46 protein-coding genes and 1 tRNA gene are annotated in these 52,668 nt (G+C 64.3%); 29 read left to right on the forward strand and 18 right to left on the reverse strand.

Going from position 1 to position 52,668, the window contains the following annotated elements; genetic code table 11:
• Positions 1 to 550: 550 nt before the first annotated feature.
• On the reverse strand, positions 551 to 1,033 hold the full coding sequence (locus tag CV770_RS25610; RefSeq protein WP_104464359.1) for a response regulator: 483 nt from the start codon (positions 1,031 to 1,033) through the stop codon (positions 551 to 553).
• Positions 1,034 to 1,464: 431 nt separating this feature from the next.
• Here CV770_RS25610 and CV770_RS25615 point away from each other — a divergent pair, with 431 nt between their 5' ends.
• The 4 genes from CV770_RS25615 (at position 1,465) to CV770_RS25630 (ending at position 3,943) form a co-directional block, all read left to right on the forward strand.
• Positions 1,465 to 2,175, forward strand: a complete 711-nt coding sequence (locus CV770_RS25615; protein ID WP_104464331.1) for a Crp/Fnr family transcriptional regulator — start codon at positions 1,465 to 1,467, stop codon at positions 2,173 to 2,175.
• Between the two features lie 188 nt (positions 2,176 to 2,363).
• Positions 2,364 to 3,062: a Crp/Fnr family transcriptional regulator gene (locus CV770_RS25620; RefSeq protein WP_201760042.1), complete on the forward strand. Its 699-nt coding sequence runs from the start codon at positions 2,364 to 2,366 to the stop codon at positions 3,060 to 3,062.
• A gap of 156 nt (positions 3,063 to 3,218) precedes the next feature.
• Positions 3,219 to 3,596 carry an Hpt domain-containing protein gene (locus CV770_RS25625; protein ID WP_201760036.1) on the forward strand — a complete coding sequence of 126 codons (378 nt, stop codon included), beginning with the start codon at positions 3,219 to 3,221 and terminating at the stop codon, positions 3,594 to 3,596.
• Between the two features lie 98 nt (positions 3,597 to 3,694).
• Positions 3,695 to 3,943, forward strand: a complete 249-nt coding sequence (locus CV770_RS25630) for a hypothetical protein (protein WP_038949373.1) — start codon at positions 3,695 to 3,697, stop codon at positions 3,941 to 3,943.
• Positions 3,944 to 4,025: 82 nt separating this feature from the next.
• Here the strand turns inward: CV770_RS25630 and CV770_RS25635 are convergent, their stop codons facing one another.
• The gene (locus CV770_RS25635; protein ID WP_091964890.1) at positions 4,026 to 4,649 is read right to left on the reverse strand and encodes a helix-turn-helix domain-containing protein; all 624 of its coding nucleotides are present in this window, start codon (positions 4,647 to 4,649) and stop codon (positions 4,026 to 4,028) included.
• Between the two features lie 340 nt (positions 4,650 to 4,989).
• Here CV770_RS25635 and CV770_RS25640 point away from each other — a divergent pair, with 340 nt between their 5' ends.
• Positions 4,990 to 6,153, forward strand: a complete 1,164-nt coding sequence (locus CV770_RS25640) for a hypothetical protein (RefSeq protein ID WP_104464334.1) — start codon at positions 4,990 to 4,992, stop codon at positions 6,151 to 6,153.
• A 742-nt stretch (positions 6,154 to 6,895) separates the two neighbouring features.
• Positions 6,896 to 8,110, forward strand: coding sequence for an EAL domain-containing response regulator (locus CV770_RS25645; RefSeq protein WP_104464335.1), 1,215 nt, complete (start codon positions 6,896 to 6,898; stop codon positions 8,108 to 8,110).
• A 10-nt stretch (positions 8,111 to 8,120) separates the two neighbouring features.
• Here CV770_RS25645 and CV770_RS25650 read toward each other — a convergent pair whose 3' ends face one another.
• Entirely contained in the window at positions 8,121 to 8,981 is an 861-nt protein-coding gene (locus CV770_RS25650) for a DMT family transporter (RefSeq protein WP_104464336.1), read from the reverse strand.
• Between the two features lie 162 nt (positions 8,982 to 9,143).
• Between CV770_RS25650 and CV770_RS25655 the strand changes: the two genes are divergently transcribed.
• The gene (locus CV770_RS25655) at positions 9,144 to 10,514 is read left to right on the forward strand and encodes an aminotransferase-like domain-containing protein (RefSeq protein ID WP_502693613.1); all 1,371 of its coding nucleotides are present in this window, start codon (positions 9,144 to 9,146) and stop codon (positions 10,512 to 10,514) included.
• On the opposite strand, the gene CV770_RS25660 is transcribed toward CV770_RS25655, so the two are convergent.
• The 4 genes from CV770_RS25660 to CV770_RS25675 all read right to left on the reverse strand — a co-directional run bounded on the left by CV770_RS25660 (position 10,511) and on the right by CV770_RS25675 (position 15,239).
• Positions 10,511 to 11,116 carry a GDYXXLXY domain-containing protein gene (locus CV770_RS25660; RefSeq protein ID WP_104464338.1) on the reverse strand — a complete coding sequence of 202 codons (606 nt, stop codon included), beginning with the start codon at positions 11,114 to 11,116 and terminating at the stop codon, positions 10,511 to 10,513. The two genes, CV770_RS25655 and CV770_RS25660, sit on opposite strands and share 4 nt — an antisense overlap.
• Positions 11,113 to 12,384, reverse strand: coding sequence for a DUF2157 domain-containing protein (locus CV770_RS25665; protein ID WP_104464339.1), 1,272 nt, complete (start codon positions 12,382 to 12,384; stop codon positions 11,113 to 11,115). The genes CV770_RS25660 and CV770_RS25665 overlap by 4 nt, the downstream gene beginning before the upstream one ends.
• A gap of 155 nt (positions 12,385 to 12,539) precedes the next feature.
• Positions 12,540 to 13,520 carry a Bug family tripartite tricarboxylate transporter substrate binding protein gene (locus CV770_RS25670; protein ID WP_201760037.1) on the reverse strand — a complete coding sequence of 327 codons (981 nt, stop codon included), beginning with the start codon at positions 13,518 to 13,520 and terminating at the stop codon, positions 12,540 to 12,542.
• A 69-nt stretch (positions 13,521 to 13,589) separates the two neighbouring features.
• On the reverse strand, positions 13,590 to 15,239 hold the full coding sequence (locus CV770_RS25675; protein ID WP_201760038.1) for an FAD-dependent oxidoreductase: 1,650 nt from the start codon (positions 15,237 to 15,239) through the stop codon (positions 13,590 to 13,592).
• A 102-nt stretch (positions 15,240 to 15,341) separates the two neighbouring features.
• On the opposite strand from CV770_RS25675, the gene CV770_RS25680 reads away from it, so the two are divergent.
• Positions 15,342 to 16,262, forward strand: a complete 921-nt coding sequence (locus CV770_RS25680; protein WP_104464342.1) for a LysR family transcriptional regulator — start codon at positions 15,342 to 15,344, stop codon at positions 16,260 to 16,262.
• A 29-nt stretch (positions 16,263 to 16,291) separates the two neighbouring features.
• Here the strand turns inward: CV770_RS25680 and CV770_RS25685 are convergent.
• Both CV770_RS25685 and CV770_RS25690 read right to left on the reverse strand, forming a co-directional pair.
• Positions 16,292 to 16,381, reverse strand: a tRNA-Ser gene (locus CV770_RS25685).
• 529 nt (positions 16,382 to 16,910) lie between these two features.
• Positions 16,911 to 18,041, reverse strand: coding sequence for an ROK family protein (locus CV770_RS25690; protein WP_104464343.1), 1,131 nt, complete (start codon positions 18,039 to 18,041; stop codon positions 16,911 to 16,913).
• Positions 18,042 to 18,372: 331 nt separating this feature from the next.
• On the opposite strand from CV770_RS25690, the gene rplU reads away from it, so the two are divergent.
• The 3 genes from rplU (at position 18,373) to CV770_RS25705 (ending at position 19,879) form a co-directional block, all read left to right on the forward strand.
• Positions 18,373 to 18,759 carry a 50S ribosomal protein L21 gene (gene rplU, locus CV770_RS25695; protein ID WP_104464344.1) on the forward strand — a complete coding sequence of 129 codons (387 nt, stop codon included), beginning with the start codon at positions 18,373 to 18,375 and terminating at the stop codon, positions 18,757 to 18,759.
• Between the two features lie 103 nt (positions 18,760 to 18,862).
• Positions 18,863 to 19,132: a 50S ribosomal protein L27 gene (rpmA, locus tag CV770_RS25700; RefSeq protein ID WP_008137923.1), complete on the forward strand. Its 270-nt coding sequence runs from the start codon at positions 18,863 to 18,865 to the stop codon at positions 19,130 to 19,132.
• 153 nt (positions 19,133 to 19,285) lie between these two features.
• Positions 19,286 to 19,879: a GNAT family N-acetyltransferase gene (locus tag CV770_RS25705; RefSeq protein ID WP_165637686.1), complete on the forward strand. Its 594-nt coding sequence runs from the start codon at positions 19,286 to 19,288 to the stop codon at positions 19,877 to 19,879.
• A gap of 207 nt (positions 19,880 to 20,086) precedes the next feature.
• Here CV770_RS25705 and CV770_RS25710 read toward each other — a convergent pair whose 3' ends face one another.
• The gene (locus CV770_RS25710) at positions 20,087 to 21,001 is read right to left on the reverse strand and encodes a DMT family transporter (protein ID WP_104464345.1); all 915 of its coding nucleotides are present in this window, start codon (positions 20,999 to 21,001) and stop codon (positions 20,087 to 20,089) included.
• Between the two features lie 209 nt (positions 21,002 to 21,210).
• Here CV770_RS25710 and CV770_RS25715 point away from each other — a divergent pair, with 209 nt between their 5' ends.
• From CV770_RS25715 to CV770_RS25725, 3 genes are all read left to right on the forward strand, one after another.
• Positions 21,211 to 21,693 carry a MaoC family dehydratase gene (locus tag CV770_RS25715; RefSeq protein WP_104464346.1) on the forward strand — a complete coding sequence of 161 codons (483 nt, stop codon included), beginning with the start codon at positions 21,211 to 21,213 and terminating at the stop codon, positions 21,691 to 21,693.
• Between the two features lie 85 nt (positions 21,694 to 21,778).
• Positions 21,779 to 22,819, forward strand: a complete 1,041-nt coding sequence (obgE, locus tag CV770_RS25720) for a GTPase ObgE (RefSeq protein WP_104464347.1) — start codon at positions 21,779 to 21,781, stop codon at positions 22,817 to 22,819.
• Positions 22,820 to 23,069: 250 nt separating this feature from the next.
• Positions 23,070 to 24,704 carry an alkaline phosphatase family protein gene (locus CV770_RS25725; protein WP_104464348.1) on the forward strand — a complete coding sequence of 545 codons (1,635 nt, stop codon included), beginning with the start codon at positions 23,070 to 23,072 and terminating at the stop codon, positions 24,702 to 24,704.
• A 137-nt stretch (positions 24,705 to 24,841) separates the two neighbouring features.
• Here the strand turns inward: CV770_RS25725 and CV770_RS25730 are convergent, their stop codons facing one another.
• Positions 24,842 to 25,807, reverse strand: coding sequence for a Bug family tripartite tricarboxylate transporter substrate binding protein (locus CV770_RS25730; protein ID WP_201760039.1), 966 nt, complete (start codon positions 25,805 to 25,807; stop codon positions 24,842 to 24,844).
• A gap of 197 nt (positions 25,808 to 26,004) precedes the next feature.
• Between CV770_RS25730 and proB the strand changes: the two genes are divergently transcribed.
• From proB to CV770_RS25795, 12 genes are all read left to right on the forward strand, one after another.
• Positions 26,005 to 27,126: a glutamate 5-kinase gene (gene proB, locus CV770_RS25735; RefSeq protein WP_028139195.1), complete on the forward strand. Its 1,122-nt coding sequence runs from the start codon at positions 26,005 to 26,007 to the stop codon at positions 27,124 to 27,126.
• Positions 27,127 to 27,343: 217 nt separating this feature from the next.
• Positions 27,344 to 28,639, forward strand: a complete 1,296-nt coding sequence (locus CV770_RS25740) for a glutamate-5-semialdehyde dehydrogenase (RefSeq protein ID WP_104464350.1) — start codon at positions 27,344 to 27,346, stop codon at positions 28,637 to 28,639.
• A gap of 20 nt (positions 28,640 to 28,659) precedes the next feature.
• A complete protein-coding gene (locus CV770_RS25745) occupies positions 28,660 to 29,304 on the forward strand; it encodes a nicotinate-nucleotide adenylyltransferase (RefSeq protein WP_201760040.1) in 645 nt (214 codons plus the stop codon).
• A gap of 223 nt (positions 29,305 to 29,527) precedes the next feature.
• On the forward strand, positions 29,528 to 29,884 hold the full coding sequence (rsfS, locus tag CV770_RS25750) for a ribosome silencing factor (RefSeq protein WP_018318847.1): 357 nt from the start codon (positions 29,528 to 29,530) through the stop codon (positions 29,882 to 29,884).
• Between the two features lie 112 nt (positions 29,885 to 29,996).
• Positions 29,997 to 30,479 carry a 23S rRNA (pseudouridine(1915)-N(3))-methyltransferase RlmH gene (gene rlmH / locus CV770_RS25755; RefSeq protein ID WP_094972764.1) on the forward strand — a complete coding sequence of 161 codons (483 nt, stop codon included), beginning with the start codon at positions 29,997 to 29,999 and terminating at the stop codon, positions 30,477 to 30,479.
• A 32-nt stretch (positions 30,480 to 30,511) separates the two neighbouring features.
• A complete protein-coding gene (locus CV770_RS25760; RefSeq protein ID WP_104464361.1) occupies positions 30,512 to 31,846 on the forward strand; it encodes a murein hydrolase activator EnvC family protein in 1,335 nt (444 codons plus the stop codon).
• Positions 31,843 to 33,201, forward strand: a complete 1,359-nt coding sequence (locus CV770_RS25765; protein ID WP_018318850.1) for a S41 family peptidase — start codon at positions 31,843 to 31,845, stop codon at positions 33,199 to 33,201. Before CV770_RS25760 ends, CV770_RS25765 begins: the two co-directional genes overlap by 4 nt.
• 163 nt (positions 33,202 to 33,364) lie before the next feature.
• Positions 33,365 to 34,603, forward strand: a complete 1,239-nt coding sequence (locus CV770_RS25770; protein WP_104464351.1) for a divergent polysaccharide deacetylase family protein — start codon at positions 33,365 to 33,367, stop codon at positions 34,601 to 34,603.
• 74 nt (positions 34,604 to 34,677) lie between these two features.
• Positions 34,678 to 35,184: an RNA pyrophosphohydrolase gene (locus tag CV770_RS25775; RefSeq protein WP_091964923.1), complete on the forward strand. Its 507-nt coding sequence runs from the start codon at positions 34,678 to 34,680 to the stop codon at positions 35,182 to 35,184.
• Between the two features lie 124 nt (positions 35,185 to 35,308).
• A complete protein-coding gene (locus tag CV770_RS25780; RefSeq protein WP_104464352.1) occupies positions 35,309 to 35,809 on the forward strand; it encodes an RNA pyrophosphohydrolase in 501 nt (166 codons plus the stop codon).
• 511 nt (positions 35,810 to 36,320) lie between these two features.
• A complete protein-coding gene (locus CV770_RS25790) occupies positions 36,321 to 39,611 on the forward strand; it encodes a sacsin N-terminal ATP-binding-like domain-containing protein (protein WP_104464353.1) in 3,291 nt (1,096 codons plus the stop codon).
• Positions 39,608 to 40,126, forward strand: coding sequence for a hypothetical protein (locus CV770_RS25795; RefSeq protein ID WP_104464354.1), 519 nt, complete (start codon positions 39,608 to 39,610; stop codon positions 40,124 to 40,126). Before CV770_RS25790 ends, CV770_RS25795 begins: the two co-directional genes overlap by 4 nt.
• On the opposite strand, the gene CV770_RS25800 is transcribed toward CV770_RS25795, so the two are convergent.
• From CV770_RS25800 to CV770_RS25825, 6 genes are all read right to left on the reverse strand, one after another.
• The gene (locus CV770_RS25800) at positions 40,123 to 41,769 is read right to left on the reverse strand and encodes an adenylate/guanylate cyclase domain-containing protein (protein WP_104464355.1); all 1,647 of its coding nucleotides are present in this window, start codon (positions 41,767 to 41,769) and stop codon (positions 40,123 to 40,125) included. The genes CV770_RS25795 and CV770_RS25800 overlap by 4 nt on opposite strands.
• Positions 41,770 to 41,930: 161 nt before the next feature.
• Positions 41,931 to 42,338: a F0F1 ATP synthase subunit epsilon gene (locus tag CV770_RS25805; protein WP_091964925.1), complete on the reverse strand. Its 408-nt coding sequence runs from the start codon at positions 42,336 to 42,338 to the stop codon at positions 41,931 to 41,933.
• 87 nt (positions 42,339 to 42,425) lie between these two features.
• Complete coding sequence (gene atpD, locus CV770_RS25810) at positions 42,426 to 43,868, reverse strand: F0F1 ATP synthase subunit beta (protein ID WP_028139206.1); 1,443 nt, start codon at positions 43,866 to 43,868, stop codon at positions 42,426 to 42,428.
• A 52-nt stretch (positions 43,869 to 43,920) separates the two neighbouring features.
• A complete protein-coding gene (locus tag CV770_RS25815; protein ID WP_091964927.1) occupies positions 43,921 to 44,796 on the reverse strand; it encodes a F0F1 ATP synthase subunit gamma in 876 nt (291 codons plus the stop codon).
• 146 nt (positions 44,797 to 44,942) lie between these two features.
• Positions 44,943 to 46,472, reverse strand: coding sequence for a F0F1 ATP synthase subunit alpha (atpA, locus tag CV770_RS25820; protein ID WP_028139207.1), 1,530 nt, complete (start codon positions 46,470 to 46,472; stop codon positions 44,943 to 44,945).
• The gene (locus tag CV770_RS25825) at positions 46,472 to 47,032 is read right to left on the reverse strand and encodes a F0F1 ATP synthase subunit delta (RefSeq protein WP_018318859.1); all 561 of its coding nucleotides are present in this window, start codon (positions 47,030 to 47,032) and stop codon (positions 46,472 to 46,474) included. Before CV770_RS25825 ends, atpA begins: the two co-directional genes overlap by 1 nt.
• Positions 47,033 to 47,706: 674 nt before the next feature.
• Here CV770_RS25825 and CV770_RS25830 point away from each other — a divergent pair.
• On the forward strand, positions 47,707 to 48,210 hold the full coding sequence (locus tag CV770_RS25830) for a septal ring lytic transglycosylase RlpA family protein (RefSeq protein ID WP_104464356.1): 504 nt from the start codon (positions 47,707 to 47,709) through the stop codon (positions 48,208 to 48,210).
• Between the two features lie 266 nt (positions 48,211 to 48,476).
• Here the strand turns inward: CV770_RS25830 and CV770_RS25835 are convergent, their stop codons facing one another.
• Complete coding sequence (locus CV770_RS25835) at positions 48,477 to 50,687, reverse strand: primosomal protein N' (RefSeq protein WP_104464357.1); 2,211 nt, start codon at positions 50,685 to 50,687, stop codon at positions 48,477 to 48,479.
• A 111-nt stretch (positions 50,688 to 50,798) separates the two neighbouring features.
• Here CV770_RS25835 and CV770_RS25840 point away from each other — a divergent pair, with 111 nt between their 5' ends.
• Positions 50,799 to 51,764, forward strand: a complete 966-nt coding sequence (locus CV770_RS25840) for a tyrosine recombinase XerC (RefSeq protein WP_104464358.1) — start codon at positions 50,799 to 50,801, stop codon at positions 51,762 to 51,764.
• A gap of 100 nt (positions 51,765 to 51,864) precedes the next feature.
• The gene (locus tag CV770_RS25845) at positions 51,865 to 52,455 is read left to right on the forward strand and encodes a DUF4337 domain-containing protein (protein ID WP_091964931.1); all 591 of its coding nucleotides are present in this window, start codon (positions 51,865 to 51,867) and stop codon (positions 52,453 to 52,455) included.
• The last annotated feature ends 213 nt before the right edge of the window (positions 52,456 to 52,668 follow it).

Genomic DNA, 52,668 nt, shown 5'->3' on the forward strand with positions numbered 1-52,668 from the left:
AGGCGGAAGATGTTATCCAGGATCTTGGCGTTGTTCGGCTCCTGTTCGAACTTCACCAACTGGTTGTCGACGGTGTCCAGGCTCTCGCTGGTCTCCGTCAAAAACTCCCGCAACAGATCATCCATGAGCTACGCCTTACTGACCTGACCCTGGACTTCGGCGCCTGCGCCACCTTTGGCACGGACGGAAGCCCTATGCTCGATCGTTAGACATCCCTTTTCACAGTCCCGTTAATTTCATCCTCCGTCCTAATACGGATATTGAAGAGAAGTTTGCGGTTCGCCCGCATGCGGCCGCGCTTTTCGGCAAAACCGGCTCCGCGCCGCAACTGCGGGGACGCGTGAGGTAAACGGGCCGATAACAGCGGGCGAAGCGCGCCGGAAAATCCTGCTCTTGAAGGACGATAGCGACGGCCTGCGGGACTCGAACCGCGCCGTCCGCAACCGGAGGCGCAGTCGCGCCCCTCGGTTCGCGTTGGCGGCGCGATCTGCGTGGTCCGCAGATGCGGTAAACGAACGGTTACCCTGTGGCCATGGCGGCCCGCGCCGCGCTAACCCAACCGCGCGGCCGAGGCGATGTCGCCATCGGGACGATGCTCCGCCAGGCAATCGTTGATGGCGGCGAGCAGCGCGTGCGGTGTGAACGGCTTGCGCAGACAGCGTGCTGCACCGAGCTCAAGCGCCATCCGGAGGAAATCGGGTGCAGGCGAATTCAGATTTGCAAAGGCGTAGCCGGACACCGCGATCAGCGGAATGACCGGCGCCCGCTCGTGAAAGAGCCGGATCGATTCGAACCCGCGCATGTGCGGCATGAAGATATCGATGATCATCAGATCGAATTGCTGGTGTTCGAGCGCGCGCAGTCCGGCTTCACCTCCTTCGGCAATCGTTACCCGAAAATTGTTGCGCTGGAGATAGACCTCGATGGCCATGCAGACCATCGGGTCGTCGTCGACAACGAGAATATGGCGCAGACCTTCTGTCCCCATTTGAGTTTCCCGTTTTGGCGATTCAATAATTGAACCGTGGGGCACGCCGTTCTCCTTTGCTTTCAGTCGAAAATGGGCGGTCGCGAATGTCATTGGCGGCGCGGGGAAGATGAACGCGAAATCTGCGGCCACCCGACGCCAGGTTTCAAGGCAATATTGGATGGCTGTAATGCTGGTCCAACGGACGAGACTGCACGGGTCGACCGGCGTCTGATCGCAGCGCGGATGCAATGCTTCCGGCTCATGAAAGCCCCCTTGCAGCTTTTTCCTGCGCAACCCCTGCAGGACCAGCGCACAGGCTCATGAGCGAATCAGCGCGCCATTCTTATTTCCGCCGCAAATGCCGCAGCCTGTCCGCCCTCTAACGGGTATATGGACAGCGCCACAACCTTTACAATATGTTTTTGTCACCGCGCAACTGGATGACGAACGGGCTTTACACCGATCGTACATCGAACACGCCGGATTGACCTTCGATGATTGCGAGCGGCCGCCCGTCCAACCAATTGCTGCAAATGCTCGACGCGGCAGATCTCGATCTGCTGCGCCCGCATCTCGCGACAGTCGAAATGGTCAGGAAATCTGTCTTGTGCGAGGCGGGTGCTGCGCTGAGATATGTCTACTTCCCGCATAGCGGATCCGTTTCGATCACGGTGGGCCTGTCCGAAGGACAGATGATCGAGGTGGCGATGCTGGGCCGCGACAGTGTCGTCGGTGGCGGCGCGGCGCTTGCCGGCGGCATCGCGCCGACGGACGCGGTCGTGCTGTTCCCAGGGACTGCTTCCGTGCTGGAAATCGCAGCTTTCCGTACGGTCGCTGCCGCAAGCGCGCCGTTTCGCCAGCTGATGGTCCGTCATGAGCAAGCCTTGCTCGCGCATGCGCAGCAGTCGCTGCTCTGCAATACGCTGCACCCGGTCGAGGCGCGGCTCGCGCGCTGGCTCCTGCGTGCCCGCGATCTCTCGGACAGTGAAATCCTGCCGCTGACCCAGGAGGCGCTGGCGCAGATGTTGGGCGTACGGCGCAATGCCGTCTCGTTGGTCGCGCATGCGCTGCAGCGGGCCGGCATCATTCACTACAGCCGTGGCCAGATTGAAATCCTCAATCTACGGGCGCTCGAGACGACGTCCTGCGACTGCTATTCGGCCGTGAAAGCCCACCACCTCCGCCTGGTCGGAACCGTGCCGTGACGACAGCTCGGTGCAATCAACTGTATGCCGGCGTGCACGCAGCGTGGCAGGACCGCTGCCGTGGTCGGACAACTTGTCCCAATTGCCAATATATCCCGACGTGAACATGATGGAACTTACGCGTGCTGGGCGTGATTTCGTCTATCGCGATTCGATGGCGCGGGAACGGGAGGCAGCTTTTGGAAACGATGGTGCGCTCAACCAACGGCTTCCTGTCCGCACTGTCGGCAGACGACTATGAATCGATCCGCCCGCACCTGCGAACAGTCGACCTGCCCCATGAGGCGGTACTGGTCGAGACCGGCGAGACGCTGACGCGCGCGTATTTTCCCCACCGCGGCGTCATCTCGCTGGTGGTGAAGCTCGCCAAGGGCGAGCATGTGCAAGTCGCCATGATCGGCCGAGACAGCCTGCTCGGGACGCTCTCGACCATGGGCGATGCGTCCGCGCTGAACACCGCCATCGTGCTGGTTCCGGGCGTCGCGTCGGTGATGGATCTCGACCGGCTGCGGATCGCCGCCGACCAGAGCAGCACCCTGCGCACGTTGCTGACGCGCCACGGGCTGGCGGTCTACGCCCAGGTCCAGCAGACGGCAGGCTGCAATGCCGCCCATCCCGTGGAGTCGCGGCTGTCGCGCTGCCTGTTGCACACGCATGACCTCTCGGGCGACTACCGGCTGCTGCTGACCCAGGAGGCCATGGCGCAGATGATCGGGGCACGGCGCAACAGCGTGTCGCTGGTCGCCAACACCCTGCAACAGGCCAATTTCATCCATTACAGCCGCGGGCACATCCAGATCACCAACCTCGACGGCCTGCGCCAGACGGCGTGCGAATGCTACGCCACCGTGAAGGCCCAGTACGACCGGCTGCTCGGCGCGCGCTGACCGCCGCACGCCCATGGTAAACTGCCTGCTAATGCCGGCCTGCAAACACCTAGTGTCCTGCTACCGGAACTGAAATTCGAATGCCGTAGACACGGGGCAGCCCTCGCGCCGGGACGTGCCGCGCGACAAATGACCCGTGATCAAGGCAGCAGGCCCATGTTTGAAGTCACCGTCGCGCCCGCGCAGAAGGCGCTCGATGCCGAGCCTGCGCGCGAGCCGCGCGCTTACGAAGCACTGGTGTGCGAGATCGGCGAGGACGGTGCCTGTGAAGTGCGCGATGTATTCTGGAGCGAGACCTCCGCGCGCCTGCAATTGTTCCGCACGCTCCCGCTGGCGCAGCACCACGCCAGGATCGCGCGCGAAGCGCATTCGCTGAAGAGCGCGGCCGGGACGTTCGGCTATGTCAGGCTCGCGGCGCTGGCGCTGCGAGTGGAGAAGTCCGCAGAGAGGCTCGGCGATGGCGAATTCCGCGATCTCCTCGACCTGATGGACGCCGCCTATGCCGCCGCGCGCGCACAGGAGCCGCAGGGCTAGTCCAAACCGCGCGAAACCCGCCGTACTTCTACGGCTTGGGATTTTTAGAGATGGCTAATCATAGGTGGCGATAGTCGCCGGAAACCAGGAGGGTTTCCATGTTCACCTACGAGACCGCGGACCAGAAAGAGGTTCGCCGCTTCCGTATTGCACAGTTCAACGGCCGCATGGCGACGGTGAGGGCTGGCGAGTCCACGGTGACCGGCTTCGTGCGTTCGGTGCTGGAGCATGAATCGAGCATGCCGCCCCGCTGGACCATCACGATCATCCCGAACGGGCCGAAGGAAGAGATCAAGCCGCTGCGTCCCGTCTCGCGCGCGCGTCCCTTCGCCGAAGATTATTTCTGAGCGCGATCGGGTTTTTAAGACGTCCCGGGAGATCTCTCGGGGCCTTGTCCGCATCGCCGGCCGGCGATGCAACACACCAGCCTCAGTCGATCGAGTGCAGCAGCGCCGCGCGGACGAGATCCGCGGTGTTGCGCGCACCGAGCTTGCGCATAGCCTCGGCGCGATGGCTCTCGAACGTGCGCGGGCTGATCTGCATTCGAAGCGCACCCTGCTTGTTCGAATAACCTTCGCTGATCAGGCTCAGCACCTCGCGCTCGCGCTTGGTCAGCCGCTTCTGACCCGACAGGCTGAGGAGTTCGGCGCTCGGCACGCGCTGGGCCTGCTGGGCGCGGACGGCCTTCGATTCCGCGTCCTCGGCGCTGGACGGGATCGACAAGCCCCCCTTGTGGGGACCGGCAAGCTGCTTGACCAGGCCGCAAACGCGCTCGGTTTGTGCCAGCGCGTTCTCGACCACCCGCTGCAAATAGGCGCGGTCGCCGGTCACAGGCGCGAGTTGGTCGCTGTGATGCTTGATCTCGCCCATGTAGAGCAGCAGCGCAGTCAGGGGGCCGTTGAGTTCGCGGGCGATGGCAGCGGCCATTTCGTCGGCGGCCTTGGCCCGGGCGGCGCTCAAGCGGACGAAATCGAGCTCTTCAGTTGGAGCAGCGCTGCTTTCGTACCATTCCGACGGCCGCGAATCGGTGGCCGTATCATTCTGTGACCCCATGTCACTCGTTTAGCGGAACCGGGAGCGGTCTGTGATTAACTTTCTGCTCCGTAAGACTACGGTGATTTTGTCGGTTTTGCGTTTAAGTGGTGACGTCGGCACAATTTGTGCTTGCGTTTGGCGGCGCCGGCCCACGCCAGGGTTGAGTTTTTCGCCAAAAACTTGGGCAGACAGGCGAAATCGTCCTTAACCGCTGCCTTCGCTCCGACGCCTCCCCCCCCCGGTTTTTACGGATTAATTAACGGCGACTTGCTTCTCTGAGGGGAAGTTGAGAGCGCGCAAATGCCTCCACGCATTGGGCCCGCACGCCCGCGGGAAACGCTGCGAAAGATTGCGTGCCATGAACGAGATCGATCGGCTGTCGGAATTCCTGCAGAGGCTGACGCCGCTGTCGCGCAGCTGTCTGCTCAGCGAACTCGAACGGCTCGAGCTGTGCGGCATCGACATGCCCGGCTCGTCCGACATCCAGTCGCGCTTGCGCGCCGAGTTTCGCAAGGACGGATCGACCCAGGCGCGCGCCACCAGCCCATCGCGCTATTTCTTCGCGCCGCTCGAGCTGCTCCTGATCGACGGCGCGCCCGAGCACGCCAATATGGGGCGGATCTCGCGCAACACCCTCACCCCGATCTGGGAGTGGATCTGCCGCGACCTGCTGCCGACCATGGCACGCGACTACATCAAGGCGATCAACGACCAGGTCGCCGCCAACAACCCGAAGGAAGTCCTGAAGGTCGCCTCGACCTTCCAGACCAAGGTCGTCAAAGTGCTCGAGAGCACCTTCGCATCAGTGGAGAGCACCGAATTCGCGCGCGGCAAGCTCGCGCAATACACCGCCTCACGCACCGCCTTCGACGACGTCAGGAAGATGCAACACGTGCTGCGTGCGGGCGATGCGCTGCCGAAGTTCAACGAAAAGCTGCCTGAGAAGATCGCGAAATTCGACGACGGCCGGGTTGCCCAGATCACCGCGCAGCTCGACGCCTTCAAGAAAGCTCATCCCGACGCGCTGCCCTTCGCGCTGGCGCTGGTGGCGAGGCGCCTGACGATGCCCTGGCAATTGGCGCGTCTCGCCACCAAGGCCGCTGCGAGCAAGAGCGTCACCGATGTCGCCGCGACGCCCTATGCCTGCGTCATTCCCATGGTGCTCGACCGGCTCGACGACAAGCGCCTCGCGCTTCGGATCGCACTCCGGCACAATCGGGTGCTGGTCGCCCGCGACCTGCTCGCCGAGATCTACGACACCGAATATGCACTCAAGGTGCGCATCGACGGCATCGAGGGTTGCGAATGGGGAATTCGGCTCCAGCAATTGATGGATGCGATCGCGGCGCTGGTGTCCGCCGAGGTGAGCCGCTTCCCGTCCAATGTCGGCCACATTCTCGGCTCGCGCCGGCTGCGCAGCCACGACACGCTCGGCGGCAAGCTGACCTACCTGGCCTGGAAGGGCCGCGACGTGGTGCAGGACGGCGCGGCGGCGTTTCGCAAATTGATCGGGCAGACCTGATATCGCGCGAACCGCTGCACGCTTTTCCGGTCATGCTTTATTGCGCACGCGGCAGGCACAGGAAGCGATCGAGAAATCGCCCTGACATCACGACCCTGAACCACCAATACATCATTCGCCGCATCGTCATTGTCGTAATCCTCGACAGCCCACCACCGGCTGTGCCGAGCAATAGCGCAGGTGCAGCAATGCACGTGTGATGTGTTTCACATTTGCAGCCGCGGGCCGGGACGCGGTGTCGCAGAACCGTCACGAGCGAAAGCGAAACTTGCGCGCATCGCGCGAAGGCGAATCCTTCGAACGTCGCCGTCGCTCGCTCCCGATGCACCGCAAAGCCATCGGGGAGAGCTACCACCGCAACGCAGCCCTCCCACCGCGGACGATGCGGTCCTGTTCACCGTCTTCGTCGCGCACGAGCGGGCGCACACCCCGAAGAAACGCCGGAAATTAATCTCCGCTGGTCGCGTCGTTGCTTCGAAAGGACACACATCTTCATCGCTCACCTAGATCCACCGGCGAGCAGGGCGCAGCTTTCATCGCGCGAGAGACATTTCGCGTGCGCTGGCAGTCCTTGCGCGCGTGGTGCTCGGGTATGCGAACTCTTTGCGAAGAGTCTGTCGACAAATTAGCTCGAATTGCAGGGTTTAACGTTACTCAAATAATTCAAGAACGATGTGAAGCTCTCCTTATTTGAACCCACGCTCGGCGTTTAAGAAACCGTCACGGAACGGGAGTGGTGTTGATGAACGATGGGATGGTTGAACTCGTCGGACGAAGGCCTGTGACCTTCGGACGACGAAAGGTAACGCCGCGCGCCTGCGTGGCCGATAGCAAGCGGCATCTGCGCGCCTTCCTCAGCGAGGTGCTGGAGGACCTCGGCTTCGTCACCAGCGAATGCGCCAGTTCGGACGAGCTGCAAACCGTGCTCGCCACCGAATTGCCGGACCTGATCCTGCTCGGCGTCGCCGCCGACGGCATCGAGCCGGGAAGATTCCTCGAAATATTGGTGCGCGAGGCATATGCCGGCAAGGTTCTCGCCGTCGGCGCCCGCGAGTCGATCATCGTCAAGGCCGTGCGGCAGGTCGGCGAGGAATATGGCCTTGCCATGCTGCCGCCGCTGACCACGCCCTTTGCGGCGGAAACGCTGCGCGAGCGCATCGCCATGCTGCTGCCGGAAGAGCCGGCGCCCAGTCCCGCCGTGCATGTCGGCGAGGCCCTGCATGCCGGCTGGCTCGAGCTCTGGTACCAGCCCAAGATCGACGCGCGCACGCTGATCCGCTGCGGTGCCGAGGCGCTGGTGCGGATGCGGCATCCGACCTGGGGCGTGGTGCCGCCGGCTTACTTCATTCCCGAAGAGCGCGATCCGCATCTGCGTGACCTCTCCGAATTCGTGATCGAGCGCGCGATACGGGACTGGCACTATCTGCTGGAGCAGCAAACCCCGGTCGATCTCTCGATCAACCTGCCCGCGTCTTATCTGAAGGAGCCGCAGGCGGTGCGCGATCTCTGCCGTCGCGTGCCGACGCATCCGGCCTTCGGCGGACTGACGGTCGAGATCGACAGCGAGGAGGCGATCCGCGATCTCGATCACCTGACCGAGGTCGCGCGCGAGGTCGGGCTACACAATATCGGCCTGTCGATCGACAATCTCGGCGCCAACTGGCCGGCGCTGATGGAGCGGGACAAAGTTCCCTTCGTGAAGCTGAAGGCCGACCGGCAATTCGTCACCGGCAGCGGCAGTGACCGGTTGAAGCGCACGGTGTGCCGTCACATCGTCGAGCTCGCGCAGGGCTTTGGCGCGCGCAGCGTGGCCCAGGGGGTCGAAAGCCGCGCCGACCTCGTCGCCGCCAACGAGCTCGGCTTCGATCTCGTGCAGGGCTTCCTGTTCGGCAAGCCGATGCCGCTGAAGAAGTTTGCAAAGGGCGCGCTGACGAAGACGGTGATGGGGCAGGCGTGAGGCACAAGCCTCACGCAAACCGGCGCGCGAAGAACACGCAGGCGACCACGAGGACGGTCGCGACGATCATGCTCCAGGCGACGGGCTCGTGCAGCAGCAGGCCGGCGAGCGCGAGACCGAAGAACGGCTGGAGCTGCTGCAACTGGCCGACACGCGCGATGCCGCCGATCGCAAGGCCGCGGTACCAGAAGATGAAGCCGACGAACATGCTGAAAATCGAGACGTAAGCGAGCCCGATCCAGGCGGGCACGCTGACGCCGCTCCAGCTCGCCGGCCAGGTCAGAAACGCGACCGGCACCATCAGCGGCAGCGCGAGCAGGAGCGCCCAGGAGATCACCTGCCAGCCGCCAAGCCGGCGCGACAATGCGGCGCCTTCGGCATAGCCGAGGCCGCACAGCACGATCGCGGCCACCATCAAGAGATCGCCGGTGAGCGAGGCCGAACCGCCGTTCGACAAGGCAAAGCCGGCTACCGTGGCGCTGCCGAGGATCGCGAACAGCCAGAACAAGGATTGCGGCCGCTCGCCGCCACGCAGCACGGCGAAGACCGCGGTCGAGAGCGGCAACAGGCCGATGAAGACGATCGAACGGGCCGAGGTGATGTGCTGGAGCGCGAGCGCCGTCAGCAGCGGGAAGCCGACCACGACGCCGATGGCGACGATGGTGAGAGAGGCGAGATCCGCTCGCTGCGGCCGGGCCTGCCGCAGCACGCCGAGCACGGCCACACCGATCAGCGCCGCGATGACCGCGCGGGCCGATGTCAGGAACAGCGCGGAGAAGCCGCCGACCGCGACGCGCGTCGCCGGCAGCGAGCCGCTGAAGATGATGACGCCGAGCAGGCCGTTGCCCCAGCCGCTCCCCGCAGATTGCATGTCCGTTCCGCCTTTCGAGTATCGCGATACTCGGCCGTCGGCGGTGGCACGGCCAGTCACAATACAGACAATCCGGCAAATCTGTATGGGTATGGAAGGTGATACACCTTGGACATCGGAGCGCCATCGAAGGGACGCGGCGGCACGCGGACGATTGATGTGATGAGCGCGATCCGCGCCAAGATCGCCGGCCGCGCGCTCAGTGCCGGCGACCGCCTGCCATCGGTCCGCAGCCTGGCCGCCACGATGGGTGTGTCGCCGTCGACCGTCGTCGAAGCCTATGATCGCCTGGCGGCCGAAGGCCTGATCCGCGCCCGTCGCGGCTCCGGCTTCTATGTCTCGCCGACGATCATGCCGCCGCTTGCGTTGGCCGAAGCCGGGCCGCGGCGCGACCGGGAGGTCGATCCGTTCTGGGTCTCCAGGCAATCGCTCGATGCCGACGCCGCGGTTCCGAAGCCCGGCTGCGGCTGGCTGCCGGCGGAGTGGATGCCGGAAGCGGCCTTGCGCCGCGCCGTCCGTGCCCTTGCGCGCACCGATGCGGATCTCTTGACGGACTATGGCAGCACGCGCGGCGGCCTTTCGCTGCGCCGGCTGCTGCTCGCGCGCCTTGCCGAGGATTCGATTCCCGCGTCGGTCGATCAGCTCATGCTGACGGGCTCGGGCACACAAGGCGCCGACCTCGTCTCCCGCTTCCTGCTGCGTCCCGGCGACACGGTGCTGGTCGACGATCCCTGCTATTTCAATTTCCGCGCGCTGCTGCGGGCGCATCAGGCCAGGATCATCGGCGTGCCCTATACGCCGTCGGGCCCGGACGTTGCACGCTTCGAACAGATCCTCGGCGCCGAACGTCCCAGGCTCTACATCACCAATTCAGCGCTGCACAATCCGACCGGCGCGACGATGTCGCTTGCGACCGCGCACCGGCTGCTGACAGCGGCCGCGGCGCACGACCTCACCATCATCGAGGACGACATTTTCGGCGATTTCGAGCCGGAGCGCTCGCCCCGCCTTGCCGCGCTCGACGGGCTCACCCGCGTGATCCGCATTGGCAGCTTCTCCAAGACGCTGTCGGCCTCGGTACGCTCAGGCTACATCGCCGCGCGTGCCGACTGGATCGAGCATCTCGTCGACCTCCAGGTCGCAACCAGCTTTGGCGGCCCGAGCCCGGCCGCGACCGAGATCATCACAAAGGTGCTGGCTGGCGGCAGCTATCGCAAGCACATGGACGAGCTCAGGCAAAAGCTCACGCGCACGCGCCGCGACGTCGCGCGAAAACTTCAGGCGTTGGGGCTGGAGCCATGGCTGATGCCGCGCGGCGGATTCTTCCTCTGGTGCCGCCTTACGGGCGGACAGGACGCCGCGCAGGTCGCGCGCGCGGCGCTGGAGCAGGATGTCGTGCTCGCGCCGGGCAACGTGTTCAGCGTGTCGCAAACGTCCCAGCACTTCATGCGCTTCAACGTGGCGCAGATGAACGATCCCCGCGTCTGGGACGTGCTGCGGCGGGCGTTGAAGGCGGCGCCGGCCGCGCTCTAATACAGCGGCTCCTCATAGACCGCCTCGCCGTCGAGCAGCAGCCGCTTGATGGCGGCGCGGCCTGAGGGGAGCACGGCGGCGACGACCCGGATTTTTTGCTGGTTGCGGGCCTGCTCGAGCTTCTTGCCCTCGCCTTCGGGGACGAAGTAGCTCTCCAGGCCGTATTTGATCGGCAAGTTGTCGCAGAAGGTGTGCCGGCCCGAGCCGCAGGCGCCACCGTAATTGGCGACGCGGCCGCGGATCAGTACGTCGGGAGCCGTGACCGGCACAGGCTCGGCGTGCACCGAGACCGCCGCGTAAAGGCCGTTGGCATTGGGCGCGAGCTTGACGAACACGATCGGATGGCGCGCGTCGGCCGGCTTGCCGGCGAGCGCGCCGGCCGGCACTTGCGAGATGTCGTAGCGGAGCACGACATAGTCGCCGCGCAGGAGATCGCGGGGATCGACCGGCTGCGTCTGCAAGGTCACCTCAACGCCTTCGCGCAGGATCTGCATGCGGTCGGCGACCATCAGGACCAGCAGCAAGCATTGCAGCAGCACAGCGACGCTGAACAGCACGGCTTTCGGAATGCGCTGCCAGAGTCCAGTGATGGTACCGATCATCGCTCAGCCCTCGGCAGCATGCGATTGAGCGCGGTGGCAAAGACCACGGCAATGATTCCGGCCCCCGCAAGAAAGGCCGAGCGGCGCAGCAACGAGCCGTGCACCGCCCAGGTGATGCCGGCGATGACGCCGGCAATTCCGAGCCAGCCGGCGGCGATCCGCGGGCGCACGTCATCGAGCACACCGGAGACGACGAGGCACAGCATGGCGCAAAGCAGCGCGGCGTAAGCGAACCAGGGCTCGCCGGCCGTGGAGACCGGCCAAATCGGCGCAGCGAGCAGCACGAGCCCGATCGCGCATGATGCGAGGATTTCGCCTGCGCGCTTCGTGAGCATGGCGGAGACGAGGGCGAGGATCACCCCCGCGGCCCCGCACAGGATCGCCCAAATCGGCTGGGCGGATACCGTGTTGCTCCTGAAGCGAATGATGTCGTCGACGGTCGCCACCTCCAGGACGGCGACGCCGGCCAACGAAAACGCCCCGTAGATCGACAGGACGGTCCCGAGGCGGAGCGCCCTCGGCGAGGGCCAAGCTGCGAGCGCGAGCCCGGCGCCGAACAGCAGGGCGGCGCCGTCGGCGAGCACGAAGGACGGCTGGGCGCCGTCGAACTCGAAGCGGAGCGACGTCGCGATCCACCACGGCAACACCGCGAGCGCGACGAGATGAGCGGCGGCGCGCGAATTCCAGGCGAAGGCGAGAACTGCTGCAATCAGCCAGACCGCCACGAACGGAAGATGCAGGACGTCGGGCGCGTCGTAAGTCCGCATGCAGGTCCATATGCCGGCGGCGACGAGGCCGACCGCGAGAGCACCGCGCGAGCTGGTCAGCAGCGCCGTGGCGAACGCGCCGATCGACCACAGCAGCATGCCGCCGGCAAAGTCGTCGCCGAGATGATACATCTGGCCGACCAGCGCGATGCCCGCACCGAAGATGATCGCACCGACGCTGGCGCAGAGATCGGCGAGAACGTCGCGGCCTCGCGCAGCGAACCAGGCCCCGAGGCCGCCGGTGACGACCATGCCGGCAAGCAGGATCGCGAACCGCAACAGCCGCGCGATCTCGGTCCAGTGCGCCGCCACGAAGGCGAGGAACGCGGCCGCGATCAACAGACCGCCGACGATGCCGACGACCACGGCGATGTTGATGCCCGCAGGCAGCGGCGGCAGCGCATTGCGGATCGAGGCCGCCGCCGCCGGCGCAATCACGCCATCGGCTTCCCATTGCGCAAGATCAGCCTCGAGGCGGTCGCGGTAGGTCTTTTCGAACATCGTATTGGATCACCTCGTGCCCGCCTGATGGCCGGACATTGCTAGGTCGGATCCCGCCGCTCGCAGGTTCAACCTAACATCGCCCGGCTGCGGGAGTAACGAGTTGTCGATTAGCGCGCAACGCCTCTGCTAACAGGACAGTGGTCGCGTGACGGCTAGTTTGCCTTGATCCCGGCCTCGCTGATGAGCCTGCCCCATTTCGCGCTTTCGTTCTGGATGAAGCGAGCGAACTGTTCGGGCGACATCGGCGCAGGCTCCGCGCCAAGCGTCCTGATCTTCTCGACCACCGATGGGTCCTTCAGCGCTTTCGTGAAGGCTTCGTTCAGCCTACCGATGACATCGGCAGGCGTACCTGCGGGGGCAACGAGCCCGAACCAACCGACAGATTCGAAGCCCGCAAGGCCACTCTCCGCGAGCGTCGGCACATCGGGCAAGGACGGAAGACGGCGCGCTGAGGAAACGCCGATCGCGTTGAGCTTGCGCTCCAGGATCAATTGCCGCGATGCCGGAATATCCAGCACCGCGAAGGGCACATGGCCTGCGAGGACGTCGACCGTTGCCGGTGCGGTCCCGCGATAGGGGACCAGCTCCATGGCGATCCCGGTCCTCTGCGTGAACAGCGCGGCTGTCAAATGCATTGCAGTCGAGTTGCCGCCATGTCCGATCGATAGGGCGCCCGGCTTGGCCTTGGCGAGCGCGACCGTCTCGGCCGTATTGTGCGCTTGTACGTCGGCGGAGGCGACCAGCACAAAGGGAATTTCCGCGAGCAGGGTGATGGGCGCGAGATCCTTCAGCTCGAACGGCATCGACGAGCTGAGATGCGGGTTCACGGTCAGCGCACCCGCCGGCGCCACGCCAAGCGTGTAACCGTCCGGCTTCGCCTGCGCGACCGCAGCCATGCCGATATTGCCCCCGGCCCCGGCGCGGTTCTCGATCACCAGGCCCTGCTTGAGCTCGGCGGTGACCAGCGGTTCGAGCGCGCGGATCACGGTGTCGGCGCTGCCGCCGGGCGGAAAGGTCACGACGATCTTGATGAGTTGCTCCGGATAGGCTGCCTCGACAGCCTCGAACGGCAGCACGACGAAGGTTGCAGCCGTCAGCACGGCCAGAATGCGGCGCCTTGCAACGTGAAACACGTTCTCCTCCTCGATGGGTTTTCTACTATGCCGCTTGGCGTCGTCGTCAGGCAGGCAGCTTGATGTTCTTTACGCGACCGCGCCGGTAAGCCGCGCCAACAAGCCCAGCGCATCTTCTGGCGCAGTCTGCCCGCGCCAGGCGATGTGCTGATCGGGCCGCACCAACACCAGCTTTTCGGCATAAGCCCCGTTCGCCTCGTCCGGCGTGACGTCGACCAGCGCCAGCGGCATGCCGCGCGTCTCCGCTGCGGATGTCAGCGGCGCCACGTCGATCGCCGGGTCGAGCCGCAACAAGCTGTATCCGTCCCCGAATGCGTCGTAGAGCGATCGTCCGTCACGCAGGAACAGATGCGGCGCGCGGGCGCCCGGCGCGGTGGAGGGCGTGAAGCTGCCCATCGCGTAGGCCGGAGGCGTCTCGCCGTCATAGGCGATGATCGGCGAGGCATCGTAGTAGTAGCCGAAGTTCAGTCCTGCGCAGCAATATTGCTGCACATTGAGATCGTAGGCCGCCCTCGCCAGTGCTGCGCGCGCGGCGTGTCCTCGTGGTGTGTCGTCCTCGATCTCCACTGAGACGCCGCCGCGTTGCGCCATCATTTTCATCGCGTGATCCATCGCAAAGCGCGACACCTGCTCGGTGATGGGCTGACGCTCCGCTTCATAAGCATCGAGGATCGCAGCCGGCGCCCAGCCGTTCAGATGCGCCGCCAATTGCCAGCAAAGATCGACGGCGTCCGCGATGCCTGCATTCATGCCGTAGCCGGCATAGGGCATCCACAGATGCGCGGCGTCGCCACAGATGAAGACCCTGCGGTCGCGGAAGCGATCGGCCACCAGCCGGCGCCCGACCCAGTCCTCCTTGCTGAGAACCTTGTACTCGAAGTGCTCGTCGACGCCGAGGATGGCGCGGATGGACCAGTCGCGATCGACCGAGTCGAACTCGGGCTCATCGGGCTTGAGGTGATTGTGGATCAGCCAGCGATCGTGACCATCGATTGCAACAGTGGTGCCGGAGCGGCGCGGGTTGAGCGAGAGCACCATCCACGCGGGCTTGTGCGCACCCATTAATTTCTTGAGTTGCGGCGCTTCGATGAAGGTCGATTGCACGCGCTGGATCACCGGTGTCCCTGACAGGCTGGCTCCGATCGACTTGCGAACGAGAGAACGGCTGCCGTCACAGCCGATCACGAAGGAAGCTTCGATGCGCAGCGAGCTTCCGCTGCCGAGATCGCGCGCCAGCGCGACCACATGATCGTCGTTCTGCTCGATGTCGGTGATTTCCGTACGCGCCAGAATCTTGATGCGCGCTTGTGCGACAGCATGGCTGAACAGGATCGGCTCGAGATAGACTTGGTTGATCCGATGCGGCGGCTCGGGCGTCGGCCACCAGGTGTCGGGGCCACCGGTTGCGCTGTAACGGCGCACGCGGGAGGGAATGTCGATACGACACAGCTCGATGCCGGTTGCCGTGGTCCGGTAGGAGCAATCGTTCGGGAAGTCGGCAGGGAGTCCCGCATCGCGCAGCTTGGCGGCGACGCCGAGCCTTCGGAAGATTTCCATCGAGCGCGCCGAGACGTGGTTGCATTTGACGTTGGGCGGATCGCCGGCATGGCGGATCTCTGCGACGACGACGTCGATTCCACGTGAGGCCAGGTCCATGGCGGCGGTCAATCCCACGGGCCCGGCGCCCACAACCAGCACCTGTGTCCTCATCATCTCCATCCCTTGCATCGCCGCGGTTCGTTGTCCGCCCAATATGCATTTTATTGCAGGCCCGTTTATGAGATAAGCCGGAAAGAACTCATCAATTCATGAGCTTTGCCTATGAATGTGACATTGCGGCAGTTGCGGGCCTTCACCGCCGTCCATCGCACGCGCAGCATCACGCGGGCTGCGCGTGAGCTGGGAATCACGCAGTCGGCGGCGAGCCTTCTGATCCAGCAACTCGAGGTTCAGCTCGGCGTAAAGCTGTTCGATCGCTCGACACGGTCGGTGCAGCCGACGCTGGTCGCCGACGAGGCGTTTCACGCTGCGGAACGGATGCTGAGTGATGCGCAGGGCCTGTCACGGCGCATGCGTGACCTCGCACAGGCGCGCGCCGGCCGGGTCGCGTTCGTAGCGTCTGCCGGCGCCGCATCGGCGCTGCTGCCTTTGGTGCTTGCAAAATTCCGCGCGGGCTATCCCGACATCGAGATCGACATGCGCGACGTCGCCGCCGACGATCTCGTTCCGCGCCTGATCGCAAGCGATGCGGAGTTCGCGATCGGCAGCGTGGAAGGTGAATTCGCGGAGATGACGGTCGAGACGCTGACCCGGGGACGCCTGAGCGCAATCGGCCGCCGCACCGCCGACTTCGCCGCGCGGCGCTCCCTGACATGGGAGGAACTGGCGCAACTGCCAACGATCGCGATGCGACGCGAGACGCGAATCCGGATGCAGATCGATCAGGCGCTGAGCGCGCAGGGCAAGCACCTCGTCCCGACCTACGAAGTGACGCTGATCAACACCGCGCTCGCCATGACGGCGCAGGGCCTCGGCCTCGCTATCCTCCCCGCAACGATGCTGCCAGCCGACCAATTTCCGACGCTGATCGCAAGACCGCTGGTACGACCGGCCATCACGCGACCGGTATCGCTGCTCCAGCGCCAGGGCCGGACGCTATCGCCGGCCGCTCGGGCATTTGTGGCGATCGCACGGACGGTGCTTGCAGAGCGAACCGAGCGAGCGTCGGTTGCATCGGGCTGATTTCACGGAGCTTTTTTGGCTATTCTGGATGGCGGAGAGGGAGGGATTCGAACCCCCGATAGGCTTGCACCTATGCCGCATTTCGAGTGCGGTGCATTCAACCACTCTGCCACCTCTCCTGAAGGCGCCATGGTAGGAGCTGGGCCCCTGTGGTTGGGGGCGTTAATAGGCGAGGATGGCTGGCCAGACAAGGCGCGCGGGGCGAAAATCAGACCGGTTTTCGGAAGTTGGCGAGGCCTGTGACGGTGAAGATGCCGCTCGCGGCGGATTTCAGGGGCCGTTTGAAGGATTTGCGAGAGATGCCGCTCCCCCGAAGCTGGCGTCCGCAAGGACTGAAGGGGGCTGGAGCGGTCCGAATCACCGATCGAAAAAACGGGGTGGGACCGCCAGACGCGGTAAACACTGGCGGTCCCTTGCCGCTCATTGCAATACTGGCTGGGAAGGGCGGCTTCGCCGGCCAGGTGAGGCGACAATTCGACCCTAGCGTGCGGCCTCGGCGCCGCAACGCAATCCGGTCCTTAACCTAACCAGTCAAGGTTACTCTGGAGCCCTCTTCCGTTCCGATGACATCGGAACGGGGCTCCAGATTCCCCGTTTTGCGCGTTTTCTCGACGCGAACCGGTGTCCACTTCGCTTGAAAACGCGCAGCTAGTCGCTTTTGGCGCTGTCCTTGTTGTTTTCCTTGGCCTTTTTCTTGCCGTTCTCCGTAGTGTCCCGGTCCTTGCGGCGGTTGGTGAAGCGCGCATTGCCAAGGCCGGTGCCGATGGTGAGCACGCCCCAGCGCTCGACGTCCTGCATGAACGGCACCTCGGAGAGGCCCTGAACCACGCCGTCATTGTGCATCAGGATCGCGGTGTCGTGCTCGCCGATCTCGGGGATGCCCTCGATCAGGCTCGCCGGCAGGTTGAACTTGCTGCTCTCCCAATTGCCCGGCAGGTTCTGCGCACCCTTCTCGATCGAGCCGTCGGCATTGATCACGCCGGGACAGGCGATGCCGATGAAAGGCGCGAGCTTGAAGCCTTCGTTCTCGGCTTCCGTGATCAGCCCCTTCAGCATCTTGGTGAGCCGCTTGACCGCACCTTCGCGCGTCGGCTCGTCATCGGCATGACGCCACAGCTCGGATTTCACGACCTTGGCCTTCGACAGATCCTTGGCCTTCTTCCAGTTGGTCTCGACCAGGCCGCAACGGATGTTGGTGCCGCCGATGTCGACGGCCAAAATGCTGTCATAGGCCTCGAAGATCCAGGATGGCGCCAGATGCAGCGCGCCGACCAGGCCGGCTTCATCCGGGTGATGGCGGATCGGCATCATGTCGATCTTGAAGTCCTCGGATTTGAGGATGATCTCGGTGCGCGCGATCGCGAGCTCGCCCAGCCGGGAATCGCGGAAGCCGCCGCCGACCACGATGCGCTCGGTCTTGGCCCAGGCCTTGGTCTTGAGGAAACGCCGGGTGACATAGGCGAGCTCCTGGGCGAAATCCTCGATCGCGCTGTGCACCACCGCGGAGGCCTCGGTGTCGTCGCCGACCAGGATGGCATCCAGCGTCTTCTTGCTGATCTCCTCCGAGGGCTCCTTGCCGAACGGGTCCTCTCCGGTCTTGCGCAGCGGCTTGCGCCAGCGGTCGAGGATGTCGCGGAACGCGCCCTTGCTGGCGCGATCACCGAGAAAGCCGTCCTCGTCCTTCATCTCGATGTTGAAACTGTCGATCTCCACCGACGGCAGCCGCTCCGCGCCGTGATGGGCGATGCCCGTCGCCTTGACCAGTTCGTCTGTTGCCATGGTAAGCCCTTGCCCGCATGTCGATTTGCGAGGACAACGGCAAGGGAACCCGTTGGTTGCAATGCTATCCCGCAGATTCGACCAGGCGCCGGAAGAGGCCCAAATCCTTCAAATCCGGACGTTTTTCGCGGTTTTCCTTGACTCTTCCCTGCCGGCGGCTATAAGTCCCACAACCGGCGCGGGGCGTTTCTCGCGCCGCTTGTTTTTGCGTGGGTTTTCAAAGGGATAACTCCCGCCCGCACAAAACTCGCATAAACCCATAGCGACTGACAAAAAGCCGACCCCGACGATATCCGTCGCGAGGCCGGGATTGAACACGGAGAAAAAAACGATGTTCGCAGTCATCAAAACCGGCGGCAAGCAATACCGCGTCGTGCCGGATGATGTTCTCGAAGTAGGCAAGATCGAAGGCGAAGTCGGCTCGATCATTCAGCTGAATGAAGTTCTGGTGCTCGGCGGCGACACGCCGGTGCTGGGTATTCCGACGGTCGCAGGTGCGTCCGTTGCGGTCGAGGTGCTCGACCACAAGCGCGGCCCCAAGGTCATCGCGTTCAAGAAGCGCCGCCGCAAGAATTCGCGCCGCAAGCGCGGCTATCGCGACGAGATCACGGTGCTCCGCATCTCCGAGATCCTGACGGATGGCGCCAAGCCCACCAAGGGCCCGCGTCCGAAGCGGGAGAAGGTGGCGAAGGAGCCGGCAGCGGAAGCCGCCGAGTAACGCAAAATCGATCACGCCAATTCACGAATTGATGCGTGAGAAATTTTGAAATGATTCCGTCAAGGAATTGATCTAGAAATACGCAGGATTTCGGAGACGAGCCATGGCTCACAAAAAAGCAGGCGGTTCATCGCGCAACGGTCGCGATTCCAAGGGTAAGCGCCTCGGCATCAAGGCGTTCGGCGGGGAAGTTGTGATTCCCGGCAACATCATTGCGCGTCAACGCGGCACCACCTGGCACCCGGGCCTTAATGTCGGCATGGGCACGGACCACACTCTGTTCGCCAAGATCGAGGGTCGCGTCACGTTCCAGGCCAAAGCCAACGGCCGCACCTTCGTATCGGTGCTCCCGCTCGCAGAGGCGGCTGAATAGACGGTGGATCAAATTGGAGTCCGCCGGTCCTACCAAACCGGCGGAGTCCAGAGATCACAACAGATCGAAGGCTCCAAGGGGGAGGCGGGAAACCGGCCTCCCCTTTTCTTTTGACTTGCTCACTTTGACTTAGTGACTTTCACGGAGCCGGACATGTTGCAGGATTTCTCGAGCGCGACCTTGGCTGAGGCGAGACCTGGTGTCGTCGCCACCGAACGGCTGACCTTGCGGCGGCCGACCCTCGCCGATGTCAGGACCATCGCCCAGCTCGCCAATGACCGCCGCGTCGCCGAAAACACCCGCCGCCTCCCGCACCCCTATTCGCAGGACGACGCCGTCGCCTTCGTCCGCGCCACCGCCGCGCTCGGCAGCGAGACCGTGTTCCTGATCGAGCACGATACCGGGCCGGTCGGCATGGTCGGCATCGACTGCTCCACGCCCGACAATGCCGAGCTCGGCTATTGGCTCGGCGTTGAGCACTGGGGCCAGGGCTTTGCCACCGAGGCCGCGCGCGGCGCGATCGACTTCTTCTTCGAGGAGTTCGAGGACGAGCACCTCTATGCCGGCGCGCGCGTCACCAATCCGGCCTCGCGCAACGTGTTGGAGAAATGCGGCTTCCAGTGGAGCGGCGTGCAGCTGCACCGCTTCCTGGCGCTAGGATCGTCCACGCCGGTCGACTGCTTCCGCCTCTCGCGCGGCGTGTGGGCGTCGTTGAAGAGCTGGAGCAGTGCGCGGCGGATGAGGTAGGGGCGCACTGCGTCCTCAATCATCAGTGTCGTCCCCGCGAAGGCGGGGACCCATAACCACAGGGAGGAGTGTGGGGCAACACTCCCAATCCGAGTCTTCGCAAAACTGCTCCCTGTGGGTATCGCGACGAGCGCAAGCGCTCGCGCGGAGGTCCCGGATCTGCGCGCGCCTGAGGCGCGCTTGTCCGGGACGACAGCGTGGCCTTGGCTACACTGGTGGATTTACCTCGGCACTCTCGCGCCCCAGATCGCGCTCGCGCAGATAAATATAGAATCCCGCCCCGATGATGATCGCGGCACCGATGAGCGTGGCCATTGACGGCACGTCGCCGAACACGACGAAGCCGAAGATCACGGCCCAGACGATCATCGAATATTGGTAGGGCACCACGACGCTGGCCGGCGCCAGCTTGAGCGAGCGATTGACGCAGAACAGCGCGGTGACCGAGACGCATCCCGCCAGCGCGAAGATCACCAGGCTGCCTGATGTCGGCGGCACCCAGTGGAACGCCGACAGCACCGCGCCCAGCGAAAACGTGCCGACGAATTGCGAGGATGCCATCACGATGTCGGGCGTCTTGCGCAGGCTGCGGGTGATCAGCATCAAGGTCGCAAACGACAGGCTGCCGCCGAGCGCGATCAGCGCCGGCAGGCTGACGGTCTGCGCCGACGGCCGCAGCGCGATCAGCACGCCGCAGAAGCCGATCAGGATCGCCGTCCAGCGCCGCCAGCCGACCTTCTCTCCCAAGAAAATCGCCGACATCGCGGTGACGAAGATGGGACCGGCGAGATAATAGGTGATGACGTCGGCGAGCGGCAGATAGACGGTTGCGAGGAAGAAGGCGGCGACCTCGAGCGTCGACAGCACGACGCGAAACAGCTGCAGCCGGGGCCGCTCGAGGCGGACGAAGTCGTGACGCTGCCGCCAGATCAGCGGTGCGAGCAGCAGCAGCGCCGCGCAGGCGCGCAGGAACAAGAGCTGCCCCACCGAATAAGTCCCGACCAGGAACTTGCCCATGGCATCGCCGAACGAGAACATGAAGATCGACAGCACCATCAGCCCGATGCCGGCGAGGCGCGCGGAGCGATCGTCATAGGCGGAGAGGTTCTTGAACAGGGGCATTGCAGCGAGTCTGAGTGAGGGATTCGTCTTTGCGAGCGCAGCGAAGCAATGACGGCGGAGAGAGCGTCAGGAATCGGCAGGTAGTGTCGCTTGCGGTCGTTTTAATGACGTGGCCGCGCTGGACAAGCCCGCATCCGCCGAATTGAACGGATTGTCGCACTCTTCGCGTCGCGGTAGCGATAGGCCGACCACGAACAGAGAGCAGGGACATGACCGACTTCGACCCCTCCCAGCATCGCATGATCCCCACGCAACGCTGGTTTGAGGATTTCGTCATCGGCGAACGCTTCGTGCTGCCGAGCCGGACCCAGACCTCGGCGATATTCGCCGCGTTCCAGACCGCGAGCGGCGACACTCATCCCGTGCACTATGACGTGGAATATTGCCGCAGCCGCGGCATGCCGCATCTGCTCGCCCACGGCTTCCAGACGCTGATCCACACCGCGCCCGGCGCCGGCCTGTTTCCATTCCTGGTCGAGGACTCCCTGGTCGGCTTCCTCGAGCAATCGAGCCGGTTCCTCAAACCCGTGTTTGCCGATGACACCATCTACCCCGCGCTCGAGGTCACCGAGCTGGTGCCGGGCCGCACCACCGGCGCGGTGACGCTTCGCAGCACCGTGTTCAACCAGCGCAAGGAGCTGGTGCTGGAGGGGATGCAGAAATTCCTGATCCGGCGCCGGCCGACTGGTTAAGCAAGGGGCGAAATCGCGAGAAATTCGGCCGATTTTCGGGTCTATCCGGGTTGCCGGAGGGGGCCGGCTGGCCTACCTATGGCCCATGAAATTCCTCGACGAAGCAAAGGTCTATATCCGCTCCGGTGATGGCGGGAACGGCTGCGTGGCGTTCCGCCGCGAGAAGTTCATCGAATTCGGCGGTCCCTCCGGCGGCAATGGCGGCCGCGGCGGCAACGTCATCATCGAGGTCGCCGATGGCCTCAACACGCTGATCGACTACCGCTACCAGCAGCACTTCAAGGCCCAGAAGGGTGAGAACGGCTCAGGTTCGGACCGCCACGGCGCCAACGGCAAGAACATCGTGCTGAAGGTGCCGATGGGCACGCAGATCTTCGACGAGGACCGCGAGACGCTGATCCACGACTTCACCAAGGTCGGCGAAAAGTTCGTGCTGGCCGAGGGCGGCAATGGCGGCTTCGGCAACGCGCATTTCAAGACGTCGACCAACCGCGCGCCGCGCAACGCCAATCCCGGCCAGACCGGCGAAGAGCGCTGGATCTGGCTGCGGCTGAAGCTCATCGCGGACGCCGGCCTCGTCGGCATGCCCAATGCCGGCAAGTCGACCCTCCTGTCCAAGGTCAGCGCGGCGCGGCCCAAGATCGCCGACTATCCCTTCACCACGCTGCATCCGCAGCTCGGCGTCGTGAATGCTGACGGCCGCGAATTCGTGCTCGCCGACATTCCCGGCCTGATCGAAGGCGCGCATGAAGGCACTGGTCTCGGCGACCGCTTCCTCGGCCATGTCGAGCGCTGCCGCGTGCTGCTGCATCTGATCGATGCGACCTGCGAGCATGCCGGCAAGGCCTACAAGACGGTGCGGAAGGAGCTCGACGCCTATGGCGGGCTCCTCACCGACAAGATCGAGATCGTCGCGCTGAACAAGATCGACGCGGTCGAGCCGGACGAATTGAAGAAGCAGAAGGACCGGCTGAAGCGCGCCGCCAAGAAGACGCCGCTGCTGCTGTCCGGTGTCACCGGCGACGGCGTCAAGGAAGCGCTGCGTGCACTCGTCGAGGTGATCGGCGAGGCCCCGGTCTCGGCCAAGGCCAAGAGCGCGGCCGAAGCGGAGCCGTGGTCGGTTTGAACTCTCTCGTCGTCCCTGCCTAGTGCGCAATTGCGCACGGGGCGCAGGGACCCATACCGCGTGATCTCTCGATGCGGATGGTCGTAGTACCGAACTTCTAATCTTCGCCAAACTCCTCCCTGTGGTTATGGGTCCCTGCTTTCGCAGGGACGACAGTGGAGAATGGGGCTACGCGTACGCGCATCACTGGCTTGTCTTCGCCCCTCCGATAGCGCAGCATCGAACAATCAAGAAAATGCAGGGATAACGCATGGCGCGCGCGAAGAATGTTCTCTGGATCATGTGCGACCAGCTTCGCTATGATTATCTCGGCTGCACCGGCCATCCCACGCTGAAGACGCCGAACATCGACGCCATGGCCAAGCGCGGCGTGCTGTTCAGCAAGGCCTATGTGCAATCGCCGATCTGCGGTCCGTCGCGGATGTCGTTCTACACCGGCCGCTACATGCGCTCGCACGGCTCGCACTGGAACGGCTGGCCGCTGCGCGTCGGCGAGCCGACGCTGGGCGATCACCTCAAAAAGATCGGCGTGCGCAACGTGCTGGTCGGCAAGACCCACATGGCGCCCGATCTCGAAGGCATGAAGGCGCTTGGGATCCCGCCGGAATCGATGATTGGCGTGCACGTCGCCGAGTGCGGCTTCGAACCGTATGAGCGCGACGACGGTCTGCATCCGACCGGCCGCCCGCGCCCGAAATACGACGAATATCTGCGCAAGCAGGGTTTTGAAGCCAGCAATCCCTGGGAGCATTGGGCCAATTCGGGCGCGGCCGAGGACGGCTCGTTGCAGAACGGCTGGCTGCTGGTGCACGCCGACAAGGCCGCACGCGTGCCGGATGAGCATTCCGAAACGCCCTACATGACGCGGCGCGCGATGGATTTCATCGGAGAGGCCGAGACCGATCGCCGGCCGTGGTGCCTGCATCTGTCCTACATCAAGCCGCACTGGCCCTATATCGCGCCAGAGCCCTATGCCAGCATGTATTCGACCGATGACATGATCCCGGTGATCCGCTCGGAGCGCGAGCGGCAAAATCCGCATCCGGTGTTCGGCGCCTATATGGACATGCGTTACTCCCGCAACATGGCGCGCGACGATGCCCGCGAGAAGGTGATCCCGACCTATATGGGCCTGATCACTCAGATCGACGACCAGATGGGCGTGCTGATGAAATTTCTCGAGGAACGCGGCCTGCTGGAAACCACCATGATCGTGTTCACCTCCGATCACGGCGATTATCTCGGCGATCACTGGATGGGCGAGAAGGACCTGTTCCACGAGCAGTCGGCGAAGATTCCGCTGATCGTCATCGACCCCTCGAAGGAAGCCGACGCCACGCGCGGCACCCGCAGCGACGCGCTGGTGGAGGGAATCGATCTCGCGCCGACCTTCGTCGATTATTTCGGCGGCAAGGTGCCGGGCCACATCCTCGAAGGTCGCTCGCTGCTGCCGCTGCTGCGCGGCGAGAGGCCATCAGACTGGCGCAAGGTCGCATTCTCGGAATACGACTACGCCATGCAGGACGTGCGGCTGAAGCTGAACCAGCCGATCGAGCGCTGCCGCCTGTTCATGGTGTTCGACGGCCGCTGGAAATACATCCACGCCTCCAGCTTCCGCCCGATGCTGTATGACCTCGAGACCGATCCGGAAGAGTTTGTGGATCGCGGTGACGATCCGGAATGCGCCGGCATCATCGCGCGGTTGCAGGCCGAGCTGTTCGACTGGGCGCTGCATCCGAGCGACCACATCACCACGCCGCGCGAGAAGATCGCGGCCTATGCGGATAACCAGCTCCAGGTGAAGAACGGCGTTCTGATCGGCATCTGGGACGAAGCCGAGCTTGCAGCGATCAAGGACGGAATAGCGCAGCGCGCGAAGATGTGAGTGAGCGGAGCGCAGCTCCCTCAACGCGTCATGCCCGGGCTTGACCCGGGTATCCACGTGTTACGTCGGTCGCGGTAGCACGTGGATGGCCGGGTCAAGCCCGGCCATGACGGCGGAGTGTGGAGCGCGAGAGAGACCTAATTCTCGATCTTGTATCCCGTCGCCTTCACGATCGGTTGCCACAACGCGATGTTCGCTGCGAGCTCCTTTGTCAATCCTTCCGACGTCGAGCCGACCGGAATGAGGCCGATTCCCGTGAGCTTCTCCTTCACCTCGGGCTTGGCGAGCGCGGCGCTTGCGGCCGCGCCGAGCTTGCCGGCGAAGTCCGGTGGGCTGCCGGCCGGGAGCCACATGCCGTACCAGGCGTCGGCAACGAGATCGATGCCGCTCTCCTTCAGCGTCGGGACATCGGGCGCGAATGGTGAACGCTCCGCGCTCGCGACCGCGATGATCTTCACGCCCTTGGCGCGATGCTGCGGCAGCGCGTCGGCCAGCGTGGTGATCCCGAACGAGATGTGCCCGCCGATGATGTCGTTGAGGATCGGCGCACTGCCGCGATAGGGCACGCGGGTCAGGGGAATGCCGAGATCCTTCTCGAGCTTGGAGCCCATAAAATGCGGAATGGTGCCGTTGCTCGGCACCCCGAACGAGGTCTTGTCCGGATGCGCCTTCAGCCACGCCACGAAGCTCTTGAGATCGGTGGCATCGACCGCCGGGCTGATCACCAGCGCGAATTCGAACCGCGCCAGCAGCGACACCGGCACAAAATCCTTGCCGGTGTCGAAGCTCGGAATCGTCTCGACCATCGGCAGCAGGTACATGGTGGGCCCCGTCGTCACCAGCACCATGCTGCCGTCGGGGCTCGCGCCCTTTACCGCCTTGATGCCGATCAGACCGTCGCCGCCGGTGCGATTCTCGACCACCAGGGTCCGTTGCAGCACCGGCGCCATCTCCTGCGCCATCAGCCGGCACAGCGTGTCGCCGCCCGCCCCTGCCGCGAACGGAAAGATGATCTTGCTCAGCCCGGCCTGCGCATTCGCCCCGCCTGCCTGCGCCAGCAGCGGCAGGCTGATACATCCGGCCATGAATTTGCGGCGATCCATTCGCGTCCTCTCCAGCCCATTATTGGTTGGTGGCATTAGAACCGGGCCGTTGCCCAAGACAAGAGCCGTTTACCATCCCGGCCGCCTTGCGCCGGCCATCGTCCTGCTGCAAAAGCAGGCCTCGCCGGCGCCGGCTTTTTTGCTCCGCCGTCACCAAGCCCGAGCAATCCGTCCGACGCGCCAACACACAAATACCCATGGCCAGCCCCGAACTCAGTCAATTCCGCCGCATCGTCGTCAAGGTCGGCTCCGCGCTGCTGGTCGATTCCGACAAGGGCGAGGTGCGGGCGTCCTGGCTCGCCGCGCTCGCCGACGACATGGCCAAGCTGCACAGGGAGGGGCGCGACGTCCTCGTCGTCTCCTCCGGCTCGATCGCGCTCGGCCGCAGCCGCCTCAAGCTGCCGCGCGGCCCGCTCAAGCTGGAAGAGAGCCAGGCCGCCGCCGCCGTCGGCCAGATCGCGCTGGCGCGGATCTGGTCCGAGGTGCTCGGCGCGCACGACATCGGTGCCGGCCAGATCCTGGTGACGCTCCAGGACACCGAGGAGCGCCGCCGCTATCTCAATGCACGCTCCACCATCGGCAAGCTGCTGGAGTGGCGCGCGATCCCCGTGATCAACGAGAACGACACGGTCGCCACCAACGAGATCCGCTACGGCGACAATGACCGCCTCGCCGCGCGCGTCGCCACCATGGCAAGCGCCGACCTGCTGGTGCTGCTGTCCGACATCGACGGGCTCTATGACGCCCCGCCGAAGAACAATCCGAACGCCAAGCTCATTCCGGTGGTCGAGAGCATCTCCTCGGAGATCGAAGCCGTGGCGGGAGACGCCGAGTCCGAGCTGTCGCGCGGCGGCATGCGCACCAAGGTCGAGGCGGCCAAGATCGCGACCACCGGCGGCACGCATATGCTGATCGCCTCCGGCAAGATCGAGCATCCCCTGCAAGCGATCGCCGATGGCGGCCGCTGCACCTGGTTCCTGACGCCGGCCAACCCCATCACGTCGCGAAAGCGTTGGATCGCGGGCACGCTGGAGCCGAAGGGCACGTTGACCATCGATGCCGGCGCGGTGACGGCGCTGCGCGCCGGCGCCAGCCTGCTGCCGGCCGGGGTGATCAAGGTCGAGGGCCAGTTCGCCCGCGGCGATGCCGTGATCGTGCGCGGCCCCGATACCAGCGAAGTCGGCCGCGGCCTGATCGCCTACGACGCCGAGGTCGCCGAGCGGATCAAGGGCCGCTCATCCCCTGATGTGATGACCATCCTCGGTATCAGCGGAAGATCGGAGATGATCCACCGCGACGATCTGGTGGTGGGCGGGTAGAGGCTTTTTCCGTCATGCCCGGGCTTGTCCCGGGCATCCACGTTCTTGGTGCCGCGCGAAGGTCGTGGATGGCCGGGTCAAGCCCGGCCATGACGCCGGGGATAGGCCAATGGCCGAGCCCACCCCACCGGTCGGAGCCCTGCCATCTCCTGCCGACCCTTCGCAAAAGCGGGATTTCCGTGCTAGGACACCGCCTTAGCAGAAGGTTGAAACTCCCATGGCCGCCCCCCTCAAAGCCGTTGACGGCAATGCCGATCTCCAGGCGCTGATGTCCGATCTCGGAACCCGTGCCCGCGCTGCCGCGCGCGTGCTGGCGCTGGCGCCGCCGGAGCAGAAAAACCGGGCGCTGGAAGCCATGGAGCGGGCGATCCGCGCGAGCTCTGCGGCGATCCTCGCCGCCAATGCCGAGGACGTCGCGGAAGCCCGCGCCTCCGGCAATGCCACCTCCTCCTTCATCGACCGCCTGACGCTGACGCCGGCCCGCATCGAGGGCATGGCCGAGGGCATCGGCATCGTGCGCGGCATCGCCGATCCCGTCGGCATCGTCACCGAGAGCTGGCAGCGGCCGAACGGCATGAGGATCGAGCGCGTGCGCGTGCCGCTCGGCGTCGTCGGCGTGATCTTCGAGAGCCGTCCGAACGTTGCGGCCGACGCCGGCGTGCTGTGCCTGAAGTCCGGCAATGCCGTGATCCTGCGCGGCGGCTCGGACAGTTTTCGGTCTTGCCGCGCGATCCATGAATGCCTGGTGCAGGGCCTGCGCGAGGCGGGCCTCCCCGAGGCTGCGATCACGCTGGTGCCGACGCGCGACCGCGCGGCAGTCGGCATGATGCTCTCGGGCCTGAACGGCGCGGTCGACGTGATCGTGCCCCGCGGGGGAAAAAGCCTCGTCGCGCGCGTCGAGCAGGAAGCGCGCGTGCCTGTCTTCGCGCATCTGGAAGGCGTCAACCACGTCTATGTCGATGCCAGCGCCGACCTCACCATGGCGAAGTCGCTCGTGCTCAACGCAAAAATGCGCCGCACCGGGGTCTGCGGCGCGGCCGAGACGCTGCTGGTCGATCGCGCCGCGGCCGGCAAAAATCTGAAGCCGCTGGTCGAGATGCTGATCGAGGCGGGCTGCGAAGTGCGCGGCGACGAAACGGTGCAAGGAACGGATGCGCGCGTAAAACCTGCGAGCGAAGACGATTGGGACACCGAATATCTCGACGCGATCATCGCGGCGAAGGTGGTCGACGGTGTCGACGGCGCGATCGCGCACATCCAGAACCATGGCTCGCATCACACCGATGCGATCGTGAGCGCGGATGAGGCGGCTGCGAAGAAATTCCTCAGCCAGGTCGATTCCGCGATCGTGCTACACAACGCCTCGACGCAGTTTGCCGATGGCGGCGAGTTCGGCTTCGGCGCCGAGATCGGGATTGCCACCGGCCGCTTCCACGCCCGCGGCCCTGTCGGCGCCGAGCAGCTGACAAGCTTCAAATATCGCGTTCACGGCACCGGACAGACGCGGCCGTAAGCAACGTCGCGGGGCGGGCATTGAGCAACAATTTCCTCGTGCCGCGTTTCGTGGCGCAAGCGGTCCCGCCCCACACGGAGGGCATGCGCATCGGCCTGCTCGGCGGCTCGTTCAATCCGCCGCATCAGGCGCATCGCGCGATCAGCCGGTTCGCGCTCCAGCGATTGCAACTCGATCGCGTCTGGTGGCTGGTGACCCCAGGCAATCCGCTGAAGGAGAACGGCAATCTGCATGAGCTCGGCGAGCGCATGCAGGCCGCGCGCGATGTCGCCGATGATCCCAGGATCGAGGTCAGCTGTCTCGAATCCGTCATCCGTACGCGCTACACTATCGACACGATCAACACCTTGCGCCGCCGCTTCTCGGGCCTGCGCTTTGTCTGGATCATGGGCGCCGACAATCTCGCTCAATTCCATCGTTGGCAGGACTGGCGGCGCATCGCCGGCCAGGTGCCGATGGCAGTCATCGATCGCCCGCCGCAGAGTTTTCGCGCCCTCGCGTCCCCCGCAGCCCAGGCGCTGGCACGCTACCGCCTGCCCGAGAACAAGGCGGCGCTGCTTGCGGACCGGCCGGCGCCGGCCTGGGTATTCCTGACCGGATTGAAGCTGAATCTGTCCTCAACGGGCTTACGGAACCCGGACGGGAGCTGGAAAGGTACAATGTGAGGACCAGGGCGAGGATGTGGTGTGGGCTTTCGCCTCTCTGGCATATTGAAACCCTTAACCCCACATGATGTAGTGTAACCAGTGAGCGTCGGATTCGGCGTTCGCGATACAGTGAAAGGAATGGTCCCTGACCACATCTGTATTGTCCAAGTCAGCTTCGACGAAGTCTGTTTTACCCAAGGTTGCCAAGCCGGCGCGTAAAACATCAGCCAAAGCTGCAGCCTTGAAGGCGCAACCCGACGCCGACAAGACGCTGAGCCTGATCCTCTCCCGCCTCGAGGACATGAAGGCGGAAGAGACGGTCACCATCGACCTTCGCGGCAAATCGGCGTACTCCGACTACATGATCGTCACCACCGGCCGGGTGAACCGGCACGTTGGCGCGATCGCGGAAAACGTCGCCAAGGGCCTCAAGGAAAACGGCATCAAGAACATCCATGTCGAGGGCTTGCCCAATTGCGACTGGGTGCTGATCGATTCCGGCGACGTGATCGTGCACGTGTTCAGACCCGAGGTCCGCGAGTTCTACAATCTCGAGCGATTGTACACGCAGGGCCCAGGGGCGGCGAAGGCGATCTAGGCTGATCGAGCCGATTTCGAATCGGCTGACGCGCATGCTAGCGTCGTGCGCGCGCCATTTGCGCGCGGTCTTGAAAACACGACCCTGAAGATATCAGACCCCTGAAGATATCATGCGCGTTGCTGTCATTGCGGTGGGCCGGCTGAAGCAGGGCCCCGAACGGGAGCTTGCCGACCGCTATTTCGAGCGGTTCGACGAGGCCGGCCGCAAGCTCGGATTCCGCGAGCTCCTGGTCCACGAAATCCCCGAGAGCCGCGCGCGCGACACCGCGACGCGGATGACCGAAGAGGCCGCCGCGATCTCCGCGCATATTCCGGACAAATCGATCCTGGTGGCACTGGACGAGCGCGGCCAGAATCTCGACTCCACCGTATTCGCACGGCATCTCGGGCGCTGGCGGGACGAGGGGGCCGGACATACTGTCTTCGTGATCGGAGGGGCGGACGGACTTTCGCCCGAATTGCGCCGTAAGGCCAAGCTCGCGATTGCGTTCGGCTCTGCGACCTGGCCGCACCAAATGGTCCGCGTCATGCTTCTGGAACAGCTTTATCGGGCCGCCACCATTCTGGCCGGCCACCCCTATCACCGCGCGTGATGCGCGCCACAACGAGCATCTTTGCCGACACGATGCGAGCGCCGCTCCTCAACCTGTTGCTGATCACTAGCGTTGCCGGCGCAAGCCTCGCGCAAGCCCAGACGGCAGCGCCGGCGCCACAGACTGCCGCCGTCTCGCCCGACGCCATCAAGCAGCGCGAGCAGGAGCTGGAAGCCGCGCGCGCCCGGCAGAAGAGCGCGGAAGAGGCGCAGGCCAAGCTCAAGGCCGAGATCACCTCGCTCGGCCAGGACCGTACCCAGCTCAATCAGCAGCTGATCGACACCGCCGCCAATGTACGCAGCGTGGAGACCAAGATCGACGAGACCGAAACGCGTCTGCGCACGCTCAACGGACGCGAGCAGGCGATGCGCTCCTCGCTCGATTCGCGTCGTGCCGACATCGTCGAGGTGCTGGCGGCGTTGCAGCGGGCCGGACGGCGCACGCCGCCGGCGCTGCTGGTGCGGCCCGAAGATGCGCTGCAATCACTGCGCACGGCGATGCTGCTCGGCGCCGTGGTGCCGGAGCTGCGCGGCCGCGCCGAAAAGATCGCAAGCGAGCTCGGCGAGCTCGTGGCCTTGCGCAAGAATATCGCCACCGAGCGCGACCAGCTCGCCTCCGATCGCGACAAGGTCAGGAGCGACCAGACCCGGCTCACCGCCCTCGTCGACGAGCGGCAGCGCCAGCAGGCTTCGCGGGAAAAAGACCTCGATGCCGAGAATTCGCGCGCCATCGCGCTTTCGAGACAGGTCGGCGATCTCCAGGGCCTGATCACCAAGATGGAGCAGGATCTGCAGAGCGCCGCCAAGGCCGCCGAGAAGGCAGCCGAGGCCGCAAGGCAGGCCGAGGCCAAGGCGGCGGCCGCCAGCGCCAGCGCCAAATCCGGCCCGGGCGTGTTCAAGGACCGGTCCCGGACCACCCCAGCGATCGTCTTTGCCTCCGCCAAGGGTCTCCTGCCTCTTCCAGTTAACGGTAACAAGATCAGGGATTTCGGCGGTTCCGACGGGGTCGGCGGGGTCCAGAAGGGCATTTCGCTGGCGACCAAGCCCGGCTCCCAGGTCACAACGCCGTGTGACGGCTGGGTGGTCTATTCAGGCCCGTTCCGCAGCTATGGACAACTCTTGATCCTCAATGCCGGGGGCGGGTATCATGTCCTGATCGCCGGGATGGAGCGCATTTCGGTCAACATCGGACAGTTTGTGCTCACGGGGGAGCCGGTTGCGACCATGGGGTCGACCTCTCAGGTCGCTTCCATTCTCGCGACGAACGCGAGTCAACCTGTGCTGTATGTCGAGTTCCGTAAGGACGGCACTCCAATCGATCCAGGCCCATGGTGGGCCGCAAATGAAGGCGAGAAGGTTCGCGGATGATGCGCAAGACTTCAGTAATCCTCCTCAGCGCGGCCACCGGCGCGGCGCTGATGCTGTTCGTGACCCAGCCGCGCGCGGTGTTCATGGGCTCCAGCGCGCGAGCCGCCACCGCAGACACCTATCGCCAGCTCAATCTGTTCGGTGACGTCTTCGAGCGCGTGCGCTCCGACTATGTCGAGAAGCCCGACGACACCAAGCTGATCGAATCCGCCATCAGCGGCATGCTCACCGGCCTCGATCCGCACTCGAGCTACATGGATGCCAAGAGCTTCCGCGACATGCAGGTGCAGACCCGCGGTGAGTTCGGCGGCCTCGGCATCGAGGTCACGATGGAAGACGGCCTGATCAAGGTGGTCTCGCCGATCGATGACACCCCGGCTTCGCGCGCCGGCGTCATGGCCAACGACATCATCACCAATCTCGACGACGAGGCGGTGCAGGGCCTGACCCTGAACCAGGCCGTCGAGAAGATGCGCGGCCCCGTCAACACCAAGATCAAGCTCAAGATCATCCGCAAGGGCCAGGACAATCCGATCGACGTCACCCTGGTGCGCGACAACATCCGCGTCCGCTCGGTGCGCGCGCGCGTCGAGGCCGACGACATCGCCTATATCCGCATCACCACCTTCAACGAGCAGACCACCGAAGGCCTGAAGCGCGAGGTCGCCAACCTCTCGAACCAGATCGGCGACAAGCTGAAGGGCTACATCATCGACCTTCGCAACAATCCGGGCGGCCTGCTCGAGGAAGCGGTCACCGTCTCCGACTCGTTCCTGGAGAAGGGCGAGATCGTGTCGACGCGCGGCCGCAATGCCGAGGAGACCCAGCGTCGGACCGCGCATTCGGGCGATCTGACCAAGGGCAAGCCGGTCATCGTGCTGGTCAATGGCGGCTCGGCCTCGGCGTCGGAGATCGTCGCCGGCGCGCTGCAGGACCACAAGCGCGCGACCATCGTCGGCACGCGCTCGTTCGGCAAGGGCTCGGTGCAGACCATCATTCCGCTCGGAAGCGGCAATGGCGCGCTGCGGCTGACCACGGCCCGCTACTACACGCCGTCGGGCAAGTCGATCCAGGCCAAGGGTATCGTGCCCGACATCGAAGTGCTGCAGGACGTGCCGGACGAGCTGAAGTCGCGCACCGACACCAAGGGCGAAGCTTCGCTGCGCGGCCATCTCAAGAACGACGGCGACGAGAAGACCGGCTCGCAGTCCTACGTCCCGCCGGACGCCAAGGACGACAAGGCGCTCAAGCTCGCCGACGACCTGCTCCACGGCATCAAGAACAGCGCCTCCGCCGCGCCCACCCCGGGCGGCGACAACAAGGCCACGACCGACAAGCCGAAGGCGGCGAACTAAGTCGGCGCGTTACCGCGATCTGATGAAAAGGGCGGCTCCTCGGAGCCGCCCTTTTTGCTTGGAACTCCTGTTGCAGGTAACTCCTGGCATCCCCGGCCTATCCCGGCCTGCCGCCGCTTGACCCCGGCGTGGTATCGTCATTGGCAGTGATTCGGGATCGCGCATGACTGAAACGGCCGATGATCTGAGCGCCCCGCTCGGACAGGACAAGCCGCGCCGCAAACGCCGGCCGCGGCTGCCGTTCACGGCCATGCAGGCGCTCGCCGTGCTGCTCGGCCTGTTCCTCCTCACCTTTGCCGGCTTCGCCATCTTCAACAAGGATCCGCTCGGCGGCGAGCCGATGACGCGGATCGCCATCCGCGAGAACGGCGCCGACAAGTCTCCCGCCGAGAAGCCCGCCGCCGGCCACGGCCAGGACGGCAAGCAAGATAGCAAGCAAGACGGCAAGCACGACAGCCAGGAGACGCCGAAGCAGGCCGCTCCCGGCGAGCAGAAGACCGTCACCATGATCGACGGCTCCACCGGCGCCCGCCACGACGTGGTGATCGGCGAGGACGCCGGCGACAAGGCCGGGGCCGCGTCGGCCCCGCCGCCCGTCATGGCCGGGATCAATCCAAAACTGCTGGAGAAGTCACGCTACGGCATGATCCCGGTGGTCGCCGACGGGCTGAAGCCGTTCAACGTCTATGCGGCGGACGCCGATCGCGCCAAGGCCGCCAAGATGCCGGTGGTCGCCATCGTGATCGGCGGCCTCGGCGTCGGCGCCGCCAAGACCACCGATGCCATCATGAGGCTGCCGGCGGCGGTGACGCTGGCCTTCACCCCCTACGGTACCGATCCCGGCAAGCTCGCCGAACGGGCCCGCGCGCAGCGCCACGAGATCTTCCTCCAGATCCCGATGGAGCCCTACGACTTCCCCGACAATGATCCGGGACCGCAGACGCTGCTGACCTCGCTCAGCGCCGACCAGAACATGGACCGCCTGTACTGGCATTTCAGCCGGATGCAGGGCTACGCCGGCATCACCAATTTCATGGGCGCCCGCTTCATCGCGACGGAGCCGGCGATGCAGCCGATCATCCGCGAGGCGGCCAAGCGCGGCCTCGGCTTCTTCGACGACGGCTCCTCGCCCCGCAGCATCGCAGCCCAGGCCGCGGCGAACCAGGCCATGCCGTTCGGCAAAGGCGACATCGCGATCGACGTGGTGCCGACCCCGACCGAGATCGACCGCGCCCTGAACAAGCTCGAATCGGCGGCACGCGAGCGCGGCGCGGCTGTCGGCACCGCCTCCGCCCTTCCCGTCTCGATCGAGCGCATCGGCGCCTGGACCAAGACGTTGGGCGACCGGGGTATCCTTTTGGTGCCATTGACAACCGCGATGCTGAAATCAAAATCCAGCTAAATCAACGGATTGGTACGGCACGGGTCCCGCGGACCGGTTAGGCCTTACCGACAGCATGCGAGAGGTCTGGCGGAATGGCGCGTTACGAGGATCTGCCCTACCGGACCTGCGTCGGTGTGATGCTGATCAACACAGAGGGACGGGTGTTCATCGGCCGCCGCGCCGGCGGCATCGAGCATGTCGACGACACCCATGTCTGGCAGATGCCGCAAGGCGGCGTCGATCCCGGCGAGGACACCTGGGATGCCGCCAGGCGCGAGCTCTATGAGGAGACCAGCGTGCGCTCGGTCGAGCGACTCGGCGAGGTCCCGGACTGGCTTACTTACGACATTCCCCGCACGGTCGCCGGGCGCGCCTGGAAGGGCCGCTACCGCGGCCAGCGCCAGAAATGGTTCGCAGTGCGCTTCACCGGCAAGGACAGCGAGATCAATGTCGCCAATCCCGGCGGCGGCGGCCACAAGGCCGAATTCGTGAGCTGGCGCTGGGAGCCGATGAAGAATCTGACCGGGCTGATCATTCCCTTCAAGCGCCCGGTCTATGAGCGCGTGGTGCAGGAATTTTCCGCGCTGGCGGAGGATTGACCTCCACCGTCATTCCGGGGCACGCGAAGCGTGAACTCCGGTGCGCAGTGCGCACCTGAGAATCTCGAGGTTCCGGGCTCGATGCTGCGCATCGCCCCGGAACGACGACGGAGAGCGAAAGCACATGACCAATCAAAAGCCCTACCGCCCCAACGTGGGGATCGCTCTCTTCAACACCGAAGGCCGCGTGCTGATCGGTCACCGCTTCAAGGGCGACGGGCCCGAGATCATCCTGCCCGGGCTCGACTGGCAGATGCCGCAGGGCGGCGTCGACGACGGTGAGAATTTGCGCGATGCCGCGATGCGCGAGCTCTGGGAGGAGACCAGCGTCGTCAGCGCGGCCTATCTCGGCGAGACCGACTGGCTCACCTACGAATTCCCGCCCTATGACGGACCGCAGACGCATCGCCTCGCGAAATTTCGCGGCCAGCGGCAAAAATGGTTCGCGCTGCGCTTCACCGGCAAGGATGACGAGATCGACCCGCTGACGCCGCGCAACGGCCAGCCCGCAGAGTTCGACGCCTGGCGCTGGGAGCGCCTGGACCGTGTTGCCGACGTCGTGGTGCCGTTCCGCCGCGAGGTTTATCAGGCCGTCGCCCAGCAGTTCGCGGCCTTCGCAAACTAAAACTGCGAAAACAACCCCATGCACAGTAGAACGGGGGTTGAAATGGTTGGAGATTTTTCGCCGGGAATTGGTGGTGAGCGGGCGCCGCTCCCTCAGTCGGCGAGCGCCGTGTTGACGGCAGACTGCTCGTCGGCGGCCTTCAGGCCAGGGCCGCCGGCGGTGCCGACGGCGTCGGCGTTCCGGCCCACGGCCTCACCCAACTTGCGCACGACCTCGTTGCGGGCATCGGCGATGATCGAGGGATTGCTCGCGGCACGGACGAAGTCGGTGATCCTAAGCAGAGCCGGGATCGTTCAACCCGATGGCTAGGAGGAGCGTCGCTACAGTCGTTTGAAGTCTCAGCGGAATTCGTCGCGCAAGCGAGATGCGCTCTTGGATACAGCTTGCACGAGCTTACAGGGGCGTCCCCCGCACCCATCGCCACCAAAGCAATCGAGGCGCGCGAACGAACCGATATTCAAGTACAGCGCGCAGGCATAAGGTGGGAGAGCGGCAAGCTAGGGGGTGACCGGTGGATGAAGTCTCGGACGAAGGGCTGGATCTCGTTGCCCAATTCCAAGAAGCGCTCAACGAAAAGGTCTACGAGGGGATCGCCCTTCGCATCCGCACTAAGGTCCTAGGAGCTCGTAGCGACCCGGATGCCTCTTCCCGACGGTGGCCATTCGAGCTAATCCAGAATGCTCACGACGCCGGGACCCGCCTAGGCCGAGAAGGCATCAGTCTGACCTTTGAATACACGGATGGCGTCCTCCGCTTTTGGCACGACGCGGCGCCCTTCACGATGGAGGAATTTGCCTCACTCCTCACTGGTGGATCGAGCAAAGACTTCATGTCAACCGAGACGACCGGTCGGTTCGGGACCGGCTTTCTCGTGACGCACGTGCTCTCTGAGCAAGTTCATGTTTCGGGCATCCTCGAGGTGAAGGGGAGCTATCGCGGCTTTGATGTCGAGCTGGACAGACCGAACGATGCGGAGCGGCTGCTCCAAAATGTTCAGGACTCGCTCGATTCATTGCGGCATACCCATCTCGTCGAGAGCTTGGACGACGAGCCGACAGCCTCCTTCGAATATATTGTAGACGACAAGACGACCGCTCTCGCGGGCCTCGAAGCCTTGGACGAGGCCCTGCCGTATCTGTTCGCCACATGCCATCGTCTGGGCGAGATCATCATTAGACGCGACGAACACGAAGTCGCTTGGCGGCTCACATCCTCAACTAGGCCAAGCAGATTCTTGAATAAACCAGTTGAGTATCGGGTATCTCGATTCGAGGACGACGGAACCAAGAGCGATTGGCGCGTCGTTCGGGCAACGTCGGAGTTCTCATCCAAGAACGCAGTCGTCGTTGCGCTCGCGCGGGAGGGCGGCGCCTGGGCTGTCCGAAAGACCGGCAGGCTGCCCAGCATATTTCGTCAACTCCCACTCCTTGGCGGTCCGTCACTTCCCGGATGGATGATAGTCGACGGTCAGTTTGACGTCGAACAAGAGAGGCGAACGATTTACGTCGCTGGCGAGCAAGAGAAGCCTCTCCGAGATGCATTCGCTGCGCTTCCGCGCATGATGACGTTGGCAAACTCGGAAGACTGGATCGATGGATATCGGATTGCGCAACTCGCCATGACTCCGGATGTTTCCGGTGAAACTAACATCAAGGTTTGGACCGATGTGTTGTCGACGGCCGCGCAGAGCCTATCCAAGCTACCTCTGATCCGCACTGCGCGAGGCGACAAAGTTCCGTGCGCCGCCGATACAGACGACGAGCGCTATGCGGACTTTATTCGGCGCCCCGCTGCCGGCCCAACCTACGACGAGCTTTGGGAACTTGCGGCAAGCTCCACCGAAACAGACCCGCCCGATCGGGCCGTATCCGAGGGATGGTCAGAAGTCGTCGAAGGTTGGGAGGAACTCGGAGTCGAAATTTCGTGGATTGATCTAAAAGTCATCGGCGAGCGCGCCGTGAAAGAGATTGACGACGTATCTGAACTACTGGTCGATGACGAACCATTCGAATGGCTTTCTCGGTACTATGAGGCTGTCGGCAAGACTTGGAACGCGAGCGGCATTACCAAAAACCATCTAGACCACCTCGTACCCAATCAGCACGGACAGTTGCGGGACGCCGACGATCTCAAGATCGACGGCAGTGTTGCTGAGCGCATCAAAGAACTGGCGGCGGACGTTGGCATCGACATTCGAGCAGAGCTGCTGGACAATATGCTGATCGAGAGATTAGCCGAGCAAGAATTCACGGCCGGTCTCTATGCTGTGCAGGAGGCTACGGACGGCGAACTCACAGAAGAGGATGCGCTTGGTACCCTCTTGCATAACGTAGCCGCTTCGCTCCCGGACGAACAGAGGGTTTCCGAACAGCACGGGAAGGCAATCCAGGCCAGCATGGGCCTCCTCTCCCATCTCTGGGACGCAGGAGGTAAATCGGCCGAAGCGACGGCGTGGCGAATACCTCTCCTTGCGACAGACGGAGCGACTTACAAGTCAAGTCGTCGTCGAACCATGATGCTGCCGGTGTCGACTTGGCCGAAAGCTGCGCGAAAATTCGCGTCAGCCTATCCGCCAAGCCGTGTTCTAGACGAACGCTATGCCGGCGCCGGAGAGCTGATGCTGGCGGCGCTCACCGAGTGGGGCGTCGCGTATCCAGGGCTGATCGTGATGATGCCACGCGACGAAATTCAAGAGCGAGGGCTCAAGCCGATTGCGGTGAAGTCGGAGCAAGTGATCGGCGCGACCCTTCATGAAACGACTCTCTCGCAAATTGCACTTTTAGAGCCGGAGTTGATCAACTACTGCAGACAGACGCGAGAAAGAGCGCAAGCACTGTTCGGACTTGTCGTCTGCTACGTCGCCTCCGCAGATGCCTCATGGCGTACGACCGCCGAAGTGGCGGTTAAAACCAAAGAGGGCGAGAAGACTGTCGCGTTAACGCCGTCGTTATGGCTGAGCGATTTGCGCAGCAAGTCGTGGATACCCGTCGATGAGGACGGCGCTATCGTGCACTACCCTGCGACCGCCGCGCTCGTGCGGGATCTTTTGGATGCCGAATGGCTTCATGGCAATCCTGCCGGCGGTACACTGCTTGTGCAGCACTTCGGGCTCGACGCGCTTGATGTAGGGTTGTTGGCTGCTGCGAGCGACGAAGAGACCCGACAGAAACTGCGCGACAGTCTTGCCAAGATCATTGCGGTAGTTGGAGCAAATTCTCTCGCGATCGAAGAGTTGGCCGCGAAGGCGCAGCAGCTTCAGCGAGACGTCAACCTGATGCGGAAGCTCGGACTTGCGGTACAACAGTGTGTCCAAGACGCCCTGGAACAACGCGACCTTCACGTTGACCCTGATGACTACGGCTATGACTTCCTCGTTACCGTGAATGAAGTTGATCCGGACGATCTATCCTCTCAATTTCAGGTCGCGCAGTACAAGGTCGAGGTGAAGACGACGACCACTGGCGAACCGCGGCTGACGCCACTCCAGGCTAAGACTTGCGCATCCGAGCCAGAGACGTTTGTGCTTTGTGTGATCGATCTCCGTGACTACCCGGCCGACGTCCATACTGTTCAATGGACGGCAGGCACGGTTTCGCCGCTCTGCCGGTTGCTATGGGGAACAGAAATTCCGATCAGCGAAACGCTGTCGTTTGTTGAGGAAGCCGAAGGAAGCAACGTTCCTATCCGGAATGTTTCCGCCCTGCGATATGCCGTAGAAGCGGAAATCTGGGAAGCGGGAATGGATTTTGACGATTGGGTAGATACCGCATTCGATACTGACGACGGTAGGGGCAAGAAATGAGCAATACTGGCGTTCTGATTCTGGAATGCATCGACAAAGCCGACCCAGGCTCCGAAGGACGATTCCTATCTCACATGTTCAATTTGATGGGAGTGAATAGCCAATATGTCGAGATTAGAACTAAACGACAATTCTTGATGATGTTGGAGACAAGCCCGTTCAAAACCATCCACATCACCACTCACGGCGCTATAACAAATAAGCAATTTAGGGCATTTTGGACCCCGAACGGCGCGGTTCGGTTAGAAGCGCTTTCGGATGACGTCTTGAGCGACAAGGCGCTAGTTTCAACCGCATGCAAGTCGGGATCAAAGGCCTTCGCCGAGGCATTGGTCGAAAAGACTGGGGCGAGGTTCTATATTGCTCCAACGGCGAGCCCCCGTTTCCATAACGCCATCTTATTTGCTCACTGGTTCTATCACAAGGTATTCATTCTCAAGGTTTCTGTTCCGCGCGCTGTTAGAGATTACCGAGACGGCTACAAGAACCCTCATGACTTTGCCATCTATTACTAATTAATCGGTCCCACCGTGAACGGGCCGAGTGCGATGACGTGGCAGTCGCTGTCGCGCTTGGCGCAGTCGGCGAGCGCGGAAGAGACCGCGGCCTGCTCGTCGGCGGCCTTGAGGCCGAGGCCCGGGCGGCCCGCGGTGCCGACGGCAACCGCGTTCCAGCCCATGGCGTCACCGAGCTTGCGCACGACCTCGCCGCGCGCGTCCGCCACGATCGAGGCGTTGGAGGCGGCATTGAAGAAACCGGTGATCCTGAACAGCGTCGGGATCGGCACGACGAAATTGTCGTCGATCGCGACCACGAGGCACGCCACGCCGGCAATCGCGCCGCACGATTCCAGCGAGCGCCGCGCCGCGTCCTCCGGCGACAATGCGCCGAGCACCATGAAATATTGTCCGCCCGGGCCGAGCGCGACCGAGCGGGATTTCGCCGCCGGCACGAACATGTTCTCGAGCCGGACCTTTTGCGGATCGCGCACCATCGGAAAATCCTTCGATGCGAAGGTCCGCTCGGTCATGGCGTCATGCCGGAAATAGGGAGACGGCGGCATCGGCGGCTTGCCGTGCGCGTAGACGACGTTGTTGCCGACCGCATAGAGCTCGCAGCGCCGCGGCGATTGCGCGGCATCGGCGCGCTTCTGGCACTGCTCGATCGCAGTGTTGCGCGCGGCCTCCTCGTTCGGCTGGTTGAGGGCCGAGCCGGTGAAGCCGCCGACATTGAGCGCGAAGGCCTTGTGGTCGCCGGCCGTGGAATAGTCGCCGGCAAGGTAGTTGCGGACGCGCTCGTTGATGAAGGGCACGCTGTCGGCCGCAAACTTGCCGGCCATCGGCGCGGCCGATGGTGACGGCGCAGGCATCGGCGCCATCGCAGCGCCGGCGTTCGGCGCGGTCATCGGCATCATCGGCGCCTTCGCCATTTGAGTCGGCGCAGGGCTCGGCGTCGCGCTTGGCGCTGCGGCCGGCGTCGCTGCGACATTCGCCGTCTGCTTGAGCTTGGTGTTGTAGAGGAAGCCGGTGACGCCGATGGCGACGATCGAGACGATTGCGACGACCAGCGGCCACATCCACACCGGCGCCGTGGCGAGCTTTGAGCCCGCCTTCTTCAGCTGCGGCTTGCTATAGCTGCCGTCCTCGCGCCGCATCGCCACCATGTAGGCATGAACCGGCGTCGGGATGTTCTTGACCTCCTGCGCGCCGATATCGGCGAACTGCACCGAGAGCTTGTTGGCGACCTGCTCATGCACCGCGCGCGAGACGCAGATGCCGCCGACCTCGGCGAGACCCTCCAGCCGCGCGGCGATGTTGACGCCGTCGCCGAGCAGATCGCCGTTGCGCTCGACCACGTCGCCGATGGTGATGCCGATGCGGAACGACATCTGCCGGCTCGGCGGATAGGCCATGTTGCGGGTCCGCAAGGATTCCTGGATGTCGATCGCGCAGCGCACCGCATCGACCGCGCTCGGGAATTCCGCGAGCACGGCATCGCCCGCCGTATTGAAGATGCGCCCGCCGGCCCTCGCGATGAAATCGTCGACGACCTCGCGATAGGAGGCGAGCCGCCGGAGCGTCTCCTCCTCGTCTTCCGCGACCAGTCTCGAGTAGCCGGCAATATCGGCTGCGAAAATCGCTGCGATCTTGCGTTTCATCTGCGACCCGCCCCGGGAACAAATTCGCAGGGCAGAATGCCGTTATCGGCGGCGGGGTGCAACAAAGTTTCAGCGCCCGCCACGGGTGTGACGAGCGCTGCACTTGGTCAGGGAATGTCTTGCAGGATTCTCGTTCGAGCCCCGGAGCGGTGCCCCGGGGCTTAGTGCATAGCCGTCGAGTTGAGCTGCTGCTGGATGCTCTTGAAGTGGTCGAGCCGCTCGATCGCCTGATCGAGCTCGCCGCCTTCATGCTCCTTCAGCCCCTCTTCCATCTCCGAGATCGTCGCCGCGAACTGGGCGCGGTCGAGCTCGGCCAGCGACGTCGCGACATCGGCGAGCACGGTCAGGCCCTTTTCGGAGACTTCGGCGAGACCGCCGAGGACGATGACCTTCTCATGGCGGCCGCCGGTGGTGATGGTGAGGATGCCCGGACGGATCGCAGCCACGACCGGCGCATGCCCTGCCAGCACGCCGAAATCACCCTCGACGCCGGGGATGTCGACCTGATCGACCTCGCCCGAGAATGCGAGCTTTTCCGGAGAGACGAGATCGAAGTGGAAGGTGGCCATAACAAACCTGCGAATGGTGAGTAGCGAATGGCGAGTGGTTGAAACAGGGAGCAGCTATTCGCCACTCCCTATTCGCTATTCGCCAGCTTAGGCGGCTTCCGCCGCCAGCTTCTTGCCTTTCTCGACGGCTTCTTCGATGGTGCCGACCATGTAGAAGGCCGCTTCGGGCAGGTGGTCGTACTTGCCTTCCACCAGGCCCTTGAAGCCCTTGATGGTGTCGGCGAGCTCGACGAACTTGCCCGGCGATCCCGTGAAGATTTCGGCGACGTGGAACGGCTGCGACATGAAGCGCTCGACCTTGCGGGCGCGCGCCACCGTCAGCTTGTCCTCTTCCGAAAGCTCGTCCATGCCGAGAATGGCGATGATGTCCTGGAGCGCCTTGTAGCGCTGCAGCACCTGCTGGACCTGACGGGCAACCGCGTAGTGCTCCTCGCCGACGACCAGCGGGGAGAGCATGCGCGACGTCGAGTCAAGCGGATCCACCGCGGGATAGATGCCCTTTTCGGCGATCGAGCGCGACAGCGTGGTGGTCGCGTCAAGATGCGCGAACGAGGTCGCGGGCGCCGGGTCGGTCAAGTCGTCGGCCGGAACGTAGATGGCCTGCACCGAGGTGATCGAACCCTTCTGCGTGGTGGTGATGCGCTCCTGCAGCGCGCCCATGTCGGTGGCGAGCGTCGGCTGATAACCCACCGCCGAAGGAATACGGCCGAGCAGCGCCGACACTTCTGAGCCGGCCTGGGTGAAGCGGAAGATGTTGTCGACGAAGAACAGCACGTCCTGGCCCTTGTCGCGGAAGTCTTCCGCGATGGTCAGACCCGTGAGCGCGACGCGGGCGCGGGCGCCGGGCGGCTCGTTCATCTGGCCGAACACCAGCGCGCACTTCGACTTCACGCTCGGATCCGGATTCTTCGGATCGGCGTTGACCTTGGATTCGATGAACTCGTGATAGAGGTCGTTGCCCTCGCGGGTGCGCTCGCCGACGCCGGCGAACACGGAGTAACCGCCGTGCGCCTTCGCGACGTTGTTGATCAGCTCCTGAATCAGCACGGTCTTGCCGACGCCGGCGCCGCCGAACAGGCCGATCTTGCCGCCCTTTGCATACGGAGCCAGGAGATCGACGACCTTGATGCCGGTGACCAGAATTTCAGCTTCGGTCGACTGGTCGGTGTAGCTCGGCGCGTCCTGATGGATGGGGCGCAGGCTTTCGGCGTTGACCGGGCCGGCTTCGTCGATCGGCTCGCCGATGACATTGATGATGCGGCCGAGCGTGCCTTCGCCGACGGGAACGCGGATCGGCAGGCCGGTGTCGGTCACTTCCTGGCCGCGCACCAGACCTTCGGTCACGTCCATCGCGATCGTGCGCACGGTGGACTCACCGAGATGCTGCGCAACTTCCAGCACGAGGCGGATGTTGCCGTTCTTGGTTTCCAGCGAATTGAGAATGGCCGGGAGGTGGCCCTCGAACTGAACGTCGACGACGGCGCCCATGACCTGGGTGACGCGACCGACCGGGTTAGCTGCTGTAGCCATGAAGCTCTCCTTCGAAATTCTTTACTTGAACGACCGTCGTTGAGTTCGTGCGTCAGACCGCCTCGGCGCCGGAGATGATCTCGATCAGCTCCTTGGTGATCTGGGCTTGACGGGTTCGGTTGTAGATCTGGGTTTGCTTGCGGATCATTTCGCCGGCGTTGCGGGTGGCGTTGTCCATCGAGCTCATCTGCGCGCCGTAGAACGAAGCGTTGTTCTCCAGCAGCGCGCGGAAGATCTGCACCGCGATGTTGCGCGGCAGCAGGCCCGAAAGGAGTTCGTCCTCCTCCGGCTCATATTCGTAGGACGTCGACGGCGCGTTCGCCGCCTTCTCTTCCACGACCAGCGGAATGATCTGCTGCGCGGTCGGGATCTGGGCGATCACCGACTTGAACTGCGCGTAGAACAGTGTGCAAACGTCGAACTCGCCGTTCTCGAAACGGGCCAGCACCTTCCTGGCGATGTCCTCGGCGTTGACGAAACCGAGCTGACGAACGCTGCGCAGGTCGAGGTGCTCGACGATCTGCTTGTCGAACTGGCGGCGGAGCTGCTCATAGCCCTTGCGGCCGACGCAGAAGAATTTGACTTCCTTGCCCTGCGCCATCAGCGCCAGGGCACGATCGCGCGCGAGGCGCACGATCGAGGAGTTGAAGGCTCCGGACAGGCCGCGCTCGCCGGTGCAGACCAGCAGCAGGTGGACCTGGTCCCTGCCGGTGCCGGCAAGCAGCGCCGGCGCGCCGGGCGAACCGGCGGCAGCGCTGGCGATGTTGGAGATCACCGCGCTCATCTTGTCGGCATAGGGGCGCGCAGCTTCGGCCGCCTGCTGGGCGCGGCGCAACCTGGACGCAGCGACCATCTGCATGGCCTTGGTGATCTTTTGCGTCGCCTTGGTGGAGGCGATGCGCACGCGCATGTCTTTAAGTGACGCCATTCTTCGTTCACCCCGGCGATCAGCCTGTGGCTGGACCGCGACCCTATCCTGTCGTCATGCCCGGGCGTGTCCCGGGCATCCACGTCTTCGTCTCCACGCGGCAACACGTGGATGGCCGGGACAAGCCCGGCCATGACGGCTGTTAGTTACGCGAAGCTCTTCGCAAAACCTTCGACCACCGACTTCAGCTTGGCAGCCACGTCGTCGGAGAGGTCGCGGGTGTCGCGGATCGAATTGAGGATCTCGACGTTCTTGCCGCGCAGCAGCGACAGCAGGCCGTCCTCGAACGCGCGCACCTTGTTGACCGGGAGCGGATCGAGATAGCCGTTGGTGCCGGCCCAGATCACGCAGACCTGCTCTTCCATCTTCAACGGCGCGAACTGCGGCTGCTTCAGGAGCTCGGTCAGGCGGGAGCCGCGGTTCAGCAGGCGCTGGGTCGAGGCGTCCAAGTCGGAGCCGAACTGCGCGAACGCCGCCATTTCGCGGTACTGCGCGAGCTCGCCCTTGATCTTGCCGGCAACCTTCTTGGTGGCCTTGGTCTGCGCCGAGGAGCCGACGCGCGACACCGACAGACCGACGTTCACCGCGGGACGGATGCCCTGGAAGAAAAGGTCGGTTTCCAGGAAGATCTGGCCGTCGGTGATCGAGATGACGTTGGTCGGAATGTAGGCCGACACGTCGTTGGCCTGGGTTTCGATGACCGGCAGTGCGGTCAGCGAGCCCGAGCCGTGATCCTTGCTGAGCTTGGCCGCGCGCTCGAGCAGACGGGAATGCAGGTAGAACACGTCGCCCGGATAGGCTTCGCGGCCCGGCGGGCGGCGCAGCAGCAGCGACATCTGGCGGTAGGCGACGGCCTGCTTGGACAGATCGTCATAGATGATGACCGCGTGCATGCCGTTGTCGCGGAAGAACTCGCCCATGGTGCAGGCGGTGAACGGCGCGATGTACTGCATCGGCGCCGGATCCGACGCGGTGGCGGCGACGACGATCGAATATTCGAGCGCGCCCTGCTCTTCCAGCACCTTCACGAACTGGGCAACCGTCGAGCGCTTCTGGCCGACCGCGACGTAGACGCAGTACAGCTTGATGTTCTCGTCGGGCTGCGCGTTGAGCGGCTTCTGGTTCAGGATGGTGTCGAGCGCGATCGCGGTCTTGCCGGTCTGACGGTCGCCGATGATCAGCTCGCGCTGGCCCCGGCCGATCGGGATCAGGGCGTCGATCGCCTTGAGGCCGGTCGCCATCGGCTCGCTCACCGACTTGCGCGGAATGATGCCGGGCGCCTTGACGTCGACGCGCATGCGCTTGTCGGCCTGGATCGGGCCCTTGCCGTCGATCGGATTGCCGAGCGCGTCGACGACGCGGCCGAGCAGGCCCTTGCCGACCGGCGCGTCCACGATGGCGCGGGTGCGCTTGACGGTCTGGCCTTCCTTGATCTCACGGTCGCCGCCGAAGATCACGACGCCGACGTTGTCGGTTTCGAGGTTCAGCGCCATGCCGCGGGTGCCGTTCTCGAACTCGACCATTTCGCCGGCCTGGACGTTGTCCAGACCGTAGACGCGAGCGATACCGTCGCCGACGGACAGCACCTGTCCGACTTCGGAGACTTCAGCTTCCTGGCCGAAATTCTTGATCTGGTCCTTGAGGATCGCGGAAATTTCCGCGGCGCGGATGTCCATCAGCCTGCCTCTTTCATCGCGTGCTTGATCGAATTGAGTTTGGTGCGAAGCGAACTATCGATCATGCGGCTGCCGAGCTTGACGACGAGGCCACCGATGATCGAGGGATCGACATTCACGTTGAGCGCGACGTCCTTGCCGGTCACCGACTTCAGGGCAACCTTGAGGGCGTCGAGATTCTTGTCCGAAAGCGTTTCCGCCACGGTGACGTCGGCCGTCACCTCGCCCTTGAACCTGGCGACCAGGGCCCGGTAGGCGCGAATGACGTCGACCACCGCGAACAGGCGGCGATTGGCGGTCAGGACCTTCAGGAAATTGGCGGAGATGCCGGCGATGCCCGCCTTGGCCAGCACGGCCGAAAGGGCCTTGGACTGGGCATCGGCCGCGAAAACCGGACTGCGGACGAGGCGCTTCAGATCGGCGCTCTCGTTCAGCATGGCCTCGAATTTCTCGAGATCGGCTTTGACCTCATCGACCACTTTCTGGTCGCGGGCCAGTTCAAACAAGGCCGTTGCATAACGGCCGGACACACCTGAAACGGACGTATCTTCTGCAGCCACAGACGCGCTCTTTTTGCTGTCAAACTCGCAAGGGAAAAACCGTCGCCACAAAGCGGCGCCAAGCGATCCAAGCCCTTGGAATTCAAGCGGGACTTCGATTTCCGGCCGGCACGGGACGTGCCGGATCCGTTAAAATCGCGGCTTTGCTAACATAGCAGGCGCGCAGGTGCAACATGACGCCAAATTAAAGGCATGAGGTTCTGTCGCCAGTTCGTCGCACGCGGGATGCATCGATCACCACCTGATCCGACGACCGTATCAGGGACTTGAGCAAGGACATGGTGACGAGGTGCCGCGTCACGGAATTGTCGCGGCGGCTCGCCTTGTTGGTTCCTGCTCTCAGCGCATAGCGGCCATGAACACGGATCGCTGAGGCGTGATTCCGGCCTCGCCAGTTCCACTCGCCGAATACTTACCCAATTCTAAATGCTCAAGATGATGACTTCGTTTTTACAGTATTTCGAAGTATTACATAGCTTAACAAATCGTTAAAAGCGAAGATTACGGAACATCGCCTGAATATCTGGTGGCGGTAACAAGATATTTCATGACGACACAGAATGGATTTACTGCCCAATTCACGCCTCATTAGGAATCGAAACGCCAACCCGCTCACAAACTGATGGGGGCTCCACTAGCCACATATGTGGCAATACTAGCTTAGGGACCACTAAATGCTGTCTTTGAAGACGCTGGGCTTTGTGACCCGGCCGCGCACGGCGATCGCTTTCATTGCCGCAACTCTCCTCATCGGTGGAACTGCCACCGAGGCTTCCGCCAAATCCCGGCATCACCGGCATCATCATCATCACCGCCACCATGCTCAGACCGATACCAACGCGACCTCCGATTGGCGCAACGCCAATGCGTCGATGACGCCGACCTCGGGCACGGGCCGCAGCTTCTCCGGCGTCGCCTCCTATTACGGCAACGAGTCCGGCAGCCGCACGGCCTCGGGCCAGCGCTTCAACCAGAATGCCATGACCGCGGCGCACCGTTCGCTGCCGTTCGGCACCAAGCTGCGCGTCACCCACGGCGGCTCGAGCGTCGTCGTCACCATCAATGACCGTGGCCCGTTCATTCGCGGCCGGGTTCTCGACCTCTCCACGGGCGCTGCCCGCGCCATCGGCCTCACGGGTCGCGGCGTCGGCCGCGTCACCGCGGAAGTCGTCTCCTAAGGCGCGATAAAGCGTCCATCGAGCGCGCGCAGTTTTCATCAGTTTGATGCGCGCATGAAACAAGCCCGCGGTCTTGGGGGACCGCGGGCTTTTTTATTGGCCATCATCGCCGCTGGTGTCCGGACAAGCTGCAACGCCGCTTGGCGTTGCGGCGCAGAGCCGGGACCCAGAAGCCGCGGGTTCCTTTGCGACATGGGCCCCGGCTCTGCAGCGCACCGTCAAAGAGACGCTGCGCTGCGTCCGGGGCACGAGAGGAGAGCTCAGCCCTACAAAAAGCTCTGCGGATCGACGTCGACTTCGAGCTTCTGATTGCCCGTCGGCTTCGGGCAGACCGCGAGCCAATTGCGCAGGTAATCCGAGAGGTCGAAACCGCGCGCCGATTTCACCAGGATGCGGAAGCGGTAGCGGCCCTTGATCACGGCGAGCGGCGCTTCCGCCGGTCCGAGCACCACCACGCGCTCGTCGCGCGGGGCGAGCGCGACGAGGCGGCGGCCAAGGCCTTCGGCGCTCGGGCGGTCGCCGGCGGAGATGATCAGGCTGGCGAGCCGGCCGAACGGCGGATACAGCGTGCGCTCGCGCAGATCGATCTCGCTGTCGTAAAAGGCCTCGCGGTCGCAGGCGATCAGCGCCTTCATCACGGGATGATCGGGCTGGTGGGTCTGGAGATAGCCGACGCCGCGGCCCTGCTCCCGCCCGGCGCGTCCGATCACCTGGTTGAGCAATTGCCAGGTGCGTTCCGCCGCACGCGGATCGCCGTTGCTGAGGCCCAGATCCGCATCGACCACGCCGACCAGATTGAGCCGCGGGAAATTGTGGCCCTTGGCGACGAGCTGCGTGCCGATGATGATGTCGACCCGGCCCTCCGCGATCTCGGCGAGCTCCGAGCGCATCGTCTCGATCGAGGTGATGAGATCGCTCGACAGCACCATGGTGCGCGCCTGCGGGAACAGCGCTGCGGCCTCCTCCTGCAGGCGCTCGACGCCGGGGCCGACTGCGACCAGCGATTCCTCGGCCGAACAGTTCGGACAGAGATGCGGCCGCGGCATCGAGAAGCCGCAATGGTGGCAGACCAGGCGCTGGCGGAAGCGATGATCGACCAGCCAGGCATCGCAGATGGTGCAGGCGAAGCGATGGCCGCAGCCGCGGCACAGCGTCAGCGGCGCATAGCCGCGGCGGTTGAGGAACAGCAGCGCCTGCTCGCGCTTCTCGATCGCTTTTCTGATCTCACCGGCCAGCCGCGGCGAGATGAAGCGGCCGCGCGCCGGCGGCTCGCGGCGCATGTCGATCGCCTCGATATGCGGCATGTGCTGGCCGCCGAAGCGCGAGGGCAGCGCGATGCGCTGATAGCGGTTCTTGCGCGCGTTGACTTCGGACTCGACCGACGGCGTCGCCGAGGCCAGCACGACCGGGATCTTGGCGATATGCGCGCGCACCACCGCCATGTCGCGGGCGTGATAATGCACGCCCTCGTCCTGCTTGTAGGCCTGGTCGTGCTCTTCATCGACGACGATCAGGCCGAGATTGGCGTAGGGGAGAAACAGCGCCGAGCGCGCGCCGACCACGACCGGCGCGCTCCCTCCCGAGATCGCCGCCCAGTTGCGCGCGCGGGTGCGCGGCGTCAGCTCGGAATGCCATTCGATCGGCCGCACGCCGAAGCGTTGCGCGAATCGATCGAGGAACTGCCCGGTGAGCGCGATCTCCGGCATCAGGATCAGCGATTGCCTGCCGCGGCGGATGGCCTCCGCGATCGCCTCGAAATAGACCTCGGTCTTGCCGGAGCCGGTGACGCCGTCGAGCAATGCGACGTGGAAGGTGCCGTTGGCCGCGAGCGCCCGCATCGTGTCGACGGCCGCGCGCTGCAGCGGGGTAAAATCCGGCCGGCCGAAATCCGGATCGGGCACGGGCGGCGGCGGAGGCGGCGGCATCGGCTCAACCGTGAGCGTGCCTTCGTCGACGAGCCCGTCGATCACTCCCGAGGAGACGCCGGCTTCCTTGGCGGCTTCAGACTTGCCGTGCAGCAGCCGGTCCGACAGCACCTCGATCACGCGCTGCCGTGCCGGCGTCAGCCTTTTCGGCGGGTCGCCGACCAGGCGCACGCCGGGGCGCACCCGCTCGGGGCCGAGATTCTCGCCCATCCGCAGGCACATGCGCAGTACCATGCCGCGCGGGCTCAGCGTGTAATTGGCGACCCAGTTGACCACGGACCGCAGCTCGGGCTTGAGCGGCGGGATATCGAGCTTCTCGTTGACCTCCTTGAGACGGTTGTGCAGGCGCGGATCGGGATTGGCGTTCTCTCCCCAGACCACGGCCAGCACCTCGCGCGGCCCGAGCGGCACGGCGACGAGATCGCCCGCCTTCAGCTCCATGCCGCGCGGCACCTTGTAGGAATAGGTCTGGTCGAGCGCGACCGGCACCAGCACGTCGACCATGCCGGTCGCGTTGGTGGGGGCGGTGGTGCTGCGCGAGGTGTGATCCATGAACGAAGAATCGGAACCGGGGGCCTCAAGGCTAGCGCCCTGAGGCGGCCTTAGCGAACGATAAACGGGTGTGATGCGATATACTGAGTGGAATCACCACGTCCAGTGCGCATGAGCAAAGTCGTCGCCCCACCTCTCGAGCTCGCCAGCGCCGATCCCTCGATCGCGCAGGAGATGACGCGCTGGCTGTCGCATCTCGGCGCCGAGCGGCGGTTGTCGCCGAAGACGCTGGAAGCCTATGGCCGCGACTTGCGGCAGTGCCTGGATTTCCTTTGCAGCCATTGGGGCGAACGCGTGACGCTCAAGCGCTTCGCGGCGCTGGAGGCCACCGACGTCCGCGCCTTCATGGCGATGCGCCGCGCCGACGACATTGCCGGCCGCTCGCTGATGCGCGCGCTGGCCGGCCTGCGCTCCTTCGGCCGCTTCCTCGAGCGCGAAGGCAAGGGCAAGGTCGGCGCACTCTCGGCGATCCGCGCGCCGAAGGTGGCCAAGACCTTGCCGAAGCCGCTGCCGATGGCATCGGCCAAGCGCCTTGCCGATGCCGACGAGCGTGCCGGCGAGGATCGCGAGACCTGGATCCTGGCGCGCGATGCTGCGGTGATGGCGCTCTTGTACGGCTCGGGGCTCCGCATCTCGGAGGCGCTCGGCCTGAAGCGCCGCGAGGTGCCGCGTCCCGGCGAGGGCGACGTGCTGATCGTGACCGGCAAGGGCAACAAGACCCGCATGGTGCCGGTGCTGCAGAACGTGCTCGAGCTCGTTCAGGAATACGTCGCGATGTGCCCTTATCCACTGCCCGCCGAAGGCCCGATCTTCGTCGGCGCGCGCGGCGGTCCCTTGAGCCCGCGCATCATCCAGCTCGCGATGGAGCGGCTGCGCGGCGCGCTCGGCCTGCCCGACAGCGCCACGCCGCACGCGCTCCGGCATTCCTTCGCCACGCATCTGCTGTCGCGCGGCGGGGACTTGCGCGCCATCCAGGAATTGCTCGGCCATTCCTCGCTCTCGACCACGCAGATCTATACCGGCATCGATTCCGAGCGCCTGCTGGAGGTCTATGCCAGCGCACATCCAAGACGCTGAGAGCCAATGATTCCTGACATGAAGCTGTCACAGCGAGCGTGCCTCTTGCGCCGGCCGCGCGGTTCGGTCAATCGTTGCGGAACCGAGGCAGGAGAGACTGATGAGCGCACATGAAAGCATGGAGCACGCCGAGCACGCCGAACACGCGTCCGGCTCGAACAAGAAGATCGCGCTCCTGATCGCCGTGCTGGCGCTGTTCCTGGCGATCTCGGAGACGCTCGGCAAGGGCGCCCAGACCGAATCCATCAGCAAGAACGTCGAGGCCGCCAATCTCTGGGCGTTCTTCCAGGCCAAGAGCATCCGCCGCACCGTGGTGATCACCGCGGCCGAGCAGGGCAAGCTCACGCTCGGCTCCGCCACCGACGACGCCGCGAAGGCCGCGGTGCAGAAACAGGTCGACGACTGGACCAAGACCGCGCAGCGCTACCGCTCCGAACCGGAGACCGGCGAAGGCACCGAGCAGCTCGCCGAGAAGGCCAAGCATGCCGAGCACGAGCGCGACGAGGCGACTGCGAAATACCATCACTTCGAGCTGGCGTCGGCCGCCTTCCAGATCGGCATCGTGCTGGCCTCGGCCACCATCATCACCGGCATGATCGCGCTGGCCTATGTCGCCGGCATCCTGACGCTCGCCGGCCTGCTCATGACCAGCCTTGGCCTGTGGTGGCCGCACCTGGTGCATTTGCATTGATTGGTGCGCTGACGCGCTCGCCACAAGCCACACAGACAGTGTCATGCCCCGGCTTGACCCTAGCATGTTCACACATCTGGGGCCGGCGGCGGGTTGCCAAGTCATCTGAAGTCTGAATCCATCGGGAGGGGTGTGCCGATGGAGCGAGCGATGGAAGGTGGATTGGGACGGTTTGGCGACCGGCGCCTGGACAAAGGGGGGCTCGTTTGCTGG

The organism is Bradyrhizobium sp. AC87j1, from assembly GCF_002936975.1.
In the GTDB taxonomy this organism is placed as follows: Bacteria; Pseudomonadota; Alphaproteobacteria; order Rhizobiales; family Xanthobacteraceae; genus Bradyrhizobium; species Bradyrhizobium shewense.

What these genes read in the sequence shown, in the direction of transcription:
- CV770_RS25615 (WP_104464331.1), top strand. Translation starts at nt 1,465, where the DNA reads ATGATTGCGAGCGGCCGCCCGTCCAACCAATTGCTGCAAATGCTCGAC.
- CV770_RS25620 (WP_201760042.1), top strand. Translation starts at nt 2,364, where the DNA reads ATGGTGCGCTCAACCAACGGCTTCCTGTCCGCACTGTCGGCAGACGAC.
- CV770_RS25625 (WP_201760036.1), top strand. Translation starts at nt 3,219, where the DNA reads ATGTTTGAAGTCACCGTCGCGCCCGCGCAGAAGGCGCTCGATGCCGAG.
- CV770_RS25630 (WP_038949373.1), top strand. Translation starts at nt 3,695, where the DNA reads ATGTTCACCTACGAGACCGCGGACCAGAAAGAGGTTCGCCGCTTCCGT.
- CV770_RS25635 (WP_091964890.1), bottom strand. Translation starts at nt 4,649, where the DNA reads ATGGGGTCACAGAATGATACGGCCACCGATTCGCGGCCGTCGGAATGG.
- CV770_RS25640 (WP_104464334.1), top strand. Translation starts at nt 4,990, where the DNA reads ATGAACGAGATCGATCGGCTGTCGGAATTCCTGCAGAGGCTGACGCCG.
- CV770_RS25645 (WP_104464335.1), top strand. Translation starts at nt 6,896, where the DNA reads ATGAACGATGGGATGGTTGAACTCGTCGGACGAAGGCCTGTGACCTTC.
- CV770_RS25650 (WP_104464336.1), bottom strand. Translation starts at nt 8,981, where the DNA reads ATGCAATCTGCGGGGAGCGGCTGGGGCAACGGCCTGCTCGGCGTCATC.
- CV770_RS25655 (WP_502693613.1), top strand. Translation starts at nt 9,144, where the DNA reads ATGAGCGCGATCCGCGCCAAGATCGCCGGCCGCGCGCTCAGTGCCGGC.
- CV770_RS25660 (WP_104464338.1), bottom strand. Translation starts at nt 11,116, where the DNA reads ATGATCGGTACCATCACTGGACTCTGGCAGCGCATTCCGAAAGCCGTG.
- CV770_RS25665 (WP_104464339.1), bottom strand. Translation starts at nt 12,384, where the DNA reads ATGTTCGAAAAGACCTACCGCGACCGCCTCGAGGCTGATCTTGCGCAA.
- CV770_RS25675 (WP_201760038.1), bottom strand. Translation starts at nt 15,239, where the DNA reads ATGGAGATGATGAGGACACAGGTGCTGGTTGTGGGCGCCGGGCCCGTG.
- CV770_RS25680 (WP_104464342.1), top strand. Translation starts at nt 15,342, where the DNA reads ATGAATGTGACATTGCGGCAGTTGCGGGCCTTCACCGCCGTCCATCGC.
- CV770_RS25690 (WP_104464343.1), bottom strand. Translation starts at nt 18,041, where the DNA reads ATGGCAACAGACGAACTGGTCAAGGCGACGGGCATCGCCCATCACGGC.
- rplU (WP_104464344.1), top strand. Translation starts at nt 18,373, where the DNA reads ATGTTCGCAGTCATCAAAACCGGCGGCAAGCAATACCGCGTCGTGCCG.
- rpmA (WP_008137923.1), top strand. Translation starts at nt 18,863, where the DNA reads ATGGCTCACAAAAAAGCAGGCGGTTCATCGCGCAACGGTCGCGATTCC.
- CV770_RS25705 (WP_165637686.1), top strand. Translation starts at nt 19,286, where the DNA reads ATGTTGCAGGATTTCTCGAGCGCGACCTTGGCTGAGGCGAGACCTGGT.
- CV770_RS25710 (WP_104464345.1), bottom strand. Translation starts at nt 21,001, where the DNA reads ATGCCCCTGTTCAAGAACCTCTCCGCCTATGACGATCGCTCCGCGCGC.
- CV770_RS25715 (WP_104464346.1), top strand. Translation starts at nt 21,211, where the DNA reads ATGACCGACTTCGACCCCTCCCAGCATCGCATGATCCCCACGCAACGC.
- obgE (WP_104464347.1), top strand. Translation starts at nt 21,779, where the DNA reads ATGAAATTCCTCGACGAAGCAAAGGTCTATATCCGCTCCGGTGATGGC.
- CV770_RS25725 (WP_104464348.1), top strand. Translation starts at nt 23,070, where the DNA reads ATGGCGCGCGCGAAGAATGTTCTCTGGATCATGTGCGACCAGCTTCGC.
- CV770_RS25730 (WP_201760039.1), bottom strand. Translation starts at nt 25,807, where the DNA reads ATGGATCGCCGCAAATTCATGGCCGGATGTATCAGCCTGCCGCTGCTG.
- proB (WP_028139195.1), top strand. Translation starts at nt 26,005, where the DNA reads ATGGCCAGCCCCGAACTCAGTCAATTCCGCCGCATCGTCGTCAAGGTC.
- CV770_RS25740 (WP_104464350.1), top strand. Translation starts at nt 27,344, where the DNA reads ATGGCCGCCCCCCTCAAAGCCGTTGACGGCAATGCCGATCTCCAGGCG.
- rlmH (WP_094972764.1), top strand. Translation starts at nt 29,997, where the DNA reads ATGCGCGTTGCTGTCATTGCGGTGGGCCGGCTGAAGCAGGGCCCCGAA.
- CV770_RS25760 (WP_104464361.1), top strand. Translation starts at nt 30,512, where the DNA reads ATGCGAGCGCCGCTCCTCAACCTGTTGCTGATCACTAGCGTTGCCGGC.
- CV770_RS25765 (WP_018318850.1), top strand. Translation starts at nt 31,843, where the DNA reads ATGATGCGCAAGACTTCAGTAATCCTCCTCAGCGCGGCCACCGGCGCG.
- CV770_RS25770 (WP_104464351.1), top strand. Translation starts at nt 33,365, where the DNA reads ATGACTGAAACGGCCGATGATCTGAGCGCCCCGCTCGGACAGGACAAG.
- CV770_RS25775 (WP_091964923.1), top strand. Translation starts at nt 34,678, where the DNA reads ATGGCGCGTTACGAGGATCTGCCCTACCGGACCTGCGTCGGTGTGATG.
- CV770_RS25780 (WP_104464352.1), top strand. Translation starts at nt 35,309, where the DNA reads ATGACCAATCAAAAGCCCTACCGCCCCAACGTGGGGATCGCTCTCTTC.
- CV770_RS25795 (WP_104464354.1), top strand. Translation starts at nt 39,608, where the DNA reads ATGAGCAATACTGGCGTTCTGATTCTGGAATGCATCGACAAAGCCGAC.
- CV770_RS25800 (WP_104464355.1), bottom strand. Translation starts at nt 41,769, where the DNA reads ATGAAACGCAAGATCGCAGCGATTTTCGCAGCCGATATTGCCGGCTAC.
- CV770_RS25805 (WP_091964925.1), bottom strand. Translation starts at nt 42,338, where the DNA reads ATGGCCACCTTCCACTTCGATCTCGTCTCTCCGGAAAAGCTCGCATTC.
- atpD (WP_028139206.1), bottom strand. Translation starts at nt 43,868, where the DNA reads ATGGCTACAGCAGCTAACCCGGTCGGTCGCGTCACCCAGGTCATGGGC.
- CV770_RS25815 (WP_091964927.1), bottom strand. Translation starts at nt 44,796, where the DNA reads ATGGCGTCACTTAAAGACATGCGCGTGCGCATCGCCTCCACCAAGGCG.
- atpA (WP_028139207.1), bottom strand. Translation starts at nt 46,472, where the DNA reads ATGGACATCCGCGCCGCGGAAATTTCCGCGATCCTCAAGGACCAGATC.
- CV770_RS25830 (WP_104464356.1), top strand. Translation starts at nt 47,707, where the DNA reads ATGCTGTCTTTGAAGACGCTGGGCTTTGTGACCCGGCCGCGCACGGCG.
- CV770_RS25835 (WP_104464357.1), bottom strand. Translation starts at nt 50,687, where the DNA reads ATGGATCACACCTCGCGCAGCACCACCGCCCCCACCAACGCGACCGGC.
- CV770_RS25840 (WP_104464358.1), top strand. Translation starts at nt 50,799, where the DNA reads ATGAGCAAAGTCGTCGCCCCACCTCTCGAGCTCGCCAGCGCCGATCCC.
- CV770_RS25845 (WP_091964931.1), top strand. Translation starts at nt 51,865, where the DNA reads ATGAGCGCACATGAAAGCATGGAGCACGCCGAGCACGCCGAACACGCG.